We start from the raw sequence: 55,115 nt of genomic DNA, 5'->3' as shown, positions 1-55,115 counted from the left end.
GGCGTCGACGCGAAGGTCCACCGCGAGTACGCCGATTGCGTACTGGCTGCAGAAGGGACCGTCGGGACGCTCGTCGACGTGGACATCGAACCCTGGGATCCGCTCGATCACCTGTTCAAGCGCGTGTTCGACGTCGCCTTTGCGCTCGCCGGGCTGGTCCTGGCCGTACCGCTCGTGATCGGAATTGCGGTCGTAATCAAACTCGACAGTCCCGGCCCGGTGCTGTACAGTCAGGATCGAACCGCCGGCTTCGGCGACACGTTTTCCGTCTACAAGTTTCGAACGATGATTCCCAAAGGTGAGTCCGCGGCTCCTGCTTCGGATTCGGAAAACGACCGCATCACGCGCGTCGGCCGCCTACTGCGGAAAACCCACCTGGACGAGTTACCCCAGCTGTGGTCGATTCTGATCGGAGATATGAGCGTGGTCGGCCCCCGAGCCGCCTGGACCGAAGAGGAAGTCCTGCTCGAAGCGGACGCGCCCGCATGGCGAAAACGCTGGTTCGTCAAACCCGGGCTGACCGGACTGGCGCAGATCAACGACGCGAAGAGCACCGATCCGCGGCTGAAATTGCGCTACGACCTCGCGTACATTCGCCGCCAGTCGTTCTGGATGGACGTGAAGATCGTGATTCGGCAGGTGTGGACCGTCCTCGCCGATCTGTGGGTCACGCTTCGTCGCGGCAACTGAACTCGTCCTGTGGCCCGTGGGCCGGTGTTTCGTCCGCCGGTTCACAGCCAGTCTCGCTCGGAGAGGAACACGCTCCCGGCGATGATCCCTGTGAGGAGGAGCACGGTAGGGTCCGATGAGACGTAGAGGTTCGGTGTCGGATGGCGGTACCACGTGATCGGATAGAGCCACGTCCCGGCTGCGCCGTCGGCGTAGGCTTTGAGTCCATCGATGAGGAGATGTGACAGCGCTCCTGCGAGTAAGACACCGAACGCTTGTCGATGGCGCTCGGTGAGGACGACGGCACCGATACCAGCGAGCAGGCAGACGCCACCGATCGTCTGCATCGCGTCAAGGCTGAACGGTACTCCAAGCATCGACTCGAGCGTTGCATCGGTGACGAGCAGTCCGAGCCGGTTGAGGTCTGGGAGCAGTGCCCCGATCATCGCGATCGCCACCCAGCGTTTCGTGAGCCACTCGAATCGCCAGCTCGCGACGGTGAACAGCGCGTAGGCCGCGAGGACGTGGGTAAGGAGATCAGCCATCGTTCGGTCTGTCTGTCTCGCGTTCTGTCCGGTCCGTTCGCGGCTCGAATCCGAGTTTCTGCGGAAGGATCTGCCAGTGTTTGCAAAAATAGCCGATTGCAAGGAGAACTCCAGCGAGAGAAACGACGTATTTGTACGTCGATGCGCCGTCGCTTCGGTTGACGACAACTGTTTTCTCGGCCGTCATCGTCCAATCTGGGTTGACCACGCCATACACCTGCACCATGCCCCCAGGCTCGACTGATTTGTCGACGTTCGTCACCTCGAGTTCAGCCGCGACGTCGTCGGCGTCGTCGTGGACGTGGATGACGATCGTGTCGTCTCTCACGGTCTGGACCTCTCCGAACAGGAGGACCTGTTGACCGGTGAACTGACTGGGGTCGTCCTGTAGCTGATCCCCCGTCGGGTGGGGCCAGCGCTCGTCGTAGGTTGCGCCGTAGTGGACACAGAGCCCGGCGAGGGTTGTGAGGAGCAGTGTTGCAACGGCCACTCTGACTGCCGGACGCATTCGTTTTCGTGCTCTCGGATTCGGTACTTGGTCGTTGTGCTTCGGATCGGTGTGAGTTATCCGTTGGGCTGAACTCGGGATTAGGCCGGATTTCACCGGCAGTGGTTGAGACGAACGATAACGCATTAGCCCCGTCGCTGCGAATGTCGGACGAATGCGAATTCTTCGGGTCGCACAGAAGGTCTATCCGGACGTGAAAGGCGGCGGACCGTACCACGTCCACGCGATGAGTCGCGACCAGGCGGCGATGGGACACGACGTGACCGTCCTGACGGTGCGGTACGACGACTCCCTCCCTCACGTTGAGGAACGCGACGGATACACGGTGGTGCGGTACGATCCCGCAGTGACGCTCCTGGGGAACGATATCAGTCCCGGGCTCGCGCAGTATCTCTCCGCAGCCGAGGACTTCGACGTACTGCACGCGCACTCTCACCTGTATTTCGCGACGAACCTGGCCGCACTGAAGCGCTTCCTCGGGGATATTCCGCTCGCGATCACGAACCACGGACTGTACTCGCAGAACGCGCCGGAGTGGGTCTTCGATCTCTACCTGCGGTCGATCGGTCGATGGACGTTCAACCGGGCCGACGTCGTGTTTTGCTACACGGACACCGACAAGGAACGCGTGCGCGAGTTCGGCGTCTCGAGTCGGATCGAGGTGGTGTCGAACGGAATCGATACCGAGCGGTTCACGCCTGACGGTTCAAAGAGTGAGTTAATCGAGAGTGATGGGCCCGTTGTGTTGTTCGTCGGGCGGTTAGTCGAAGGAAAGCGGCCGATGGTTGCCCTCGAAGCGTTTGCCGCTGTTGCTGAGGAGTTACCGGACGCAACGCTGTACTTCTGTGGTGAGGGTACACTCAAAGACGAACTCGTGACTCGATCTGTAGAGTTAGGGATCGAGGATGCAGTAACCTTCCTCGGGCAACTTCCGTACGACGAGATGCCGACCGTCTATCGGGATGCAGATCTATTCGTACTCTCGAGTCGAGCAGAAGGTGTCCCCCGGACGATCATGGAATCACTCTCAGCAGGTGTGCCAGTAGTGTGTTCCGAACTGCCACAGGTTCGGTCGGCTTTCGGCGAGACGATCGCATATGAGTCGATCAATACTGTCGACGCATTCGGTGCACAAATGCTCGAACTCCTGAAACAGTCACCGGACCCAGAGCTTGATTCACAGTTTCAGTGGGAACAGACGGTCGACGAGACGACAGCCGCACTAGAACGTATCGCTCACTCCTAGTCCACGCTAGTGCTTACTGAAGATAGCCGAGATCTTCGAGTCGTTCTTTCGTTTCATCACGCATCGATACGCTCCCGTCGTGCTCGGCGTGCTCGAACGAGTTCACCCACTCGTCGAGTTCCGCCTGCAGATCGGCGACGACATCCGGATGTTGATCGGCGACGTTCGCAGATTCTTCCGGATCGGAACCAACGTCGTATAGTTCGAGCGATCCGTCTGAGCCCCGAATGAGCTTCCACTCGTCCGTTCGAATCGTTCGGAGCGCCCGGTCGTATTGATCGAGTTCGTCCGGGAGGTCCCCGACACGCTGCTCCAGTGCGTCCATCGATGGCTGGGGGGCCATGTACTCCGCGATAACCCGTTCGCGCGGCTCCGTTTCGGCATCGGGGTGGAACGATCGGCCTTGCATCTGCTCTCGGAACTCGGGCGCTTCGATCCCGACTTCATCGAGAAGCGTCGGTGCAACGTCCGTGAGTTGCACGAGTTCGTCAATCGGACCGTGATCCGTGAACGAGCCGCCGTGAATCACCAGCGGAACGTGTAACAGCGTATCGTACAGACAGTACTGGTGGTCCATCAGGCCGTGATCGCCGATGTTTTCCCCGTGGTCTCCCGTCACCACGAAGATCGTGTCTTCCCACTCGTCGTGCTTCTCGAGGAGCGTTTTGAGTTCGCCGATCCGATGGTCGAGATAGGCGATCTCGGCTCGATAGAGCCCGCGGAGTATCTCGAAGTCGCGGTCAGACAATTCGACCGTCCCTGCGATGTATCCCCAGGCATCCTGCGGGATATCCATCGCTTCGTCGTAGGACACGCCCGCCGGAAGGAACTGCTCGGCGAACTCTTCGGGCGGTCGATACTCGAGGTGCGGCTCGAGGTAGTTGACGAAGAGGAAGAACGGATCGGCGTCGTTTCGGTCGGCGAGCCACCCGTCTATCCACTCGTTCGTGTGTTTCGCCCCGTCATCGTGGTGGTACCGGACGAACTTTCCGTAAATGGCGTTCACGAGATTGACGAGCGGATTCCCCGAAAACAGTTCCCGACCGAGTGTCGTGAGTTTGTCCGTCCCCTCCTCGGTCCGTGCGATTCGTCCAAGGTCGATGTCCGACTGGACGTACTGCCAACTCTTCTGGAAGGTCTGAAAGCCCCGCCCGAATCCGAACTCTTCGCTGATCCAGGTGTTATTGGAGACTGCTACTGTTTCATAACCGTCTGACTGTAGGATTTCTGGAAATATCTTATGCTCTCTATTGAGGGATTTGTGATCTGCGTGTGCGCCGTGTTTTGTAGAATAAGACCCAGTGAATAGAGAGGCATGTGATGGAAGTGTCCATGGTGCAGCAGTATATGCGTTTTCGAATCTTGTCCCTGTGTTACCTATAGATGAAAATACGAGAGAATCAAATGATATTAGTTCTTTTTCTCTAAATGTGTCTAAGACTAGCACTACTATATTCGGCTTAGTGGTCATGTTATGCTGTCTTTTGCTTTCCTCATCAATACTCTTTATTGTAGATCCTCTGGGGAGAGTTGGTGATAGAGTGTTGTGTGTTGATCAATAGTATTCTTAATATCAAATCGGTTGGAAACACGTTTGAAGCCAGATTTTCCTAATGAATGGCGCTTTTCTACTGATTCTAATTCAATTATTGCGTTTGCCAACTTATTTGGTGAACTACTCGGAACTAATAATCCTGTTTTCTCATCATTAACAACTTCCCGGACTCCCGGAATATCTGTAGCAATTACTGGAAGTGAGGCAGCCATTGCCTCTATCAGACAAATACCAAACCCCTCTGATTTAGAAGGAAGAATGAAGGCATCAGCAAGGGCATAGTAGCGATGGATATCCTCTTTCGGCACTTGTCCAGTAATTGTGACTCTATCAGACACCCCAAGATCATCTGCTAACTGTGTGAGTTCTGCCTCTAATGGTCCCCACCCTACGATAAGAAAATGACTATCTTGGAAGTGGCTTTCCCTCATTGAAACAGCACGAATAAGATCACTCTGGGACTTTACAGGTACATATCGCCCTACGTTTAAAAAAATAGTCTCTTCTTCAATATCTAATTTTGATTTTAGCTTATTACTATCGCTGTGTTCCGTCTTTTTAGATAGTCGTTCCACATTTGTTCCGTTATAAATTGTATACCAATCTGTCCGGGTAGGTGATTCTCGGAAGGATTGGGTAATAGCCTTTGAGATTCCAATTGTTGCATCATCTAACCACCGGGTTTGTCGTTCTAAGAAACGAGTTATCGGATGGTAATTACTAGGAAAACTATGCTGAGTACTTATTATTTTATCTACTTTCCCAACACGGCCTATTGTCCGGGCTAATGTCTGAGAGTATGGTAAGTGAGCATGAAGTATGTCGAATTCATTTTTCCTAAAATAGGATGCCATTTTAGACATTGCTATCGGATCGAATTTGAACCGTGCGCCAAAATTCACAACCTCTGCTCCAGATTGAGAAAATTCATTTGCAAGTGAAGTATCTCCCTCCATCTGACAAATAGTATACGATTCCCCATCACTAGAATTTCTGACGATATCTAAAAGTAGGGTTGGCGCCCCACCAGGAGCAAGCTGGTTGATTAAATAGCAGATCTCCATTCTCTATGAGGATATTGCCCTAGTGCCTAATGAATATTTCCGGCTGTTTAAATTTTAACATGTATCCTCTATTCGGAGTGGTTGTATTTTGTGGCTTCAATTAATGATTATCTGTCCGAAACCCCCTCAGTCATTTTATTCAAACGCACAATCTCTTGGTGATACCTTAGTATCTATGATATCTCTGTATCTGTAATCCCACACATATAAAACCCGACTACTATGGACATTATTACAGAATGCATGGATATTCCAATTAATCCGAGACCATTAAAAAGTTGTATGATTGTTATGGATACTAAGAGGAGTGAGATGACAAGAAACTGCTGAGTATGAACTCGGACACTGCCAACTACTGCTGAGACTGTGAATAACAAATAGGCAAATCCACCAATAACACCGGTTTCGACGAACATTCTGAGATAGGCATTATGCAATCCAAAATCCATCACATTATCGAGGTATGGCTCAGTTGCCCTGCGTGATTGTCCTAGCCCATGTCCAATAAATGGTGCATCAGTCAGTGCCTGATAACCAGCAGTCCACAGTGCTCGCCGGTTGTTAAGTGAAATCTCGGTTAGAAACTCTGGGCCCCACATAAATCCAAACATCCATGATAAACCGATAATAATGGAAACAATCATCATAACTATTGATAGCGCATATATTTCAGACCCATATAATGTATAAATTGTGTAAAGGAGAGAACATACGAATAAAGCGATCATTCCTGTTCGGTAGTTAGTCCAAAGAAGGCCGGTTATTGAAATACCGAAAAGTGCTACCGCGAAAGTACTCTTAGTACGGCGGATCTCAGACAAAGAGGCTAAAGAGCCAATAACAGTGAGAAATCCAAGAGCGTTTGGATTATAAAATATGCTCGTGATTGGATTCAACGATTGTTTCCAATAAATGTGGCCGTGCCACAGTGAAAGATCAATTCCAGCAAAACTTGGTGAGACTCCCAAATATGGAAAAAACCCAATTATTACAATCATAGCAGAGAATCTTGACAGAACAGATACAAATCTCTCAAATGTAAATATTCTTGGGATGACAAAAAAGTTTGTAGCTGTGAATACTAAAAAGGCTCCAAGTCTAGCGGTGCTGCCAATTGATGGTGAAATTAATATCTGTATTGATGCAATAGCAGCAATTAGCAGATATAGATGTAAATAGTATTGAGGGACGACAAAATCATTATGATTCCTCACGTAAAGTAATATAATGGGAATATATATAGTGATAGCCAGAAAATATGTGACCAGAGCCGGTATCCGTGTATGAACAAGTGCTACTGAAATAAGAAGGCCAAGAATCAACCCTCTTTGATAAAATATTTGTTGATGGTTGTTATATCGCCTGTGCATGGCTTTATTGTCATCCACTACCGGCAAAACTCTTTGCAAGTCCGTAATGTTTCCCATGTTCTAATCCACGAATTGTCCTGTGTGGATCAACAAATGAGAAGTGGATTGAGCACGAGAATGGCCTATGGGTCTATCCAACTGGATCAAAAACACTCAATCGCGTTTCCGTTCGGAACCTATTACAAAAGCGGTACAAACCTCTCTCTGGGATCTAGTTGACGGTCTCTGGAGGAGGGTACAGTACGTATGGCTTTCTCGTATTGGACATCATCTGAATCAGGGGTATAGCACAACTCTTGCTGGCGAACATGTGGAATTTGTCACTGTCGACTTGACAGATATTACACGGGCAAAGACCGCACTTGGTGAAGAACGGGTGCTTGAGTGGTTGATGGCGGGCATTGATTCAGATTGTGTTTTCTGGGATATTGGAGCTTACCGCGGAACATATTCGATTGTGGCCGCCGTCAAAGGTGCAACAACAATCGCATTTGAGCCACAAGCAGACAACATGGCTATAATACGTGATAATGCCTTACTGAACGGTGTTACAATTGATGATCGCGAAGTAGCACTATCAGATTCTACTACTTCCCGACAGTTCTATTCACACGATCGAGATTCGGAATTCCGAATTGATAGTAGTGGGGACCAGAGCATCAGAACCTATCGTGGTGATCAAGTATCACCTAAGCCAGATGTAATTAAAATTGATGTAGAAGGACACGAAAGTGCTGTTTTAGATGGTATGGACACAGTTTTACCATCAATTCGTCGAATCGTAATTGAGGTACATAATGACGACGAGGTTAGGGATATCGAGGAGAGATTAACCACTGCTGGATTAAACGTTATTGAGATACCAACGGATCGTCCACAGACATATGTAGCAGCAGTCAATTCTTAAGTACATGTAGGACAAGATAAATCAAAGCCCGAGAATACACATAAATGGTTTGGATATACTCTCTTAATTACTCTGAATATCCCAGGTCTTGAAGTCGTTCCTTGACTATCTCAGATTCAATATCTGACTGCTTTGGTTCACTTTTACCGGCCACTCTGGATCGTCGCTCTCCCTGTACATATTCTAACCAAGGTACGCGAACTGCAACACTGTCGTATAAGCCACGAGGATGGCCATATTCTCGAATTGGAATTGGTGATGATCTCTCACCAACGTAGTTACCATGATCAGATGTGATAACCGTCTTTCCAGAAATTTCTGCCAGCAGATCTTCAACGTAATCTAATACGTATTTCAAATTCCCTGCATACATATTCCAGAGTTCATCGCGAGACAAATCAATTCTTCCTAAGAACATCTGATTCCAGACATTTTCCCCTAGAGCAGTATCCTGATTGGTTTCAATAGATTCTAAGTGTCCCTTATCAAATTCTGTATTAGATTGGACAAATGGGTAGTGGGGTTGCATATAGTGCACAACAAGACGCTTCTGTGGAAATTGCTCGTGTGCTGCTATTGCTTCCTCCGTCATTGTGTCAGCAAGAACAGTTCCTGTTTCCTTATCCCACCCCTTATCAAGCCAAACGTTAACAACTTCATGGAAATTTACATCCCAATATTGGCGGTTGCGTTCAAGTTGTGGATTCGCCGTAACGTACACGGTATCACGTAGATCTTGGCTATCTACGTTTGCTTGGAGCCACTCTGATGTCGCGGATGCTTTGGACTCTTTCGCAGTGAGCGATCCTTCTATTTGATTGATCTGCTCAAACATGTCATAGCGACACGCATCAAGAATGACAAGCGTATCCCAGTCCTCGTCAAATACTTCTATTCCATAGGTGTTCTCTGATCGGAGTCCAGCACGGCGATGATACATCCGGTTTAGTCCTCGAATGAATAATCGTGGACTATTGACTGCTCGCTTCAACCGGCCAATCGTATTCATATATGATCCTGCCTTGGAATGGTAAATAGAACTTCGGATACCTACAAATGACGAAAGATATTCCACTGTCCGCTCTCAATTGCTTATAATGCAGATCGCCTTCATTCATCCTCGTTTTCCCTCCGCGGAGGGAACTGGAGCAACCCACTCCGCTACACAAATCGTTACAGGTCTTGTAAATTCTGGACATGATGTTTGTGTTTACTGTACTCGTTTTCCAGAAGAGAACCCGAAAACAAATGACCTAGAATTACGACATTTGGCTGGAACTAGCAATCATCCACATACGAATACACTTCTCAATAAAGAGGTGATCACTCGTATTGACGAGTTCCGTGAATTTGATGTAGTACACAGCTATTTAACACCATTAATCCCTGCTCTTGCTAAAGTCGGAGAATGTGATGATGTTAGAACAATTATCTCTCTAAATGCTTATAGCGGTATATGCCCAAAAAACGACCTTCTTTATCTGAATCAAAAACAGTGTGAGAGAAAATCTTTACTTAAATGTTTGAATTGCGTCACGAAAACTGGATTCAAACACAGTAATTATCTGTATCAGTCCGCTAGTGAATTGCTGTCACTCCGGTTAATAAATATGGGTGAAAAGCAACTTAGCAACATCGATGGATTTCAGGCACTTTCGCCTCATGTGAAAGAAACATACTCTTCATTTGGGTTTGAGACAGACAAAATATCGGTAATACCGAATATTTTAGATGGTAGATTCGATATAAATCATCAAACGGATTTTGAAGAACAATTTAAAATTCTATATATCGGGTCCCTTAAAAAATCAAAAGGGGTAGATCGACTTATTAATGTATTTTCTCAAGTTCACAAACAAGCGGATGTATCACTTACAGTCGTCGGTGAGGGACCTCTAAGAGAGTCTTTAGAAAAAAGTATACAAGAAAGAAGTATGGGGGATGTAGTTGAACTCAAAGGTCAAATGCCATACACCCAACTTCCTACAATCTATGCAAATCACGATGTCTTTCTCTATCCGGGTCGATGGAACGAACCTTTCGGACGTGTATTCTTGGAGGCAATGGCCACAGGAACTCCCGTTGTCTCAACGGATGTTGGCAGTGTAGGTGATATCATAGGCGATGCAGGAATTATAACGGAACAAGATACTATTAGTCTCTCAAAGGGTCTGCTCTCTATACTTGATCAGCAGTCACTCTTAGCATGCTCGTTAAGAGCAAAACAACGAATTGAGAAGTACCGCAACTCTGAAGTCATCCCGCAATTTGAACAACTATATACCACCCAAACTTGTGAATAGAACGACAATTATGACAAATACAGAAATATTTCTCTTCACGATCGATTCTCTTCGAAAAGACCATTTCACAAAAAGCTATTTTCCAACCTGTTGGTCAATATTTGAGTCTGAATTCATAACCTTCGAAAATGCGTTATCTAACGGGGTTGCGACACCATTTTCGTTCCCAAGTATCGTTACAGGCCGAACAGTAACTGAAGATGGGTCACTCCCCTCTGAGTTCCCGACTATTTCTGAGGAATATGATGGGTATTCGTGGGCGATCACGAATAATCCTCATTTACGACCCGAACGTGGGTATAGTCGCGGATTCAATTCTTTTTCGGACGATCTATCTGATATTGGCAGCACTACTACGTCAGATGGTCTCCTTAGAACGATTAAACGTATCGGTAGTCAATCCTCACTTCTACGCTCCGGCTACAAGCGGTTCACAAACCAAACTGGTATGGAGCTTATCCCTAAGACCGGTATCGCAAATGATCTCACAACTCAGGTCCGCAAAGCGATGTCTGAGAACCGGGGTCTCTTCTGGGCTCATTTTATGGATCCCCACTATCCTTTTCGGCCAGATCGAATAACAGACAAAGATCTAAATGTGGATCATGCTAGGGAAGCAATCGACCAAATGAACGTGAGGTTCAAACAAGGAGACGCCAATGAATCAGATCTTGCGTTTCTGCGTTCAATGTATGGAGAAACCGTCCGATACCTTGACCGCTCGTTATATTCACTCTTTTCTTATATGAAGGATCAGAACCGGTGGGACAATAGCATTATTGTAATCATGTCTGATCATGGTGAGGCGTTCGGTGAACACGGTGTCTATAACCATATGTGGGATGCTGACCCGATTGATTCACTTGTACAGGTTCCTCTTCTTGTAAAATTCTCAGGAAATATGAGTGGATCTTATAGTCATCTCGTACAAAATGCTGACTTACTTCCAACACTTGCATCAGAACTTGACTGGGAGATACAGAATCTATCTCACGCTAAATGCTTAAGAGATACCGATGATAGAACAGTAGTGTCAAAATCCAATAGCGCTGTTCGAGTAACTACTAAAACAGGGTATGGTATTCGCCGCAAGGATGGAACAAAGCGTGTTCAGGGTAACCTCAACTCTACAGCAAAGGGATTATTGGAGAGTACCACAATACCGAAAGTAAATCAGATAACAGATGACTTGGAAAGCGAAAAACCTAGTGAATTACCCGACCTTGAAGAAAGGCTAGAAAGTTTGGGGTACAAGTGATCTCTTTAAGTCTATTACTGGACAGATTGTAACGAGTATAGTTCCTTATACGTCCCGTTCTCTTCCAATAAAGCACTATGTTCGCCTGATTCGACAATATGTCCACTTTCCATTGTATAAATGCGATCAGCATTTGTGACCGTAGATAGACGATGTGCTATTACGAGCATCGCATAATCTCTGTCCATCATTTCAATTCCATCGTGAACTGACTGTTCCAGCGATGTGTCCAAGTCACTCGTTGCTTCATCTAGAATGAGTAGATCAGCATTCTTCAACAGTGCCCGGGCAATAGCCACCCGTTGACGCTGTCCACCAGATAATTTCACCCCCTGATCGCCAAGTACGGTATCGTAACCATTCGGTAGTTCATCCAGAAATTCAGCCACCTGCGCAATTTCACAAACTTCCTCAACTTCTGCCTGCGTTGCATCTCGGTTCCCAACCGTTACATTCCATCGGAGTGTATCATTGAACATGTGTGGATCCTGGCGGACAATAGTCACACGGGATCGCCAATCTTTAATATCGAATTCGTCAATTGGCTTCCCATCTGCTCGGATTTCTCCGCTGTCGGGTTCGTACATTCGAGCTAACAGAGAAGCAATTGTCGATTTTCCCGCTCCAGATGGTCCAACAAAGGCAACAAAATCGCTACTATCAAATCCAAAGGAGACTCCCTGAAGTACTATCTCATCACTTTTATTATAACTGAATTGAACATTATTAAATTCGATTTTGTTGATTGATCTCGGAATCGGTTGAGAGTCATCTATCGGTTCATGATTACGTTTTAATTCATCAACAAACTCCTGTGTTCGAACGAGATGGGGAAGTTCACCTTCAACACGATACACGTGCTTATTCAGGTTGCTCACCTTTGGCCCAAGTCGGAACATCGCAAAGAGAAAGATTCCCAACTCACCGATAGACATTGATGAGAAGGCCAATGCGAGATATATAAGGACAAAGACAGTCACAGCAGTCGTCAACTGATAGAAGTTTGTAATTGCGGATTCATTTCGAAGAAGTTTGATTCTATTCCGCTCGAATTTATCTACTGCTGTTGCAAATTCGGCTCTCAGTTCGTCAATGAGGCCGAATACTTTCACTTCTCGGACGCCTTGTGTACCCGCTTGTGCATTTGATTGAATTTCTTCTTTCGCCTCTGCGACCTCGTCTCCAAGCGAGTAGCCAGTATCGAGAATGTTCCTAAAGAATAATGTCGTGAATCCAAGAAAGGCCCCCGTGAGGACTGTAAGAACCGGCGAGAGTAAGAATGCAAGAAGAAAATACATGAAGGCAAGCAATCCTTGTTCGATCGCCTGGAGTGTATACCTAATAACCCTACCAGCATATTCTGCTTGTGTCACGATTGCATTTAGAATATCATCAGAACCCTCTTCATCGAAATATGCAACTTCAGCATCTAGTGCATGGTTGAAGGCTTCTTCCTGTAGGAATCTAACGTATCTCGTTTCGATCGCTGCACGGAACCAACCTACCAGAAAGGACGTAGTGAAACGTACTGTCATCACAAGGGCGACGCCCACAACCAGATATCCCAGAGTAAACGGAACTCCGACTGTCTCATAGATGGAGAGAAAGATTCCGAGTAAGCTTCCGGATTCTTCTGCGGACGCATTGCTTTGTGCAATCTCTATGATGGGCATGATGAAACTCAGCCCAAATCCTTCGAGGATTGCTGCAACAACACTCAGAGTGATCACCGCGATAGCGAATCGCGGTTGGAACTTTGCAACGCGATACAGGGCCTGCCCCTTCTCACGCCATGTCAGGTCTATATTGTCATCGTCAGCAGTGGACATAGTCGAAATTGAATCGGCGAATGCGGCCTTCTCCGCTTGTATCCAACCCAGGTATAAATTTTCGTCGTTGTTCTAGCCGAGTAACACGTTCCTAGTGGTTCTATTTGCGTTTAACACTTCCCAATTGGTATATTTTGGCTCTGGTGAATCATTAGACAGCATTGCCTTATGGTGGCGAGATCCGGTGGTGTGAGACGCTACTCTGAGACAATTGAGTTACAATTCCAATGAGATCAATGATAGCACGGTAATTAGACTCTGCAATAGACCCTCTAAAACCGCTTAGTCTAACGTCGTCTGGCGATTCACCAAAGCCCATATTTCAACCAGCTTGTTATGGCCTACTGACAGTCTTAACGTCTCTCTTCTAGTCGTTACATTGCCCGAGTTCACTTGCAGCAAGCTCACCGCGAAGATAGGCAAGACCGCGATCTGTGATTCGATAGTAGCCGCGTTTTTCATCGGTCTTTTCGAGCAAGTCAGCATCTGAAAGGACGTTCATCCGCCGAGAGACGGTATTTTGGCTTCGGTCGAGAACGCCGAGTTCTTCGACAAGATTGTACCAAACGGTCGTTGGTGGAAGTGCAATTCGATGGCCCGCATCGGTCTCCAGTTCTTGAAGATACTCTAAAATCGCATCGTCAGCCTCGTTCATCCACGATACGCGGGCCCGCATGTCTCGGTGGTCATCTGTTTGGTGATTAATTGCACCGGATCGGACGCTTGTTGAGACATATAATCCATATGTGAGACATATATACTAGAAACTAAGTAACATGAATCTGTACGTCTTAGTAGGGACGCTATACGCGGATTCGACGCTCTAGAATGTCGAAAATGCGGATCGGTGCTGCAGACACCGAGTCCGCGAGAAGCTCCCGTAATTCCCCTACGGAAGCCATGTCAAACGATGAGACACGGGGTAATGAAAGCCCCGACCGGCAGTACGCGATCGACCCGAACGACCCACTCGAGACCCACCTCGAAGCCATCGACCGGCTCACGAGGGCGCTCCTCGTCAAGACGACGCCACCGGACGCGCCGGCGCTCGACGAGCTCGACGCGACACAACGCCGGGAGGTTCGGCGTCGCCTCCGCGAGATCAGAGCCGAGACCAGTCGGATCGGCCTGCTTCTGATCGGCCCCGAGGCGGCGATCCCCTATCGGCCCGAGGGCGTGACGACCTACTCCGGCCCGGATCCGGACCGGTTCGAGGACGACTCGCGACGGACCGACACCCAGGAGGAGCGAGATGACTGACACCCTTCGCGAGCGCGTCGAAACACTGGAGGCCGAACTCCGGCGCAAGGACGACCGAATCGCGACCTTGGAAGCCCGACTCGAAACGGCGATGGACCGCCTCGACGCCCTCCAGGCTCGTCTCGCCGAGCACGACGACCGCTTGGAGACGCACGAGCACGCCCGCCACGATCACGCCGCTCGACTCCACAAATCGACGCGCTCGCCGACGCCACGCGCAACCGTACCGGCGCGAATAAGGCCCGCATCGAAGAACTCCAGGCGCGCGAACTCGCACGCCGAGTCGTCTCGACTCGTTCGAGGGTGGTATCCAAAGTCGCCGAGAAGACGGTGAGTAACCGAGTTCAGCGAGCGGTTGCGATCACTGCTCGCGCTGCTCCGGCGGGGATTCCGTGCGGGGCTGGTGGTCGTGCTCCCCTTGCCGCTGCTGGTGCGAGTTCACTCGGGCCGGCGGTGCCGGCGGTTCGAACGCCGCGACGAGCACCTGTCCGGCGCGGGTATCCAGCAGGGCAGCCAGACTTCGCCGGGAGCGAGTGCCGATCGCCGCCAGACCGGCGACGAGCAGGTGTCCAACGACGACGGGCGTCGATATCGATCCCCCGCTCCCGGCGACGATCGAGGCGAGCAGCGACGCAGCGATCGCCGGAAGAACGACCAGACTCGTCACGCGGATCGGCCGTGCACGAATTGCGACCCGCAGGTTCCGTCCCCGTCGAGCAACGCCGGACGTTTCCAGTGCGGTCGCGAGGTCGCCCACCACGCGATCGACGAGCCGGATGATCGGGCCGACCGCTCGCGTCTCGCGGAGGTCGATGACGATGACCTCGGGCTCCGGCTCCGTCGTCAGCCAGCGATAGCAGTACGTGGACTCCAGGTAACCCTTCCAGGTCGCGCCGACGGCGGCCAGCCGCGAGTTCGCGACACCGCTTCGAAGCGTGGATCCGCGCCGCGAGAGCGACGGCCCGAGGGCAGCGAGCCGCGAGTTCGCGGTCCAGTTCCGGACCCGCGTTCGGACTCGCGAACCGACCCGTGACAGCAACGAGCCGATGGGTGTGGGTGTGAGTCGCGAGTTCGCGACGACGGTCTCGACGCGATCGCGGACGGACGGCTGCTCGTTCTCCACTCGAGAATCCGCTGGTGGCTCGTCCCGTGAATCAGCCACGGATTTCCCCCGGCTTCCGGTGAGCTGAACTCGTCAGTGATCGCTGAGCGCGTTCGACTGGCTCCGGGTGCTCGATTTCTGAGTCGACCATAGACGACGCACAAACACCGGCGTCACTCGATGTCCGTAACGGTTCCGCTGACAGTCGTCGTGTCGAGGTCCAGTGCAATAGTGGTTCCGGCCCCGAGTCGTTCACCCCGGAACCGGGTGCCGGTTTCGCGTTCGTGTTCGGTGGTCCGTAACTCGACCGTGAGGGTGACGCGCTCGTTCCGCGGGTGTTCGCGCTCGTAGATGTTCCCGTCGTCGCTTTCGATGATCACGGTCGCCGGTTCGCGCTCGACGGATTCGATGGTCGCGATCGTCTCGCCGCGGACTGTTTCGGTCATGTTTTCTGCGAGTTCGTCCGCGACGTTGGGATCAACGTTGTCGAGTTCGACATCGACGACGGTCGTCGTCCGTTCGATTGCGAGCGTCTCGCCCTCGGTGCTGAGATCGGTGACGGTGACGTTCGTGGCGTGCCAGCCCAGGTCGAGGCGGAGTCCGTCGCCGATCCGGAGCGGGTCACCGCCGACGCGGAAGTGGTTGCGATCGTGGGTGTCGTCGTCGGTCAGGCCCTCGACCGCTGCGCGGACGCGAACGGTCTGGGTCTCGTTGACCGTCGGCGCGGTCACGAAGACGTCGGTGAGGGTGATGTTGTCGTCGGTACCGGCGATGGCAGCGGTTTCGTTTTCGTCGAGTCGGTCCGCGACGTAGTCGGGTTGGGAACGCAACTCGAGCGTGACGTATCGCGTCTCCGGGTCACCGTTCGGACCCGCCCCTGCGGCCGGCTCCCCGTCCGAGTTTACGCTTATGACGAGGCCGATGCCGGCGGCGACGACCACGAGCAACAGGACGACGACGAGTGCGTCGATGACGTTGATGACGCCGAGGAGGTTGCCGTCGTCGTCGATTAGTGGCATAGATCGGATCCGCGTGTTGCGTGTCGTCGACGGTCACGAGTCGTCGCTGTCTTGCCGACCGATTCGACCGTTCTCGCACTCGCGCCGATGAGCAAAACTCGCGGGTGAACACCGCTTGTTACGGGCGTGTGAACGTTCATAGCACAGGTCTGTGTGTACGATACTAAATAAGTTATCCTTCGACAATAAGTATTCACAGCCAAACGGGGTGTGGGAGCCAGCGATACAGCTAACGGGGGTATTGGTATCTTGCCAACTCCCACACAGTTTGACTAATCGAGTGAAGAATAATCGGTTGGACATCCTCGAGGGCGATCCGTTTTAACACGAGATCGACGTGTCCGTTTCGATGCCGCCGGTTCCGATGGTCAGCTCCGTCGTCCCGGTTTCGCAGTCGTCGGGCGACCAGGTGGTGGTCGTTTCGCTCTCCAGTCCGTCAGCTTCGATCGCCGTGTCGTAGGTGCCGCCACTGGACAGTTCTATCACGAGTTCGCTCGCGGCCGGGATGATGACTTCCCGATCGAGGACCGAGTCGCCGTCGTGGTCGAGTCGAAGCGTGACCGGGAGATCCTCGTCGGTCGTGTTTTCGATGCGAATGCCGTATGCGCCATCCGCGACGGTCCAGTCGTCTCCGCTGGATCGGCGTTCGAATCGATCGATCGCGTCGGAGTCATCGGAGATCGAGTCGAGGTCGCCGGCTGTCTGGGAGTTCGGCGGGTCGTCGTCTGACGATCCATCCGGCCATGTGGTGCCGCTGAGACAGCCGGAGAGGGTGAGGAGACCGCCGGCGGCGCTGAGCGTGATGAACGTGCGTCGGTCTAGCTCACGACCATCCGGGTGTAGGGCCATACCGCCAGCACACGAGCGCGCGTAATGGCCTTTTCTCACGGGATACGAACGGTCAGAACGGGGAGAGTGTCCAATGACGCCTTTCTCCGACGGGAGAGAAACTCCTGAGAGATCGGTTCTGCTGTCCCTCAGCTAGTGTTGTTGACTGCAAGATTGCACACCGTCATTGAGTAGGAAGGAATTACGCAGTTATGGCTAGCACAACGGTGCCGCGTTGATGGTGTGGTCGGGTTGATTGACGATATCGGCCGGCAGGGCTGTCGACTGCTGCCGGCTGTCACAAGGGTTTGCCTATCGGGATGAAAGGTGACGATGGCCGTGCAACTGCCACGGACGACTATTACCGTCGACGGTGAGCCACGAGTGCCCCTCGGGCAGCGTCATATTCATGAGTCAAACACACTGGTTCGCTTCGCGTTCGCGCACAGTTTCACTGGTACTCATCGTTGGTCTCCTTACGGTAGTGATCGGTGCCGGGTTCACTGCGGCAGTTTCAGCCCAGTCGTCCTCGGACTCCGTCGAGGTCAACGAGACGATCTCCAACGAGAGTTCACAGGAGATACTCGAGGAATCAATCGTCAACGAAACGTCCGAAACGGGAACGGACGTCCCGGAGATACCCGAGTCGATGCCTTCGGCGATCGCCGAGTTCGGTGACGGACTGTTCGATGAAGTGAACAGCGGCGATGAAGGTGGCGACGGCGTCGCTGACGACTGGTTCCCGTTCTGAACAGCCGCGACAACTACCAGTAGCGATCCGTCCTTTTTGGTTGCCGGTCCGGTACTGCATGCTTGAACTCGGGACCGAGATCGAGGCTGACGGTGTAGTGTCGGTTCCGTTATGCGGTATCGGGCTACGAACGGTTCCGCTACGAGTCGGTTTCGCCGCTGATCAGTATTGTGGCGCTGTCACTGTTACCGTCTCGCGCGTGCGCATACGCTGACAGTCGATGACGAGTAGACGCCGACTTGTGACGACCGAGCGGCGGGAAAGAAACAGAAGAAACGATGCTGTTGAATAGTCGAGGTCGCGTTGAATGGGTGCTAACGTAGCGGATTACGCGCCGACCCAGACATTTGTTGCGGCGACAGCGCCGAACTGGACGTTTTCGTTCTCCTGGAGGGCTACCTGTGCGGAGTCAGCGGTGCCACCGTCTTCGGCGACGGCGATGGCGGCCTGCTGCTCGTTGATGTTCTCCTGGAGCACGTACTGGACCTGTTCGATCTGTGCGCTCGCTTCCTGCTCGACCTCGTTGGTCTGCTGTGCGTCGTAGTCGAACGCGATACCCGGTGCACCTTCGACGTCGCCGCCGCCGAGGGTCATGCTCGTCGTGTCGGAGTAGATGACACTGTCGTGCATGTAGCCCGGGCCGGCGTAGACGTTCAGCGCGTCAGCGAACCCGACCTGCGTGTTGATGTTCTGCTGGTGGGCCAGCTGAACCGCGGTGGCCTCGCTGCCGTTGGTCGCGATCGCCATCGCAGTGCTCTGGAGGTTGACGTTCATCTGTTCGACTTCCTGTGCCTGGGTGACACCGGAGGTCGCCGTCTGAACGCCCTTGTCCTTCTTGTGGTGGTCGTCGTCCTTCTTGTCCGACTCTTCACCGAGCGTCTCGGCCGCCTGTGCGGCTTCGTCCATCATCTCGGGGTTGTCGACGCCCGCGGTGGCGATGGCCATGCCGGGCATGGTCGAGAGGATGTTCTCAGCCTGGGCTTCGCCGATCTGCCCGTTGAAGTTGGTCTGCTCGGTGAGCTGGATCGCCGTCGCAGTGCTGTTGTTCCCAACGGCGATTGCGACCGCGCTGTCCTGCTCGTTGTAGTTCATCTGATCGACGTTCTGGGCCTGCTCGACGGTGGCCTCGGCCGACTGATCGAGGAACTCGCCGCCGCCCGCGTAGACGTTCGTGGCGTTTGCGGCACCTTGCTGAAGGTTCTGGTTGGTCTGCTGGGACTGCTGGATCGAGAGCGCTTCACTGTTGTTCGCCGCGAGGGCGAACGCGGTGTTTTGCTCGTTGTAGTTCAGCTGTCCAACGACCTGGCTCTGGGTGACTTCGGCTTGGGCAGCCTGGTCGGGGTCGACTTCACCCTTGTCACCTTTCTTGTCGGCAATACCCCAGCCGTCGAACTGCTTGCCGTCACCGTCCCCGATGACGACGTTGACGGTTCCGACATCCTCGAAGGAGGTCGACTCGGCCATCCCGGATCCGGCGAGCGCCTCGCCGAACTGTTCGTTGTCGTTGTACTGGTTTGCCTCCTGGATCGCGGTTGCCTCGCCACCGTCGATCGAGATGGAGGTCGCGTTCGACTGTTGGTTGATGTTAACCTGGTCGACGTCTTGGTACTGGCTCACTTCGGCATCGGTCTCTCCCGACGCGTGGGACTCGATGTACTCGTCGAGTGTCATCCCGTCGAGATCGGCACCGAAGACGAGATACAGTTCCTCACCGTTGTCGAGCGTGTGTACGCCGTTCGAACTCGGTGTAGTGTCCTCACCGGCTGCGGCTGCGGGGGCGCCCACAGCGAGCATCGATAGGGCGACGATACACGCCATCAGGACGGTCGTATATTGTGACCGTCTCGTCGTTGTGGTACTCATGTTTCGTTTGATCTGTGCCGTGAGAGTCTTTTGTTTCTGTACCTCCACGGCGCAAAACGTCGTATCCCGATGATAGACTTTGTTATCTGGTAGTTGCCGGGTCGATGGAAGTCCCTACTGCGTGGAAGCGGGTGGCTTATTAGCCGAAGGAGCAGACTTCGAGCGCGAGAAACTGGACGTGTGTTGTGATAAATCCTCTTTCGAAGCCAGCTTGTCAAACGACGCGCGTTCACCGGTACTAAATCGACCCGACGGTTCGAGTTCAGTGACTGTTTCAGCCGGCAAAGTCGGTCGTTAGCGGTGCTGGAACCGTACGACCGCGTTACAGTCAGAAGCGGGTGAGTGATTGTCTCGTGTGGCTGTGTCTGTCGACCGACTCGGTGCGTATCACCCCTTCAATCCGCCGAATTACCGGTTTCTGAGGATGTGTAGGTCCAGACACACGACGATAGGTCCGGCTTCAGCGGGCCTAATCGAAGTATTCACCGTGAAACCGTTGTTCGGGTTCAAGTTCCCCTCGATAGTGCGTTGGAACCGGGCAACGCGTCACACCGAGTGGAGGTCGTCACTTACGACCGGAGTCCACCGTGTGTTGCGTGCCTCAGGAACATCAAAACTATGAAGCGAACACTCGCAATTACACTGACGGTAGCGCTCCTCGGCGGACTCATGTTTATGGGATTCGCCGGGACTGCCGCAGCACAGAACGACGTTAACCAGACCACCGGCGACGCGACGGTTGACATCGATGTCGACCAGGAGAACAACAACGCGCAGGTAGGCGTTGCTGAGTCATCATCCAGTCCGTTCTCCGTCGGTTACCACAGCTCCACGTTCAGCTATTCGGATGCTGAAGTGAACCAGGTGCAGCTCGTCGAACAGACGAACGAAAACGAAATCGAAGACGTATCCGCCGAGTCCGGTGACAACATCAACGTCGGCGACATCTCCGTTGATGGATTTAACGGGTTGTAAGCATACCCAACAACCCTGACGCCGATCACACTTCTTCCAATTTTTACCGGCCATAGCCGCGCTTCGTCTCCGCCCTCGTCACGTCCGAGTTCGGGACAATCAGCTTACAGCGTCTCCAGCACGGCCCGTTCGGCACGCTCGATGACCGTCCGAATCGGCACGCCTGCCGCCGAAGCGACCGCTGCCGCGTCGTCGTACTCCGCACTCACGTCGTACACCTCGCCATCACCGTCGCTCGCAACTTTCACCGTCACCTCGTCGGCGTTGTCCCCGAATTCGACGGCGACCGTTCTGAACTCGCGCTCGGCGATCCAGCGGTGGGTCGCTCCGGCATCGCGGACCCCCAGTGTTCCGGTTTCCTCGGCCAGGCGTCTGGCAACCCGCCGTCTGTCCTCGGGTTTGCAGATCACCTTCACGAGGTGGCCGGGACGGGATTTCTTCATCGTGGCTGGAATAATCGACACGTCACGCGCGCCCGCATCGGCCAGAGTTTCCTGCAGGCCGCCCAGAACCTCGGGCGCGGCGTCGTCGAGGTTCGTCTCGAGGACGGCGATGTCGTCTTTCACCAGTCCGCCGCCACCCTCGCCGACCAGGACGCGGAGCACGTTCGGGTGGGGGTCGAGGTCGTAGCCGCCGGCTCCGTACCCTATGCTCGTGAGTTCGAGTTCGGGAAGCGAGTCGACGCCGTCGGCGACGTGGGCGAGGACGGCAGCACCGGTGGGGGTGAGCAGTTCGGCGTCGACGGGACCGCCCCGGAGTGCCCAATCGGCGTCCGCCGCGAGTTCGACGACGGCGGGCGTGGGGACGGGATACTCGCCGTGGGCTATCGAGGCGGTGCCACCGCCGGTCGCGAGGGGTGTCGTGACGACGCGGTCCGGGTCCAGATCGTGGAGCAGGACGACTGTACCGACGATATCTGCGATGGCGTCGTCGGCACCGACCTCGTGGAAGTGGATGTCTTCGAGGGCCGTGCCGTGAACGCTGGCCTCGGCCTCGCCGAGACGTTCGAAGATGGCGAGGGCATCGCGCTCGATGGGGTCGGGGAGCCCCATTGCTTCGACGATAGCACGGACTTCCTGATAGCTGCGGTGGGGGCCGTGACCTTCGGCGTGCGTGTGGTTGTCGTGGCTGTGTTGTCCGTGCGCGTGCGTGTGTTCGTGCTTCTGGTCGTGTTCGTCCGCCTCCGCAGCCGTCTCCGTCGCATCCGCGTCTGCGTCCGCGTCCGCGTTCGCCGCACTGCCGGACTCGGACCGTTCGTCGGTGAGAATCACATCAACCGTCGTCCCCGTAATTCCGCACTTGTCCGTCTCGGCGATGCGGTATTCGACCGCGAGTTCGTCCGTGATGAACTCGAGTCGATCGGGGTCGGCGCCGGCATCGAGGAGGGCGGCGAGGAGCATGTCGCCGCTTGCACCCATGCGGCCGTCGAAGGCGAGTAGCGTCATCGTGATATACGTATGGAGTCGGCGCCGAGCGCAAAAAGCCATCTTCTCGAGACTGCCCGGTGGCTGCGAGCGCGGGTCCGTGACCGTGAATCTTTCTCCGATTCTCTCAAAACCCACCGACGTCGACACTTCTATGTAGCTTCCAGCCGAACATAGATTTGGTAGCACCTAGCAAACTCAGATGAGCAAAAAACCTATCCGATCCGGAATCGGAGTCACAGACATTGCCGTGGATCCTGAATCATGAATGAAGTTCAACTGGAGGTTGCGAAGGCGTACCCGAACGACTCGGGTCGTGGTATTGCCCGGCTCGACCCGGACACGCTGTTGCATCTGAAGCTGAGTCCGGGCGACATCATCGAAATCGAAGGTGCGGATACGACCGCTGCAAAGGTGTGGCGTGCGGACCGGCAGGACTGGAACACGGATACCGTCCGAATCGACGGGTTCACGCGACAGAACGCCGACGTGGGTATCGGCGAGCGAGTGACGATTCGCAAGGCGGAGGCGACCAAGGCCGATAGCCTCGTCCTTGCCCCGCCCGAGGAGGCATCGGTGCAGTTCGGCTCCGACGCTGCGGGCATGGTCAAACGCCAGATTCTGAAGCGGCCGGTCGTCGGTCGCGATATCGTCCCCGTCATGTCCTCGACGAACCACCCGTTCATGCGGTCGCCCGGCCAGGCGATCCCGCTGATCGCAGTCGAAACCGAACCCGAAGGCGTGGTCCTCATCACTGAAGACACCGACGTAGAACTCCGCGAAGAACCCATCTCGGGCTTCGAGAAGACCGGCGGCGGGATCACCTACGAGGACATCGGCGGACTCCAGAGCGAGATCCAGCGGGTCCGGGAGATGGTCGAACTCCCGATGAAACACCCCCAGATCTTCAAGAAATTGGGGATCGAACCCCCGCAGGGCGTCCTGCTCCACGGCCCGCCCGGCACCGGGAAGACCCTGCTCGCGAAGGCCGTCGCCAACGAAACCTCGGCGTCGTTCTTCTCGATCGCCGGCCCGGAGATCATCTCGAAGTACTACGGCGAGTCCGAACAGCAGTTGCGCGAAATCTTCGAGGACGCGAGCGAGGAGTCACCCGCCATCATCTTCATCGATGAACTCGACTCCATCGCACCCAAACGCGAGGACGTGACCGGCGAGGTCGAACGCCGCGTCGTCGCCCAACTGCTGACGATGATGGACGGCCTCGAAACGCGCGGCCAGGTCATCGTCATCGCGGCAACCAACCGCGTCGACAGCGTCGACCCCGCACTGCGCCGCCCCGGTCGCTTCGACCGCGAAATCGAAATCGGCGTCCCCGACGAGACCGGCCGCGAGGAGATCCTGCAGATTCACACCCGCGGCATGCCCCTCTCGGACGACGTCAACCTCTCGCACCTGGCCGACGAAACCCACGGCTTCGTCGGTGCGGACATCGAGAGCCTGACCAAAGAGGCCGCGATGAAGGCGCTGCGGCGCTACCTCCCGGAAATCGACTTAGACGAGGAGGACATCCCGCCCAGCCTGATCGACCGGATGATCGTCAAACGGAAGGACTTCCGCGGTGCGCTCAACGAAGTCGAACCTTCCGCGATGCGGGAAGTCCTCGTCGAACTCCCGAAGATCACCTGGGACGATGTCGGCGGCCTTCACGACGCCAAAGATCAGGTCAAAGAGTCAGTCGAGTGGCCACTCAACAACCCCGAACGGTTCACCCGACTCGGGATTGATCCGCCCGCCGGCGTCCTGCTGTACGGCCCACCCGGCACCGGGAAGACGCTCATGGCGAAAGCCGTCGCCAACGAGACCAACGCCAACTTCATCTCCGTGCGCGGGCCGCAATTACTCAGCAAATGGGTCGGCGAATCGGAGAAGGCCATCCGCCAGACCTTCCGGAAAGCCCGGCAGGTCTCGCCCACGGTGATCTTCTTCGACGAACTCGACGCACTCGCCCCCGGACGCGGCGGCGAAACCGGGTCGAACGTCTCCGAACGCGTCGTCAACCAACTCCTGACCGAACTCGACGGACTGGAGGACATGGAGGACGTGATGGTCATCGGCGCGACGAACCGCCCGGACATGATCGATCCCGCGCTCTTGCGCTCGGGTCGCTTCGACCGCCTCGTCATGATCGGCGAACCCGATATCGAGGGCCGCGAACGCATCCTCGATATCCACACCCAGGAAACGCCACTGGCCGCGGATGTAACCCTCCGCGAAATCGCCGAGATTACCGACGGCTACGTCGGAAGCGATCTCGAATCGATCGCCCGTGAGGCCGCAATCGAGGCGCTGCGTGAGGACCACGAGGCGAACGTCGTCGAGATGCGCCACTTCCGGCAGGCGATGGAGAACGTCCGCCCGACGATCACCGACGACATCCTCGACTACTACGAACAGATCGAAGACGAGTTCAGGGGTGGCTCGGCTGGCCCGGACCCGACGGGTCGTCGTGGCAGCCGGATCGGATTCCAGTAGCGGTCCGCCGTTCTGGTCTGTTTTCTGTTCCCCGTTCTCTGTTCTCGCTTCCCTCGGCCCGCACCATCCCCGGTACCGCCGACCGATCTCGTCTCCCCTGCGTACTCCGTCCGATCTTGTTCGGACGGCGGCTGGTGGGTCCGCTACTCGCGAGTTGCCGTCTGTCTTCTTGGTCAACCGGTCTCGCGACCAGCGTCCCGCATCGATAACATACGTCGACGACAACGACGTAACCACTGCTTACTGCAACGACGGATTGCTTATCCAGACCTTACCGATCAACCACGACCAGTGGCGCTCACCTGAACTCGGGTGGGAAGACAGAGATTCGCATGAATCTCGTCCAACGATTCGAAACAGTCGCGCTGCTATATGCCGGCCGCAATCAAGAACTGGACCAACGGTGTCTCGATGTCGGAATCTGCATCTCCCCGGGAGTCGTCTGCTGCATCGAGCGAGACAACGTCCGGTTCGACGGCGTCGAACGAATCGGCGTCACCACCAGCCACAACGACGGACGCGACGCCACCGACGATAGCGGACTCCACAGTACGGCAGACCGCACGTGCGGACGCGTCACCCACCACCGACTCGGCTTCGTCCGCGTCGTCTCCTTCCTCAACTCGTTCATCCGCGTCCTCATCGCTCTCTTCTTCCACTGGATCGGCTTCCGATTCACCATCACCATCACTATCGCCCTCGTCTTCACCCTCACCGGCCGACGCTACCTCCCTGCACACACTCGCCTCGTATCTCCGCATCACCAGCTTCTGGGCCGCAATCGTGCTCCCGTTCATCTACATTCCGATCCTGCTTACCGGACTCTCCACGCGCGTCCAGACGACCGCGTTTCTCCTCTTGTTCCTCCTCAACATCCTCGCCCTCTACGCCGGCCACACCCACCGGCAGGACGACGGGCAAAACGACACCCCACCGCGGCATCGGTAGCTCGCTACTCCCGACTCCGAGCCGCCAGCGACCACACGTGACTGAACTCGTCGCGGATCGCCTGGCGTTTGACGAGGACGAAGCCGAGGGCGATGAGTCCGAATCCGGCGACCGTCGTGGCGTCGACGACCTGATCGAGGTAGAGCCAGCCGACGACGGCGGTGAAGATCGGTGCGACGTACGAGACCATGTTTATCTCGACGGCTCCCAGGCGCTCGAGCAGGTCGAAGTAAAGCAGGAAGCCGAGCGCGCTCGCAATTAGGGAGAGGTACGCGAGCGCACCGATCGCTTGCGGGTCGGTCCAGGCCGCCGGGTCGATCGGTTCTCGCAGGCCGAGGCTGACGAGGTGCATCAGTATCGCCCCGCCGAGCATCGACCAGGCCTCCATCGTTTCGATCGGAAGCGTCGCCTCGATCCGACGGGTGAGAACGCTTCCGAGGGCGAAGGCGGTCGCCGCACAGAAGACGAGAGCCTTCGCGACGGCGTCCGTTGCGAACAGGTTCGAGGGATCGGGTTGGACGATAATGGCGACGCCGAACAGTCCGAACACCACACCGACGATTCCGGCCCACGAGAGCGCGTCGGATGGCAACAAGACGCGGCTAAAGCCCGTCGTCAGGATCGGCGAGAGACTTACCAGAATCGCGGCCGCAGCGGCAGTCGTGTTCAGTTGCCCCATGAAGAGAAACACGTGATAGGCTGCGATCAGCAGGGACGCACCGACGGCGGCGACGGCCCACTCGCCACGAGTTCGTGGATACCAGTCGTCGACGGTAACGGCTGCGTACGCGAGCATCACGAGGCCGGCGATATCGTAGCGAAATGCTGCGAAGAGAACCGGTGGGAAGTATTCGAGGCCGGCGCTGATCGCGACGAAGGCCGTTCCCCAGGCCGCTGCGAGCGTCAGGAAGAGTCCGAAGTTCCGGTAGCGACTCACACTCGATTCACAGCAGTGCTCTCGATTCTGAGACACATTTCGTCGTGGTGCGGCGGAAGGGGATCGTCGAACAAGCGATGCTTCAGGGCCGCGACGAACGACGGGACGTCGGCCTCGGGAATGGAACCGTCCTCGACGGTGAACTGATCGTCGCCACCGACGGTCTCAAGCGAGATATCGCGGCTCTCGATGCGCTCCCGAACCGTCATGAGTTCGCGGTATGTCTCCTGGTCGATGTCGAGTTCTTCGGGCGGAATAACCGCGGGACAGCGCGTCCGGAACCGGCAGCCACTCGGGGGATCGCGCGGCGAGGGCACGTCACCCGCGAGGGTCTCCCGATCGCGCTCTCGTTCGTCCGTCGTGGCCCGGGGGACGCTCTCGAGCAGTGCCTTCGTGTAGGGGTGTTTCGGGTCCCCGAACAGCTCTTCGACGGGACCAATTTCGACGATTTCGCCCAGGTACATCACCGCGACCCGATCGCAGATATGGCGAATCACGGAGAGGTCGTGGCTGATGAGCAGGTAGGTCAGATCGAACTCCGCCTGGAGATCTTCCAAGAGGTTCAGGACCTGCGCCTGCACCGAGACATCAAGCGCGCTCGTCGGCTCGTCCAACACGAGAAACTCCGGTTCGAGCGCGAGCGCGCGAGCGATTCCGATGCGCTGGCGCTGCCCGCCGGAGAACTCGTGTGGATACCGATCGAGCTGGTTCACCGAGAGGCCGACCCGTTCAAGGAGATCGCGGACGCGTTCGCGGCGCTCTTCGTCCGCTCCGACATCGTGAATGTCGAGCGGCTGCTGGACGATATCGCCGATCGTCATGCGGGGATCGAGACTCGAAAACGGGTCCTGAAAGACGACCTGTGCGTCGCGTCGGAACGCGGTCAGGTCGCTGCCCGCCATCTCGTAGACGTTCGTTCCGCCGAACTCGACGCGTCCGTCGGTCGGCTCTTGGAGTCGCAGTAGCGTCTCACCCGTCGTCGACTTCCCGCAGCCGGATTCGCCGACGAGACCGAGCGTCTCGCCCTCGTGGATCTCGAAACTCACGCCGTCGACGGCCTGCACGGCGACCGGTTCGTCACCGAGCAGGCGGTCGAGTAGCGAGTCGTTCTCCCAGAAGTACTTCTTGAGGTTTTCGACGCGGACGAGCGGCTCCCCGTCGGGTGTGTCCGTTCCGATTCCGGTGACGAGTCCGGCGTCCGCCGAACTCGTCGCGCGGTTGTCGTCGGAGCTCATCGCGACTCACCTCCCGCGTCGCTGATCGTCGTCTGCGTTCGCTCCGCCGGCTGTTCGCCGTCGGAACGGTCCGGTTCGGCGTGTTTATCCCCGGCCGGTCGCTCCTCGTCGCCGAAGTAATTCGGCGGCAACGCATCGCGTTCGGTATACGATCGCGTCGCTAGCACGCAGCGAACGGTGTGGGCCTCGCTTCCCGTCGCGTCGAACTCGGGCGGATGATCGAGACAGTCCTCCATCGCCATCGGACACCGGTCGGCGAAGTGACAGCGGTCCTCCATCTCGTGATCGAGCAGACTCGGCACGTTGCCGCCGATCGGTTCGAGTTGCCCGTTCGCCCCCTCGAGTTCGGGAATCGAGCCCAGCAGTCCCTCGGTGTAGGGGTGGACGTGATCATCGAAGACGTCCTCAAGCGTGCCGCGTTCGACGATCTCGCCGGCGTACATGACGCCGACGCGATCGCACATCCGCGCGACGACGCCCAAATTGTGCGTGATCAGCAGGATCGTCATCCCCGTTTCGGTCTGGAGATCGTCGAGCAGATCCAGAATCTGGGCCTGGATCGTCACGTCTAGGGCCGTCGTCGGCTCGTCCGCGATCAACACGTCAGGCTCGCCGGCGAGGGCCTGGGCGATCATCGCTCGCTGGAGCATCCCGCCGGAGTACTCGTGGGGGTACTCGCCGGCGCGTTCGACCGGGTCGGGAATGCCGACGAGTTCGAGGAGTTCGATCGCGCGCTCGCGGCTCTCCTCGGTGACGAACTGTTGTGAGGGGAGTACCGTCGACAGCAAGAGGTTACCGAAGGAGTACTCGGCGGAGTCCGTTTTGGCCTTCGTCGAGCGCGGGTTCGCGCTAGCTCGGCGTTGGACCTCGACGGCCTCGGCGAGTTGTTCGCCGACCGTGAGGCTCGGGTTGAAACTGCTCTCGGGGTCCTGAAAGATCATGCTGAAGGACGTGCCTCGGAGGGATTGGCGAACCGCGGGTGAGACCGAGAGCAGGTCGACGAACGAGCCGTCGACGGCGTCGGGGGAGTCCTCGCGGACCGTTTCGGCAAGTTCGGCGTCGTCGAACCAGATTTCGCCGTCGGTGATCTCGCCGGGAGCATCGATCAGGTCAATCACCGACCGGGCGGTGACGCTCTTGCCGCTGCCGCTCTCGCCGACGATGCCGAAGACCTCGCCGCGTTCGATCCGCAACTCGAGTTCGTCGACGGCGTTTACCTGTCCCTGTTCCGTGAAGAATCGCGTCGAGAGATCGTTGACTCGCAAGATATCGTCAGTGTCTGTCATGGTCGCTTAGGCACCTCCACCTTCGCCTTCGATGTTCGGATCCAGTGCGTCGCGAAGCCAATCGCCGAGGAGGTTGACGGCGATGACCGCGAAGACGATGCCGAGTCCCGGCACCATCGAGATCCACCAGCTCGTTCGCTGGTACCCCTGCCCCCGCGAGATGTCGTAGCCCCACGAGAGCGTCGTCCCGGAGAACCCGAGGAACGACAGTGAACTCTCGAGGAGGATGACGGCGGCGACCTGAATCGTCGCCAGGACGATCACCGGGGTGAGGCTGTTCGGCAGAACGTGTTTGAACAGGATCGTCCAGTTGCTCGCGCCCATACTCCGCGCAGCCGTGACGTACTCTTCGTTGCGAACGCTCATCGCCTCGCCGCGGGCGACGCGGGCGAACCAGACCCACGTTACCAGCGCGACGACGACCGTGACCGTTCCGGGGAGCATCGTACTTTCCGGCATACCATCGATAAGCCCGAACCGGGTGAGCGGATCGGGAATGCCGAACCCGGCCGAACCGAAGACGCCGATAAGCGCGAGGGCGAGGACGAGCGACGGAAACGCGAGCATGGTGTCGGCGATGCGCATCATCGCGTCGTCGACTCGCCCGCCGTAGTAACCGGAGATCAGCCCGAACGGAACGCCGATGAGGACGGCCAGTCCGGTTCCCAACAGCCCGACGAGCATCGACGTTCGTGCGCCGTACACCAACCGGGAGAACACGTCCTGACCGATGTCGTTCGTCCCGAGGAGGTGGTCGCTCGTCGACTCGACTTCGACCTCGACGAACTCGCCGTCCTGGCCGATTTCGGTGGTGTAACTCGTCCCGAGCGGCGGGTAACTGTTCCCGTTCTCGTCGAGGTAGCCGGTCCGAGTCGGATTGTGCGTCGCGAGCACCGGCGCAAAGATCGCCATAATGAGGATGCTTGCCAGGAGAACGAGCCCCAGTTTCGGGAGTAAGCTCTCGCGAAAGCCCTGCCGTAGATTCGATTCGAGTCTATCCGGAATCATTCGTTGGTCACCCGTGGATCGAGCGTCGCATAGAGCGCGTCGACCGCGATGTTGATCAGCACGAATCCGAGCGCGATGAAGACGATAATGCCCTGCATGAGCGGCCAGTCGCGCGCGTTGAGCGCCTGAATCAACCGATCACCGAGTCCGGGCCAATTGAAGACGGTCTCCGTGATTACCGCCCCGCCGATCAGCGTCCCCAGTTGGAGCCCGAGGACGGTGATGATCGGGATCATCGTGTTCCGCAGGACGTGTTTGTATCGGATCAACACGTACGGAATCCCCTTCGCTTCGGTCGCGGTCACGTAGGGTTTGCCGAACTCGTCGATCATACCGCTTCGCGTCAACCGAGTGATCATCGCCGTGAAGTAGGTACCGAGCGTGATCGCAGGCAGCGTAATGTGGCGCACCCAGGTGAGTAAATCGCCTGCGTAGCCGGTCGTCACAAGCGTTATCACCGCTTCACCGAAGCCGACTGTCCGTCGTCCCTGTGGGAAGGAAAACCCAAGGTAGGTTTCCATCGGATCCTGCAGGAAAACGGCAAACAGCAGGATGAGCATCAATCCGAGCCAGAAGTTCGGCGTCGAGATGCCGAGCAACGAGAACAACGTTGCACCGTAATCAGCGGGCTCGTTCCGCCTCGAGGCGCTGATTACGCCGAGTGGCACTGCGATCACGACCGCAATGATCGTCGCCGCAATCGCCAACTCGAGGGTCGCCGGAACTCGCTCCAGAACCATGGTCGTCACCTCCCGACTCGACTGAAACGAGTAGCCGAAGTCGCCGGTGACCATTCCCTGCACGTAGTCTACATACTGGACGTAGATCGGTTCGTTTAATCCGTACTGTTCTCTGACCTGATCGCGGATCTCGGGATCGGCCGCCGGGCCGACGATCAGATTCGCCGGATCACCCGGCGAAACTGCCCGTAGCGCGAACATAATCGTGATCACTCCCCAGATGACGAGTACCCCCTGCAGGAGCCGTTTTACCAGAAACTTTCCAATAGACATGTACCCTCGTATGCGAAATTTCGTCCGCTCAGTGTGCGCGTATGCATTCGACTGCTGATTCGTGTCCTTCAGAACCGTTCCGGTGGACTACGGATTCATCTCCCATACCCAGATATTCTCGTCTTCGCGCGGCTCCCACTCGATGTCATCGCGAATGCCGTAGATGCTCTCTTGTTGGTGGAGGAAAATCCACGGCGCTTTCTCGCGGGCCATCTCGTTGATGTCCTGGAGTGCCTGTTCGCGCTCGTCCGGATCATCGATGCCTTGGCTCTCGGTTATCGCCGAATCCAGCTCCTCGTCTCGGAACGTCTGGACGCCGCCACCCTCCTGGAAGAACCCGGAGACGGCGTAGTCGGTGTCACCCGTAATGACGCCCCACCCGATCAGGAAGAACGGTATCTCGTAGTTATCCATTCCCGCCGAGTTCGCGTCCGAGACGACACCGAAGTCGACGATGTTCGGTTCGCAACTGACGTTCTCGAGCTGGTCTATCTGGTCGGCTACCCGCTCGGCGACGGCGGCGTCGTTGAGGTACCGGCCCTGCGGGGCGGTCAGTTCGATTTCGACGCCCGCGTAACCGCTCTCCTCGACGAGCTGTTCGGCCTGTTCGATATCCTGCGAGTAGTGCTCTAGGTCCGGGTTGTGCCCGTTGACACCCGGCGGTGACGGCTGGCTCATTGGACTCCCGAACGAACTGAGCGAGCCGTCGATGATCGCCTGATTGTCAACCGCGTAGTTCATCGCCTGCCGGAACTCCTGGCTGTCGAAGGGTTCCGACTCGTTTTTCATCACGCAGAAGATGTTTCGGAAGCTAGTCACGCGCCGGACTTCGGTGCCGTCGTTGTCGTTTATCGTCTGTGTATCCTGCGGGAGAACGTTTATCGACATATCGCTCGACCCCGTCTCGACCGCGGTGGCACGGCCGTTTGACTCCGTATCGGAGTTAAACGTCACGCGTTCGAACGGGGCTTCGTCGCCCCAGTAATCGTCGAACCGCTCGAGAACGATCTTGGTATCGGGCGTGAAATCGACGACCTCGTAGGGCCCGGTTCCGTTGAAGATATCGGCCGAACTCCCCGCAATCGCATCCTCCTCGCCGCCCTGCTCGCGGGTCCACTCCGCGTTCATCGCGCGGGCGTAGTTGCCGAACTCGTACTCGGCGAGCGCCGCCGCACCGCTGTACTGGAACTCGACCGTCGTCTCGTCGACCGCCTCCGCTCCTTCGATGGAACCGAGTCCCGCGACCTGCGAGGAGGCCGGACCGAACTCGGCGTCGATCTGTCGCTGGAGCGTAAACGCCACGTCTTCCGCGGTTAGGTCCTGCCCGTCGTGGAACTGCACGTCATCACGGAGCGACATCTCGACGGAGCCGTCACCGTGGCTCCAGTCCTCAACGACGCGACCTTCTGGGGCCTCGCCAGGCTGGACATTAAACAGCGGCTCGTAGATGTGATCGAAAACGTCGAAGTAGTCGCCGGTGATGTGGTCAATCGGATCGACCGTATCCGGGAACTCCGAGAGCGTGATCGTGATCTCGTCGGTCTCTCCGTCCCCGCCACCTCCGAGACAGCCAGCAACCGCGCTGAGACCTACCGTCGACCCGGCGACACCGGTCACTTTCAGTAGCGTTCGGCGATCCATACTCGTATTGTCAGCACCCTGCATACCCTGCACATAGCAGGACTGTTATTTATATATGTTGGTGACAGGCCACATATCACATGGGTGACTGTCTTTCCCGCACGTGAACTGATGAACAAGCGTCCACTGCCGGCGACTCTTTTCGGTTGAAACGAAGGTCTGTCTTTTCCGCCGGTAGAACCAGCTACTGAGTCACGCCATAAGCTTAAGTTCCCTTCAGTCCGTATCACAGATATGGCCGCTCACGGCCGGTCCGCACTGCGGGACCTGTTCGACGAGTCGCCCACACCCCATATCGCCCACCCTCCTCGGACCCACCATCGTGACTTCTACGTCGCGACCGACGGATCGTTCCGAGAGTCCGGTGGCGGGCTGGGCGCTGTCATCGAAACGCGCGACGGCACCCGCGTCGCACGCATCGCGACGACGGATACGCCGCCGGACAACAACGTTGCCGAGTATCGTGCACTCCACCTCGGCCTCGATGTTCTCGCCGCCCGAGCACCGCGTGATGCCTCCGTCGGCGTCCTCATCGACCACGACGCCCTCGCGAGCAACGTCAACAACACTATTCTGGCGACGAGCCACCCCGACGGCAAGCCGCCACGGCCGATCTCGATCCCGGCCGCAACGCGCTATCACTGGCGCGGCATCCAGGCTCGGCTCACCGGCTTCGGCGCCGTCCGCGCTGCGCGAATCGACAGCGACCAGAACCCGGCCCATCCGCTGGCGAACGCTCCCGACAGGTACCAACACCTCTCCCACGAACCGGCGCGCTGTGTCCTGCCGGAGCCGCCCCAGTCGTCAGATCCGGCCCCGACAGAGTTCCCGCCGCCATCGCGGGCCGATCGCAACAAGCAGGCGTCCGACTGACCCACCGTCTCGATCTTCGAACCCCGCTCCGAGCCCGAATCCGAGTCACGAACCGGTCCCGAACCCGAGTCCGATCGAAATTACGACTCGAATCTGACTCGGAGCCGACCTGCACTCGAACTCGGCACACCGCCAGTTTCGCACCGGGAATCGCCATCATTATTTCACCGCCCCAGAGAGTCGTCCCCGATGAGCCTTCGCGTTGCCGCCGCCGCCCCGTTCGTCCAACACGGCACGGACCGACTCGAGGAAAGCGAGTTCGTCGTCGCCCTCTCGCTCGACCGCGACTGGTTCTCCCCCGATCAGTCGAAACGCCTGATCGACGTCGCCACCCAGGACGGCCTCCTCGAACCCGACGGCACTGAACTCGTCGCCACTTTCGACCCGTCGTCGGTAACGATCCCCGAAGACTTCGTGCCGAACGACGACATTCTCACCGAACGGTCCGCGTTCGAACGCGTCCTCGACACCCTCGTCGCCGACGGCATGGCGAAACACGAGGCCGTCGGCGCGATCAACGCCCTCCAGAGCGACCTCGCCGTCACCATCGAAACCGCTGCCGTCGTCTACGCCCGCCGCGAGGGCGTCGACGTCAGCGACCTCGTTCCCACCGCCCGCGCTGAACTCGTCAGCGACGGTGGCGACGTCGATTCGAAACCGGAGCCAGAACGCAAATCAGGAGCCGAAGCCAAAACCAAAGCCAAATCCGAAGCCGAAGCCGAAGCCGAAGAGCGTTAACTCTCGCTATCCCACCATCAGCATGGTCGAAGACCGGACCACCGACGGCACGCGCATCGCACAACTGCTCTCCTCTGAACTCGACGGCCGCGAGGACGGTGAACTCGCGGCTCTCGCCGTCACGAATGCCGATCGAGATGTCAACCCGACGGTCGACGGTGTTCGCGCATACGACGTGACGATCACGGACGACAGTGCAGACGATGGCGACGATGTCGCCACTGACAACCCCGACGGTGAGCGACTTGCACAGGTGTTCGTCCACCCTGACCGTTCCCGCCTCGAGTTCACTGCGGGACAGGACGTTGCGGCCGAGGTCGCTGCGAACGAGGGCCTTCGCGTTCGACCGAAGGCGACCCAGCCGCCGCGAACGCTGGTGTTCGTCGAGAGCGGTGCCGAAGTCAAGCGCGCGACGGACGTCGTGCAGGCGGTCGTGCGCGCGGAAGGAGCGAACGGAGCGGACGGAGCGAGCACGTAGCGGTCGGACGCTGGTGCTGATCAATCGTCGCCCGGTTGCGGTGTCCCGTCGACGGCATCTTCGAGCCGCGGCACGACGATCGCCTCGATTCGGTCGGAGTGTTGCATGAGCGTCGTCCCGAGCACGCTCATGACGAGCACGTACCCGATGGCGAAGGCGTAGATCGTGTCGGCAGTCGCCGCGGCGAGGCTGGTCCCGGCACCGCTGATGGCGAGACTCGCGATGATCAGCGAGAACTCGCCGCGGGTCGTCATTCCGAGCCCGACTCGGACCGACCGCTGAACATCGAGATCGTAGAGACGCCCCCCGAGATAACCGCTGACGAGTTTCGTCGGGGCCGTCAGCACGACGCCCGCAGCGATCGCCGCGAGGACGAACCCATCGGCAAACAGCATCGGGTCCGTCCGAATCCCGATCCAGACGAAAAACACCGCCGCGAAGGTATCTCGGAGCGGTTCGAGCAAGTTCTCGAGATCGTGGACGTGATCCGTCGAGGAGAACGCCATTCCGACGAAGAAGGCGGCGACCGCCTCGCTCACGCCGAGCACCAGTGCCACGCCGGATACGAATATCGTGATGCCGAGCGCACGTAAGACGAAGAACTCGTGAGAGTCCGTTTCGAGACTGCGCTGGGCCCAGTCGGTCCCGAACGAGACGGCAAGCAACAAGACCAGGAGAAACCCGACCGCAATGCCGATCTGGCCGAGCGCCTCCCCGACATCGCTGCCACCGCCGACGAGCGCCGACGCGATCGCCAGGTAGACCGCGATAACGAGATCCTCGTAGACCAGCGTCCCGAGCAACGGCTCCGATTCGTCGTTTGCGATCCAGCCCAGATCGATGATCGACTTCGTAATGATCGCACTCGAGGAAATGTAGACGATCCCCGCCGTGAGAAACGCGGGCAGTATCCCGTCGAAAAGCATCCAGCCGAGACCCAGTCCCGCACCGAAGTTGACGGCGAAATCGACAGTCCCCGCCTTTCCGATCCGATCTCTCGCCTGGATCAGGCGGCCGAGATTGAACTCGAGACCGAGAAAGAACAACAACAGGACGATACCGACCTCGGCACCGACGTGAACGAAGTCCGTGTCGGCGAGTGCACCGTCGCTGAGCGACGCGACCAGATCGACGCCACGGACCGTCCACGCCACGTCGAGTGCGCTCGGGAGTTCACCGAGGACGTGCGGACCCAGCAGTATCCCGATGAGGATATACCACGGAATCACCGACTGGTTGATCCGCTGGGCGACGAGTCCGGCGACTCCAGCCGCTCCGAACAGGACTCCCAAATCGATCAGTGCGGTCGATTCAGCCGCCACTCGAGTTCACCTCGGAAACCCCCGCCACCGGAGACTCAATCCCCGTCTCCAGTCCGGGATTCGAGCAACGTTTCGAACTCGCGACAGTCCTCTCGGTCCCCGACGACGACGAGCGTGTCATCGGCTTTGATCACCGTCTCGGGGCCTGGGGGCGCGATTACCTCGCCCGCACGCTGGACCGCGACGATTGAGACGCCGGTTCGTTCTCTGATCCGTGCATCGGTGATACTCTGTCCAGCGAGTTCAGCGCCCTCGCTCACGCTGTACCATTCGAGAAACGTATCGTCGGACAGGATGGTCTCCACGCGTTCCGTCTGGACCGGCTGGAAGTACGCCCCTTCGAGGATCGTGCCGATCTTCCGCGCGAGCCGATCCGACGCCTCGAACAGTTTCTCGCTGTCGGCGTCCGGATCCGGTTTTCGATACACCTCCCGCTTGCCCGTATTGTGGGTGACGATAACGAGGCGTTCGTCGTTTTCGAGTTCGACCTCGAACTTCTTTCCAACCCCCGGGAGGTCGCTCTCGTAGATGGTCATACACGAACCAGGCGGGCCGTGATATTAAAATTCGTGACACACCACGGACGAGTCGATGGCGGGTGGGACAGTGGTGCATTGGGGTGGTGTCATCTCCGATTGGTGAACTGCTGTGATGCTGGGTGGGAGGACGAGCGGGCAGTCGAATATCGGTCATGTTGATACCTCTTCAGCGAGATATTGCACGCGGTCAGCCGGCCTCTGCAAGCCCCTCGATGAGAAACGTCGCAGACGCGAGGTTCGTCGCCAGAGCCGTGTCGTGAACGTCACAGATCCGTAACAGCGCCGAGATATCCGGCTCGTGGGGCTGGGCGCGAAGCGGATCGCGCAGGAAGATGACGCCGTCGATAATCCCCGCTGCGACCTCCGCGCCGATCATCAGATCACCGCCGTACGGGCCCGACTCCTTGCGTTCGACCTCGAGTTCAGTTTCCGCCTGGAGGCGCTTCCCGGTCGTTCCGGTCGCGACGAGGTCGCAGGTCGCAAGAGCATCCTCGTAGCGTTCGGCGAACTCGATCAAGGCCGGTTTCTCCTCGTCGTGGGCGATCAGTGCGAGGCGACTCATATCGGTTTGTCGAGTGCGGCGACTGTAATAGTATCCCCGCTGTTTGCTTCGGTTCGGACGATGCCAGCACCAGCTGCCGAGATGAACTCGCCGATCGAACTAATCGAGACGGACGGACGTCAGTCAGTGTCGGCGCACCTGCGCCCCGTCCTGCGGGTGCGCCGGGAACTCGGTACGGTAGATCGTCTGAGATAAGTGGGGCAATCGAGGGAGTCGAGAGAACCGAACCAACCCAGAGCCGAACGTTTTTTCGGCCGGGCTTCCGGACGTTCGCTATGCCACCGATCCACCCCGACACGGGCACCCACCACGTTGGGATTACCGTCAGCGACCTCGATACCGTCCTCCCGTTCTACCGCGATGTACTCGGCCTCTCGGTCGCCGCCGAGTTCACCGTTGCCGGTCCCGAACTCGCCGACGCGATCGATGTCGACGGCGCGAACGGAACGTTCGTCCATCTCGAGGGTGAGGGTGAGGGCGCCCGGAACCGGAACCGGAATTGTCGCGTCGAACTCGTCGAGTTCGAACCGGCGGTTCGCGAGGTGCCGGCCGCGGGACTCAATCAGCCGGGTGCAACGCACGTCGGCCTCGAAGTTGGAGATCTCGAGGCGTTCGACGAGGCGTTGCCGGCGGACGTGACGACGTTGAGCGGGCCGAGAACGACGGAAAGCGGAACGACGATCATGTTTTTGCGCGATCCGGAGGGAAACCTCGTCGAGGTGCTCGAGTCCGATAGTAACAACTGAACCGATTTCCGAACCGATCGTGCCTAGCTACTACCGATACCTATCGCGAAAACGTCGATCGAACCTGTTCGACCTCGGTGTTGCACGACGGACAGGTTTCCTTTTCGTCGTCGATGTAGACCGCGCTGCAGGTCGAACACTGGAAGAGATTGCCGGAAGTGTCCGGCTGTTCCGCCGTCGAGTTCGTTGCCGCTTCGGGTTCACGGCCACCGCCGTAGTCGGGGCCGTTCTCTTGGCCGCGACCGTCGGTCGGTTTCGGACCGTGAACGGTCGGCTGGCCGGATTCTGTCGCTCCCCCGTTTGCCTGGGTCGTCCCCCACAGCGTCGACTGGATCTGGTTACGAACGCGTCCGAACTGCAATAGCGGCTTCACTTTCCCTCGGATATCCATACATTGCCTATACGCCATTACCCCGAAGTAAATACCATCTAATATGTTTGGTATTGGTATCTGGTACCGTTCTGTACACTGAGTCCGGACACGCCACTCCTCGTCCGTGTCCTGCGGGGACACAGGAGACTACCGGGCCGATTTATTGCCGACCTGTCGTTTTGCTATCGACTCCGTCCGGACGACGGCCGACGATTCGCCCCAACTGCTCACTGACTGCTGTCCAGCCGTATAGGAACCTTTTCGACTGTCCGGCGGTCACTCGCGTGCATGAACTTCTTCGATCGACTGCACGACCGCATCCGGACGGTCGACAGCGTCGTGAGCGTCGGCCTTGATCCCAACCCGTCTCGCATCCCCGAGCACCTCCGGGAGTATGACCTCCCTCGGTGGGCGTTCAACCGCCGAATCATCGACGCAACCCACGAGCACGCCGCCGCCTACAAACCGAACGCCGCCTTCTACGAGGACCCCGACGGCTGGCGCGCACTCGAGGAAACGATCGCCTACGCCCACGGCAAGGACGTGCCGGTCCTGCTCGACGCCAAGCGAGCGGACATCGGTAACACGACCCGGCAGTACGCCCAACTGCTCGAACGCGCCGACGCGATCACCGTCAACCCCTACATGGGTCGGGACTCCCTCCAGCCGTTCCTCTCGAACGAGGAAGCCGGCGTCTTCGTCCTCTGTCGCACCTCGAACCCCGGCGGCGCGGACATCCAGGATCTCGAACTCGACTCCGGCGAACCCGTCTACGAACGCGTCGCCGCCCTCGCCGACCTCTGGAACGAAAACGACAACGTCGGCCTCGTCGTCGGCGCGACCAAACCCGAAGAACTCGAAGCCCTCCGGGAGCAGGTCCCGGATCTGCCGTTTCTCGTCCCCGGTATCGGCGCACAAGGTGGCGACGCCGAAGCCGCCGTCGAGTTCGGCCTGGCCGACGGCGTCGGCCTGGTGAACTCGTCTCGCGGGATCATCTTCGCGGGAGAAGACAACGGCGAGGAGTTCGCTAACGCGAGCGGCCAGGCGGCAAAACGACTGCAGCGGCGACTCAACCGGTATCGGAACTGAAACGAACGATCTCCGGTTCGAGACCGCGGCCAGTCTGAAACCTCGCGCGAGCGGTCTCTTCCCGGCATCCTCTCGCGGATCGCAGTGAAGCCGATCGCGTCGTTGCGATGCAGGCCGCGCCACGACGGCCGTGCGATCGGGGTGTGATTGCAGTCGGTACGATCGGGTCGGCGTCTGCTGTTTTCGACGAAACGAATCTTCTCATCGGTCAGTACAGAGCGAGGATACAACGGCAGATTGACCGGGTGACAACTTTTATGTACAGATACGTTTTATTGGGAATGTGCGCCGTCGTGCCCTCCTTACTGGTCTCACGGTTGGGTCCACCGCTATCGCAGGGTGGATGACTCGTGGGGCTAGCACTATAACGGACTCTGTCGGAAGTATGGACGTTGGATCCAACACCGGAGCGGATTCCAGTAATACGGAACCCGAGTTCGAGGTGAACGAAGCCGAACCCGGTGCGTTCATCCTCCTGCGGAATCAGCCACAGGACCCGAATGGCATTACCGTGGGTGACGAATTTGAAATCGGCGTTCATCTTGGCAACCCCGGTGGCGAGCCGGCTACTGGCGACGTGAGCGTCGAACTCGCACCACCGAACGAGGAGGCGTCCGTGCAAACGGCCTCCACCAGTGTTGCCGGCGAGGAGGAAATCCCGCCGGGAGAAGCGAGATTTTTCACCCTCGGCCAATTTGATGCGACGGTAGCCGGCGACTGGAAACTCACTGCCGCTTCTGGAATCGAGCAGGTCAGTGATGGTTACGACGAAACGATCGAAGTCAAAGAGCGATCCGGCGACTAACAGCCACCGCTCGACGTCGAAGAACTCGTCGGTCAACTTCAGTTCTGAGGGAGGTCGCAAAACCAGCGTTCGGGGGAGACGCATGTGTAGCGGTTTGTTCACTAAATCTCACCCTCAACCCAGCAATCGATTCAGCCACACTCCCGGGAGGCCGTTCAATATCTAAGAGCGCCAGGTTCTCCGGATTGGGTGGAGTATCGTGCCGTATCCGGCCGATCAGCAGTATCCTTTCCTGAACCTGCGGGTAACAGTACTGGTTCCGAGTCGGCAGTCGAAGAACCGTTGAAACCCGTTCAATTCCTCCGTTCCCATAATTATGTAATTACCAATAATAGTTAGACATGTGCCAATTGTGCCGAAGAGTATAGACGCTCCCCCAAATCGCTTCTGCTCGATCGGTTATTACCTTGTCTCCGTACGATCCTTGATCCGCGACGACGTGACTGCCGGGATAGAACCACGACGTTCCATTCCTCGGGATACCGTAATGCCAATCGATACTTGGGTCACTGTTGTCAAGTGTTTGTTCCACGTCGCCGGATCCCCCAGCGTTCCAACTGAGAGAGCCTCCTGCAGGATATCCTATCGAAACGGTGTAGCCTTCATCGTGCGTAGTGGTCGGACCAGCATTGTGGATCGATTCACTCCCGAGTTCGCTTTCTCCCCAGTCGTGGGTTGTATCTATCCAACGGCTGTATGGGTTAATCGTATCATCGCTACTCGCGATAAGGCTTCGGAACGCATTACGGACTTCGCTATCCTCGAGAACGTAATACCATTCAATATTGTGGTTCAGTTCCCCCCAGTGCGCCGTCTCGTTTGCCTGCCAGTCGTCGATAAAGTCCCATTCCGGCCCGGATTCGACGGGGGGTGAGGAGGTCGTCACTTCAGACGTTTGGAATTCGTCTTTTTTCTTTTTTCCCTTGGCGTGGGCAGACGCCTCCGTGGCTTCCGACGAGCCGCCATAGTACTGGCTGACACGACCATTGGAACCTATCCGAGCAACGTATTCGACGGTTTCGAAACCTTCTCGAAACTCCGAGGTACCCTGTGTATCAAGGGCCTTCGAGTGGGCGCTTGGACTCTTCTCAACCAATCTTTCGAGCCCCTCTCGTGCTTCGCTGGACGTAATCGGACTCTCGTACCTACCCCTGATTCGAATGACCTGCGGTTCATACTGTGAAGCTGCGGCAGATGCCGTCGCGCCCAGTCCGCCGAGCGAGGTTACACTTGCGAGTTTCAGCACTTTACGCCGGCCGATTTGGTTACTACTTCGCTTGCCATTGTGTGGCATGACACCACAGGACACATACACGATTATAAAACTATCGGCGATATCGACAGGAACTCTGGTAGAGTAGTTACTAGCGGTTTTCGTAATGAGTGCCTAACCGAGCAACTTCGCGCGTCGAAAAGCAGTTTCCCTCAAAATCCTCGCCGACTGCAATAACTCGATCTAAACCTGAACGTACGGACGCACCCGGTAACTGTCGATCTGCTCGGAGGCTTACGGCGGGTCGATCGTCGAACAGTCGGTTGCGACGAGCCGCCCGACGACGTAGTCCTCGACAACTCGAGACTCGATTTCGACTTCGACCGGGGTAGCGGGCACCGCCTCAAGTTGGTCGATACCCTCGATGACGGCGATGTCCAACGGACTTCTCTCGCGCGGGTGCGCGGCGACGAGCATCCCCTCGAGTTGTGCTACCTCGACGCAAAATCGGTCGCCGACGCCGACGGCGATCGCGAGTTCGTCACGAATGGCGGTCATTTGTTGGACGATAGATGCGAGGCTGGGAAGCTAGCGATCAGAACCGGTGTATGTCGACGTCGTCCGAGTTCGGATCGCTCCCCGGTTCGACCTGGGCTGCACAGTCGGCACAGAGCCCTTTTTCGCTGTCGTAGTGTTGCTCACAGGCGAGCGTGCCACAGTTGTCACAACGTTCCTGGGCCGGCCGAGACTCACAAATTTGACAGAGGCCACTGACGCTCATACTTCATACAGGGGCTCGAGACTCTTGAAACCGGCCCCAGTATCTTCCCCTCGGGTCTGTGCTAATTGATAACTATAGACGGGAAGGTTTTTGCCGTGTGGCCCGCTATCAGTTGCTATGAGCCGTGACCGGGCTCTTCTCGAGCGAGCCCTGGACCGTGGCGAACAGGAGGGTGGCAACGTCGAGTTCAAGGAACGGCTTTCACGCGATGTTCATCTCGAGAGTGGACGACGCGAGAGTCTGGCGGCCCAACTACGTCACCGACTCCTTTCTGGCGACGGCGAGGCGACGTACGTCGTCGGTGTGACGGACGATGGCGGACTTGCCGGTGTCGATCCCGATACGTTCTCGGAGACGATGGACGTGCTCTCGCTGCTGGCCGAGGAAGCTGACGCGCACATCGACGACGTACAGACCTGGGGGATCAACCAGGGACTCGTCGGCGTCGCGACGATCAACGAGGGAAGTGTCCTCGAGACGGACGACGAACACGTCGTCGTCGGCACGGCGGGTCACGTCGATCACGGCAAGAGCACGCTCGTCGGATCGCTCGTGACCGGCAACCCGGACGACGGCGACGGCGCGACTCGGTCGTACCTCGACGTCCAACCCCACGAGGTCGAACGCGGCCTTTCGGCGGATCTCTCCTACGCCGTCTACGGCTTCGATGAGGACGGGCCAGTCCGCGTTCGTAACCCGAATCGCAAGGCGGACCGCGCCCAGGTCGTCGAGGAGGCCGATCGGCTGGTTTCCTTCGTCGACACCGTCGGCCACGAACCGTGGCTCCGCACGACGATCCGCGGGCTCGTCGGGCAGAAACTCGACTACGGCCTGCTCGTCGTCGCCGCCGACGACGGCCCCACGCGAACGACCCGCGAACATCTCGGCGTCCTCCTCGCGACCGATCTGCCGACTATCGTCGCGATCACGAAGACCGACGCCGTCGACGACGACCGCGTCGAGGAGGTCGAACGCGAGGTCGAACGCCTCCTCCGAGAGGTCGAAAAGTCGCCGCTTCGCGTTTCCCGCCACGGTATCGACACTGCAATCGACGAAATCAGCGAGCGCGTCGTCCCCATCGTCGAAACCAGCGCCATCACGATGGACGGACTCGAGACGCTCGATGAACTCTTCGACAGACTCCCGAAGACGTCCCAGGATACCGGCGAGTTCAGGATGTACGTCGACCGCAGCTACTCGGTGACCGGCGTCGGCGCGGTCGCCTCGGGAACCGTCAAATCCGGCGAGGTCGAGGCCGGCGACGAACTCCTCATCGGGCCGATGCCCGACGGACGATTTCGGGAGGTCGAGGTTCGCTCGATCGAGATGCACTACCATCGGGTCGATACGGCCCAGGCCGGCCGGATCGTCGGTATCGCGCTGAAGGGGATCAAGGAGAGTGCAATCGAACGCGGCATGGTCCTGCTCCCGCAGGACGCCGATCCGGAACCGATTCGCGAGTTCGAGGCCGAGGTGATGGTGCTCAACCATCCGACCCGGATCGGCGACGGCTACGAGCCGGTGGTTCACCTCGAGACGATCGGCGAGGCGGCGGCGTTTCATCCGGACGAAGGTCGCCTCCTCCCGGGCGATACGGGCGAGACCACCGTCCGGTTCAAGTTCCGTCCGTACCTCGTCGAGGAGGGCCAGAAGTTCGTCTTCCGCGAGGGCCGCAGTAAGGGCGTCGGCACGGTGACGGCCGTTCACCCCACGAACGCTGAGTGAGTCGTCGACCTCCCTGAACCACCCGTCGATACGTCGACATGACACTCCGGCACATTTTTATCGAGGTCAACTAGTTATTCGGTCAATGTTTCCGCGCTCCCCGTCCGGCCGCCTCTGATGGGCGATCCGCGAAGCGCTCGTCTTCGCCGGCATCCTGTTGTTCTGGATCGCTCTCGCCGCGGTTATCACGATCGTCTTGCAACTCCTCGTGCTGCCGTTCGGTCTTCTCGGACTCCGATCCGGGCCGATGATCGAACTCGTTTCGCTCGCGCGAGGATTTCAAGACCTGGTCGTTCCGATGACGGTGCTCACCTCGGGACTCTACACGCTCGTCCGCGCTGGCACGGTGCTCATCGATCACTACCACCGGACGAGTTCGTGATCTCGACCGTCCCCAGCCCCACCGGGTGCTCGCCGGTCACCGTTCCGCCGAGGGTAACCGCATCCGGGTGCATGAACAGAATCACGTCGTCGGGCATCGACACGTCCGTCCAGAGCTGCCGCTCGAGAAACGGCATCGATTCGACCGCGAGGTCGTCCGCGAGCAATCGTCGCTCGAGCGCACGCCGATTGTTCGGATGCAGGTAGAACTCGCAAGTCGTCGGCTCGGTTCGCTCGGCGAGCGCACCGAAGAGTTGCTGGCAGACGGCGATCACGTCGTCGCCGTCGACCGTGACGAGCGGTGCGTCGGCGTCGCCGGCCGTGCCAGTAGCGGGCCTGTCGTCGCCAGCGCCGCGCGAGCCACCGGTTCGTCGAATCTCCTCGACGATCGACTGAAAGTTGATCGCGTGGTCGGTCATCGCCTCGCACGGACGACCGTCGCACGGTAAAAGCGGCCGGTATCGGTCTGTGAACGCTCACAGCCGCACCGGCACGTGCTCACCGTCACCAGGGCGGCGTCACCAGTTCCTCGAGCGATCCGAGCGTGTGCTCGGGCGCGGGAGTCGGTTGCTCGGGGATCGAATCCGTCGCGGGAATCCACACCGACCGGAGGCCGGCCGCGCTGGCACCCGCGACGTCCGACGCCAGCGAGTTCCCGACGTAGACCGCCCGGTCCGGCGTCGACTCGAGTCGATCTAACGCGAGGTCGAAAGGCTCGGCCGAGGGCTTCGCCGGCGCGTCGTAGCCGGCACAGACGACCGTCTCGAATCGGTCCGCGAGGCCGATCGCCTCGAGTTTCGTCCGTTGCATTCCCGGCGGGCCGTTCGTGATGAGTCCGAGTCGGAACTCCTCGCCGAGTTGGTCGACGACCCGCCGTGCCCCCGGGAGGGGCTCGACGCTCTCCTGCTCTCGAACCTCCGCGAAGGCGTCCGCGACCGCCTCGCCAATCGCGCGGTCTTCGCCCGCGGCGACGGTCAGGTCGCCAAAACACCGCCGTCGGAGGTCCCGCACGTCCGTGCTGTCCCCGAGGTAGTCGCGGTAGCGGTCGTAGTACGCGTCGATATCCCAGCACTGCGAGACGCCGGCGCGGTCGAACGCGGCCGCGAGGACCTCGTCGCCGCCACGGCTGTAGGTACACAGGGTGTCGTCGAGGTCGAAACAGACGGTCTCGATCGTCTCAGTCACGGCTGCAGAATGGGCGTACGAGCCGATAAAACGACCGTTTCGGCTACGGGCTACGAGGGCGTGGCGATCGCTCGATACTCGATCTCGTCCGCCCGATCCCGGCGTTCGGCGAGTCCGAGCAGGACGGCCCACTCGAGTAGCCGCTCGACTCGGTCCGGTTGCACTCGCCGGCGGGACGACGACTGAGACCGGGACTGGGACCGCACCCGATCGGCGACGGTCGCGGCGGAAAGCGGTTCTGCGGCGGCGTCCAGCGCCTCGAATATCGACTGCACGCCGTCAACTCGGTTGCGAAATGCAGCCTGTACCGCTTCCCGCTCGAGTTCACGATCCGTCCGCCGATAGCCATCCTCGCCGTCGGTCGCGAGTTCGAGCGCGCGGAGGAAGGTCAGCCAGGTTGCGGCGTCGTCGCGGTCCCGGATCAGTTCGGTTCCGTCCGCGTCCCTCCCGGTTCGCTCGAGAACTCGCACGCAGCAGTCGGCGGTCTCCGCGGCGGCGGCCTTCGTCGCCGGAACCGCGTTCCGAACGGCGGTGAGGGCGTCACGATCGGCGGGTGGCTCCGGGACCGGTTTGAAGGTGAGTGTCACGTGCTGTGTGGCGATTTGGGGGTGCAGTTACGGGTGTCGTTACAGGTCGAACGACTGTGCGACTAGCTCCTCGTCCGTCTCGCCGTGGACGTACGTCGGTCCGCCGAGAACGTCGATCGTGACCGACGCTGGCGCGAACAGATCCGACGGAACCTCCTCGAAGTCCCAGTCGAGTTCGTCGAAGATGTCGCCGAACGGGCGGCCGTGGTCCTCGGCGGCCACTGATGGCACCGAATCGAAGACGTCCGCATCCTCGCGAACCGTGAGGTGAGCCGTGCCGCCGTAGGCGATCGCATCGTTCGTGCGCGCAATCGCCGTCTGTTCGTCTGCGGCGACCGGCGCGACCGGTGCCCGGCCCGTCGCCGAGACGATATCGCGCAGGTCGTAGCCCAGTTCGGCGAGGCGGAACGTCGCCAGTTCCGCCGCCCGCGCGGCGTTCGTGATACTTCCGGCGAGACTCGCCGTTCGGTAGGCCAGCAGGAAGACGCTGCTCGTCTCGACCTCCGCGAGGTCGGCGACCTGTGCGGCCGCGCTTTCGGTCGGGATGGCCTCCGTCTCGACGGCGAGCGCCGTCAGATCGAACGCGTCCGTGTACCCGACGCGCCTGAACTCTTCTTCCTCGGCGACGAGCGCCCTGGCGGGACCGCTTCCGAGTCCCTCGAAGTCCTCGGTGACGAGTTCCCAGCCGGCTTTCTGGGAACAAAGCAGGGAGAGTGCGGGCTGGTCGGTCGAAAGTTCGACGTAGGGAAGCGCCGCGCCGTCGAGGTCGCCGAGTTCGTAGCTCGGCGTCGCGAGCCCGGCGGTTTGGATCTCGGTTAGCAACAGTCCCGCTTCGATGCCGCCGTCGAACTCGACGCCGAAGTCGAGGACGGTCGCCTCGTTTTCGAGGTCGTAGCCGCCGACGTTCAACTCCTCGGCGTAATCGAGGGCCTCGTCGACGAGCTCGATCGCCATGCGATTGAGACTTTCCATAGGCTACGCTTCAGGCTCCGCCGTAAAACAGTTTGCCAGATTCAGTCTGACCTGTGTCTGACACAGGGGTCGAGGACATCGAACGTAGCGTTCGGCGCGGGTCGCTGATAGCGGTTAGGCCGCCGGCTCGTAGCCGGCGTTTTCGATCGTCTCGGCGAGCGTCGACTCGTCGACGGTTGTCCCGTCGTATTCGACGCGGACTTCGTCGGCTTCGTGATTTGCCGTCGCGGAGGCGACGCCGTCGAGCGCCTCGACGGCCTCGATGACGGTCGCTTCACAGCCGTTACAGGACATGCCAGTCACCTCGAGTGTGGTCTGGGTCTGCGCCATAATCGGTGTAGTGGCGTCGAGCGGTTGAGTGTTCCGCCCGAAGCGGTCGGCGACGCGTCGGCCAGCGGCGGTCAGCGCTGGCTCGTGGGCTCTCGGCCGAGTTCATCGGCAACTGACTCGACTTTCGTCGTTGCGCTCGTCTCGCGCGTGCGCTTGTCATCTATTTTGAGAACCGTACTGACTCGATCGCCGTCGACCGCGTCGTGGGCGGCCTGTGCGGCCGCGAATAGTTCGTCCGTGCTTTCGGCCTCGATCACGGTGCCCATCGCGTTCGTCTCGTACTCGACGTCGTAGTGTTCGAGTTCGTCGACGGCCGCCGCGACCTCGCCGGCCATGCTGTCTTCGATCACGGGTGCGACACTCAGGAGTGCGAGTACCGTCATACAGGTCACGAGGACGCCAGCGGTGGTAAATCCGTCCCCTTCGAGGTGCTGTCGAGTTACCGGAAATCCGCGTCGGCGATCCCGTTGTGTCTACCGGGGTATCCGTCGATTCCGGTGCCGGCTTCTGTTTCCTGTTCGTTGTCGAATCGGCCCGTTCGTGCGTGTTACCGTTGCTGGGAGTTCGGGTGTGGACGCGGCTGTTCCACGCCGGGGTCCGTCTCTGTAGGTGGATGGATGACCACGTCCCCGTTCGCGTACACGTAGACCGTGTGTTCTACTGCCGTGAAGGCGACGTGGCCACCGCTGCGTTCGGAACCGTCTGCGGTCGATCGGAACAGTCGATTGAGGGCGTCCGGATCGACGCTATCGTACAGGGAGAACTCGCCCTGGGAAACGTCGATGTCCGTGACCGATGCCAGCGCGTGGACGATCGTCGTCGTCACCAGCGCACTGCTCTCGGTATCGTGGTGGAAAACGTAGCGGTCGTTCGGTTGGTCGTACTGGCGGTCAGCCGCGTCATCTGCGGGTGAACAGTCCGTTTGCATAGGAGACGTGATGCGGTCGTCTACACCTCCATATCCCGTTCCAGCATAAAACTCACTCGGTCGTGATATCCGTTGTCGCTTGTGATGGACTCCCGCACTAACCAGTCCACCGTCCGTGAACTCGGCGAACCGACCCCGCACTAATCAGTTAACTCTCCTTGAACCGACAAGCGACGAGCCGGGAATTACGGCGGTACTCACGCTCTACACCACAGGTACGGACGGTGAGTGCGCATTACGTGGTGCTTATCAACAGTGGTCGCCACCGAAGGACGGATACGATTTCCGTCACTCACGAATTTGTTCGCGACAAAAGTGCGCTGGCTGGGATTTGAACCCAGGTTGTGACCATGGCAAGGTCACGTGATACCACTACACTACCAGCGCCCTGCTGCACTTACACCTACTGTCGGAGGGATGTATAAGGGTTGCGAATCGTTTTGTCTTCGCTATGTCTGCCCATGTCGGAATCTGTGTCCACGCTCTTGTACACCGCATTTGACGCAGCGATACTTGCTCCGTTCGGCCGCTGGCAGACGAACGAATCACTCCCAACGACTGTGTGCCCGTTCGGCACGAATTACTGGGTGTGAGGCGTTCACAGCCGGGATCGAATCCGCTATTCTTTTAAGACCTTGTCCGCAACACATCGCTACAGTCTAGTGACGCGGCGCCGAAGCGTCACGGCATGACCGTCAGCGTACTCGTGCCGTCGTCGCTCACTCGGGAGGCCGAGGACAAACGCGAGGCTACTCGCAAACTCGGATACGTCGCCCGCGCGGCGACGGTCTTCCGTGCTGACCGCCTCATCGTCTATCCCGACCGGGATGGCGAAACGGGGCGATTCGACGGCGGGTTCGTAAGCACCGTCTTGCGATACGCCGCAACACCGCCATACCTCCGCAACGAGGTCTGGGGGATGCGCAACGAACTGGAGTATGCGGGCGTCTTGCCGCCGCTCCGCGCCGTGTCACAGACCGGCTCCGAATCTACCGGTTCGGGGTCGTTAAGACAAGGGATCGTGACCGAGGTCGGACCTGATCAACGCGTGCGGGTCAATTGCGGCTTGCAACACCCGATCTCCCTCAACGTGCCGCCGAAAATGGCGCTCGACGAGGGCGAGCGCGTGACTATCAGGATCTCTTCGCGACGACCGGTCCGGGCAAAGCTCGTCGACGAACCCCTTCCGGGGCTCTCCGTCGAGCGGACGGACCTACAGGCAGCACTCAGCCGTGAGGACGCCGGCGTTCGAATCGCCGCCTCCCGATACGGTACCGAACTTACCGTCGGGCGGCTCGACACGCTGGCCGGACACGTCGACCGCGACGGGATGACCGTCGCCTTCGGCGCGCCCGAGAGAGGGCTGCCGGACATCCTCGAGTTCGAATCCGAGGACGCCGTCGACACACTGTCGTCCTGGCCACCGCGGCCGGACGACGACACTGACGGAGTCGAACCCACATCTGGCGATGTCGATCCAGGACGAGGGTTCGACCTCTGGCTGAACACGGTTCCGTACCAGGGAAGCGATGTCGTTCGAACGGAGGAGGCTCTGTTCGCGACTCTCGCTCCCCTCTCACTCAGAGAGTGATAGAATGCCACAATCAAACGCACCACGCAAAGGCTCACTCGGGTTCGGCCCACGAAAGCGGGCGACCAGCGAGGTCCCACGCTTTAACTCGTGGCCGGACGACGACGGACAGCCAACGCTCCAGGGCTTCGCGGGCTACAAGGCCGGCATGACCCACGTCGTAATGGTCGACGACAAAGCGAACTCGCCGACCGAGGGAATGGAAGAGACCGTTCCCGTTACGATCGTGGAGACGCCGCCAATGCGCGCCGTCGCCCTGCGTGCGTACGAAGACACGCCGTACGGAAAGAAGCCGCTCACCGAGGTCTGGACCGACGAGTTCGTTCCCGAACTCGATCGCGTGCTGGACCTTCCCGGTGACGACTATGACACTGACGCTTCCGCGGATGAACTCCGTGGCTTCCTCGAGGAAGGACGCGTCGACGACGTTCGCGTCATCACGCACACGGTTCCGGGGGACATTCCCTCGATGCCGAAGAAGAAACCGGACGTGATGGAGACGCGCGTCGGCGGCAGCTCCGTCGAGGACCGCGTCGACTACGCCCTCGAACTGCTCGAGGACGGCGGCGGCGAACACGTCATGAACGACATGTTCCGCGCCGGCGAGTACGTCGACGCAAGCGGCGTCACGAAAGGAAAGGGGACACAGGGTCCCGTCAAGCGATGGGGCGTCCAGAAACGCAAGGGCAAGCACGCCCGGCAGGGCTGGCGCCGCCGCATCGGGAACCTCGGTCCCTGGAATCCGTCCCGCGTCCGGTCGACGGTCCCACAGCAGGGACAGACCGGCTACCACCAGCGGACGGAACTGAACAAGCGCCTCGTCGATATCGGCGACGGCGCAGACGCGACGGTCGACGGCGGCTTCATCAACTACGGTGAAGTCGACGGACCGCACGTGCTGATCAAGGGCTCGCTCCCCGGGCCGGAAAAGCGCCTCGTGCGCTTCCGCCCGGCGATCCGACCCGGAGACCAGCCGCGCCTCGATCCGGAGGTACGCTACGTCTCCACCGCATCTAACCAGGGATAACACATGGACGCAACAGTACGCAACCTGGACGGCTCCGACGCGGGATCGGTCGACCTTCCGGCGGTCTTCGAGACGCAGTACCGCCCGGACCTGATCGCCCGCGCCGTCAACGTCGCCCAGGCAAACCGCAAACAGGACTACGGTGCCGACGAGTTCGCCGGCATGCGGACGCCGGCCGAATCGTTCGGTAGCGGCCGCGGGATGGCCCACGTTCCCAAACAGGACGGACGCGGTCGCCGCGTTCCCCAGACTGTCAAGGGACGCAAGGCCCACCCGCCGAAAGCCGAGAAGGACCAGTCCGAATCGATCAACACGAAAGCAAAGAAACTGGCCGTCCGCAGCGCCATCGCTGCGACGACCGACGCTGAACTCGTCGCCGAGCGCGGGCACGCGTTCGATGATGACGCCGAGATTCCGGTCGTCGTCGCCGACGAGTTCGAAGACCTCCAGAAGACGAAGGAGGTCGTCGAGTTCCTCGAGGCAGCGGGCCTCGCCGAGGACATCCAGCGTGCGGACGAGGGTCGAAACGTCCGATCGGGTCGCGGGAAGACCCGTGGGCGCAAGTACAAGACGCCGACGTCGATCCTCTTCGTTACGTCGAGCGAGACGGGGCCGTCGCGAGCGGCTCGAAACCTCGCTGGCGCCGATGTCGCGACGGCTGCGGAGGTCAACGCGGAAGATCTCGCACCCGGTGCACAGCCGGGTCGACTGACCGTTTGGACCGAAAGCGCACTCGAGGAGGTGGCGGACCGATGAGTTCGGTTATCGAGCACCCGCTCGTGACGGAGAAGGCGATGAACGACATGGACTTCGAGAACAAGCTCCAGTTCGTCGTCAACCCGGACGCTGCCAAGCCCGAGATTCGCGACGAGGTCGAAGAGCGCTTCGAGGTCTCGGTCACTGACATCAACACGCAGGTAACGATGAAGGGCAAGAAGAAAGCAACCGTCAAACTGTCCGAGGACAACGACGCACAGGAAGTTGCCTCGCGAATCGGGGTGTTCTGAGGATGGGACGACGAATTCTTGGACAGCGACGTGGACGCGGGACGCCCACGTTCCGCGCCCCGTCACACCGGTACAAGGCAAAGCTCGAGCACAAGAAGGAAGAAGACGACGACGTGATCCGCGGGACGGTCGTGGACATCGAACACGACCCGGCCCGATCGGCACCCGTCGCTGCCGTCGAGTTCGAAGACGGCGACCAGCGGCTCGTCCTTGCTCCCGAGGGTATCGGGGTCGGCGAGGAGTTGCAGGTCGGTGTCTCGGCCGAAATTAAGCCCGGGAACACGCTCCCGCTCGCGGAGATTCCGGAGGGCGTGCCGGTCTGTAACGTCGAGGCGAACCAGGGCGACGGCGGCAAGTTCGCTCGCGCCTCGGGGACTAACGCAGACCTGATCACCCACGACCGCAACGCGGCGGTCGTCCAACTCCCAAGCGGCGAGGTCAAGCGCCTCGATCCGCAGTGTCGCGCCACCATCGGCGTCGTCGCCGGTGGCGGTCGCACGGAAAAGCCGATGGTCAAGGCAGGGAACAAGTACCACAAGATGAAAGCGCGGGGCACGAAGTGGCCTCGCGTCCGCGGTGTGGCGATGAACGCCGTCGACCACCCGTTCGGTGGTGGCGGTCGCCAGCACCCCGGCAAACCGAAGTCCGTCTCGCGGGATGCCCCGCCGGGACGGAAGGTCGGTGACATTTCCTCGCGCCGCACTGGTCGAGGTGGAAACAAATGAGTCAGGAGTACCGAACCGGCCGTGAGGGTGAGGAGTTCACCTACCGTGGCCACACGCTCGAGGAGCTGCAGGATCTGGAGCTCGACGAGGTTGCCGAACTGCTGCCCGCACGGAAGCGGCGAAGTATCAAACGCGGACTCTCCGTCGAGAAACAGAAGCTCCTCGAGGAAGCCCGCGAGAAAGACGAGCAGGAGACGGCGAACGCGCCGATCCGAACGCACCTGCGCGACATGCCGGTGCTGCCGGAGTTCGTCGGGCTGACCTTCGAGGTCTACAACGGACAGTCCTTCGAGCGCGTTCGCGTCGAGCCCGAGATGATCGGACACTATCTCGGCGAGTTCCAACTGACCCGAACGTCCGTCGAGCACGGACAGGCGGGGATCGGTGCGACTCGCTCGTCGAAGTTCGTCCCACTGAAGTGATCCACGCATGGGAATCAACTACTCAGTCGACGCGGATCCCGAGTCCACCGCGAAAGCGATGCTTCGGGAGCGTCACATGAGCCACAAGCACAGCAAGGAGGTCGCTCGCGAGATCAAGGGCCGAACCGTCGCGGATGCCCAGGCGTATCTCCAGGACGTAATCGACGAAGAACAGTCGGTTCCGTTTAAGTCCCACAACGCCGGTGCGGGTCACCGCTCCGACGTCGACGGCTGGGACGCCGGCAAGTACCCCGAGAAGGTTTCCGGGGAGTTCCTCGACCTGCTCGAGAACGTCACGGCGAACGCGGACCATCAGGGTTTCGACGGCGAGTCGATGGAGATCGTCCACGTCGCCGCCCACAAGGTCGGCGAATCGGTCGGTCGCAAGCCCCGCGCGATGGGGCGTGCCTCGTCGTGGAATACGCCGCAGGTCGATGTCGAGATCGTCGTCGAAGAAGTCGACGAGGAGACAGGAACCGAGGACTCGGAGGGTAACAACTAATGGCTGACGAGCAACAGTTCATCGAAAACGGCCTGCAGCGGTCCCAGATCGACGAGTTCTTCCAGGAAGAACTCGGCCGCGCGGGCTACGGTGGCATGGACGTCGCCAAGACGCCGATGGGAACCCAAATCGTCCTCAAGGCCGAAAAGCCCGGGATGGTCATCGGCAAGGGCGGCGAGAACATCCGGAAGGTCACGACGGCGCTCGAAGAGCGCTTCGACCTCGAGGACCCGCAGATCGACGTGCAGGAGGTCGACGAACCCGACCTGAACGCACGCATCGTCGCGGATCGCCTCGCAAACGCCCTAGAGCGCGGGTGGTACTTCCGCAAGGCCGGTCACACGACGATCGACCGGATCATGGAAGCCGGCGCACTCGGTGCCGAGATCGTCCTCTCCGGGAAGGTCACGGGTGCACGCTCGCGCGTGGAGAAGTTCAACCGTGGCTACATCAAGCACAACGGCGAACCCGCCGCCGAAATCGTCGACGAAGGCCAGGGTGTCGCCGTCATGAAGCTCGGGACGATCGGCGTCACGGTCAAGATCATCCCGCCGAACGCCGAACTCCCCGACGACTTCGAGATCCACGAGGATGTCGATCCGGAAGAACTCGTCCCCGAGGCCGTCGAGGCCAACGAGGCCGAAGGCGTCGAAGAACTTCTCGAAGGCGAACCCGAAGAGCCCGAGGATGCCGAGGCCGCTGACTCCGGCGTCGAAGCGGGAGCCGACGAGACGCTCGAAACCGCAGCCGACGACGACGCCGAACTCGACGAAGAGGTCGTCGAGGAAGTTATCGAAGCGGAAGTCGAAGCTGAAGACGAGTCTGAGACGGACGCTGACGCCGACGATGACACTGACACCGACGACACCGAGGACGACCTCGATGAACTCGAAGAAGACGTCGAGGCCGAAGCCGAAGAACTCGTCGAGGAGATGGAAACCGACGCGGATGAAGACGAAGACGAAGGAGGTGACGCCTGATGGCAATCCTCCACGTCAAAGAGATCCGCGACATGACGCCCGCCGAACGCGCGGAAGAACTCGATGAACTCGAGACGGAACTGCTGAACCAGAAGTCCGTTCTCGCCGCCGGTGGTGCCCCGGAGAATCCGGGGCGCATCGGTGAACTCAGTCGCACGATTGCGCGGATCAAGACGATCCAGCGCGAGGAGGGCGAT

General features: G+C 58.8%; 62 protein-coding genes and 1 tRNA gene (2 of these 63 running past the window's edge). 28 read left to right on the top strand and 35 right to left on the bottom strand.

The annotated features are described in order from the left end of the window. On the top strand, positions 1-690 hold the 3' portion of the coding sequence (locus C481_RS09700; RefSeq protein ID WP_006109015.1) for a sugar transferase. The gene continues 408 nt to the left of window position 1, outside the view; the window shows 690 of its 1,098 coding nt (coding positions 409-1,098); the start codon falls outside the window, past its left edge; it ends in the stop codon at positions 688-690. A gap of 41 nt (positions 691-731) precedes the next feature. On the opposite strand, the gene C481_RS09695 is transcribed toward C481_RS09700, so the two are convergent. Further along, the gene (locus tag C481_RS09695; RefSeq protein ID WP_006109014.1) at positions 732-1,214 is read right to left on the bottom strand and encodes a metal-dependent hydrolase; all 483 of its coding nucleotides are present in this window, start codon (positions 1,212-1,214) and stop codon (positions 732-734) included. Next, entirely contained in the window at positions 1,207-1,722 is a 516-nt protein-coding gene (locus C481_RS09690) for a single stranded DNA-binding domain-containing protein (RefSeq protein ID WP_049904563.1), read from the bottom strand. The genes C481_RS09695 and C481_RS09690 overlap by 8 nt, the downstream gene beginning before the upstream one ends. A gap of 154 nt (positions 1,723-1,876) precedes the next feature. On the opposite strand from C481_RS09690, the gene C481_RS09685 reads away from it, so the two are divergent. Further along, positions 1,877-2,968 carry a glycosyltransferase family 4 protein gene (locus C481_RS09685; RefSeq protein ID WP_006109012.1) on the top strand — a complete coding sequence of 364 codons (1,092 nt, stop codon included), beginning with the start codon at positions 1,877-1,879 and terminating at the stop codon, positions 2,966-2,968. A gap of 13 nt (positions 2,969-2,981) precedes the next feature. Here the strand turns inward: C481_RS09685 and C481_RS09680 are convergent, their stop codons facing one another. The 3 genes from C481_RS09680 to C481_RS21220 all read right to left on the bottom strand — a co-directional run bounded on the left by C481_RS09680 (position 2,982) and on the right by C481_RS21220 (position 6,975). Beyond that, positions 2,982-4,439, bottom strand: a complete 1,458-nt coding sequence (locus tag C481_RS09680) for a sulfatase (protein ID WP_049904560.1) — start codon at positions 4,437-4,439, stop codon at positions 2,982-2,984. Positions 4,440-4,474: 35 nt separating this feature from the next. Continuing rightward, on the bottom strand, positions 4,475-5,587 hold the full coding sequence (locus tag C481_RS09675; RefSeq protein WP_006109010.1) for a glycosyltransferase: 1,113 nt from the start codon (positions 5,585-5,587) through the stop codon (positions 4,475-4,477). Between the two features lie 173 nt (positions 5,588-5,760). Further along, positions 5,761-6,975 carry an O-antigen ligase family protein gene (locus C481_RS21220; protein ID WP_206537175.1) on the bottom strand — a complete coding sequence of 405 codons (1,215 nt, stop codon included), beginning with the start codon at positions 6,973-6,975 and terminating at the stop codon, positions 5,761-5,763. Positions 6,976-7,081: 106 nt separating this feature from the next. Between C481_RS21220 and C481_RS21215 the strand changes: the two genes are divergently transcribed. Beyond that, complete coding sequence (locus C481_RS21215; protein ID WP_083860907.1) at positions 7,082-7,864, top strand: FkbM family methyltransferase; 783 nt, start codon at positions 7,082-7,084, stop codon at positions 7,862-7,864. Positions 7,865-7,931: 67 nt separating this feature from the next. Here the strand turns inward: C481_RS21215 and C481_RS09670 are convergent, their stop codons facing one another. Next, positions 7,932-8,873, bottom strand: coding sequence for a sulfatase-like hydrolase/transferase (locus C481_RS09670; protein ID WP_049904558.1), 942 nt, complete (start codon positions 8,871-8,873; stop codon positions 7,932-7,934). 88 nt (positions 8,874-8,961) lie between these two features. Here C481_RS09670 and C481_RS09665 point away from each other — a divergent pair, with 88 nt between their 5' ends. Both C481_RS09665 and C481_RS21210 read left to right on the top strand, forming a co-directional pair. Continuing rightward, positions 8,962-10,167, top strand: coding sequence for a glycosyltransferase family 4 protein (locus tag C481_RS09665; protein WP_006109008.1), 1,206 nt, complete (start codon positions 8,962-8,964; stop codon positions 10,165-10,167). A gap of 10 nt (positions 10,168-10,177) precedes the next feature. Beyond that, positions 10,178-11,425 carry a sulfatase-like hydrolase/transferase gene (locus C481_RS21210; RefSeq protein ID WP_006109007.1) on the top strand — a complete coding sequence of 416 codons (1,248 nt, stop codon included), beginning with the start codon at positions 10,178-10,180 and terminating at the stop codon, positions 11,423-11,425. A 14-nt stretch (positions 11,426-11,439) separates the two neighbouring features. On the opposite strand, the gene C481_RS09660 is transcribed toward C481_RS21210, so the two are convergent. Both C481_RS09660 and C481_RS09655 read right to left on the bottom strand, forming a co-directional pair. Then, positions 11,440-13,254 (bottom strand): ABC transporter ATP-binding protein, encoded by a 1,815-nt coding sequence (locus tag C481_RS09660; protein ID WP_006109006.1) that lies wholly within the window; start codon positions 13,252-13,254, stop codon positions 11,440-11,442. Between the two features lie 367 nt (positions 13,255-13,621). Then, the gene (locus tag C481_RS09655) at positions 13,622-13,909 is read right to left on the bottom strand and encodes a hypothetical protein (protein ID WP_006109005.1); all 288 of its coding nucleotides are present in this window, start codon (positions 13,907-13,909) and stop codon (positions 13,622-13,624) included. 245 nt (positions 13,910-14,154) lie between these two features. Between C481_RS09655 and C481_RS09650 the strand changes: the two genes are divergently transcribed. Both C481_RS09650 and C481_RS09645 read left to right on the top strand, forming a co-directional pair. Further along, complete coding sequence (locus C481_RS09650) at positions 14,155-14,514, top strand: hypothetical protein (RefSeq protein WP_006109004.1); 360 nt, start codon at positions 14,155-14,157, stop codon at positions 14,512-14,514. Continuing rightward, positions 14,507-14,848 carry a coiled-coil domain-containing protein gene (locus C481_RS09645; protein ID WP_006109003.1) on the top strand — a complete coding sequence of 114 codons (342 nt, stop codon included), beginning with the start codon at positions 14,507-14,509 and terminating at the stop codon, positions 14,846-14,848. Before C481_RS09650 ends, C481_RS09645 begins: the two co-directional genes overlap by 8 nt. A 27-nt stretch (positions 14,849-14,875) precedes the next feature. On the opposite strand, the gene C481_RS09640 is transcribed toward C481_RS09645, so the two are convergent. From C481_RS09640 to C481_RS09630, 3 genes are all read right to left on the bottom strand, one after another. Then, positions 14,876-15,676: a hypothetical protein gene (locus tag C481_RS09640; protein WP_152422164.1), complete on the bottom strand. Its 801-nt coding sequence runs from the start codon at positions 15,674-15,676 to the stop codon at positions 14,876-14,878. 113 nt (positions 15,677-15,789) lie between these two features. After that, positions 15,790-16,635: a DUF4330 family protein gene (locus C481_RS09635; protein ID WP_006109001.1), complete on the bottom strand. Its 846-nt coding sequence runs from the start codon at positions 16,633-16,635 to the stop codon at positions 15,790-15,792. A 321-nt stretch (positions 16,636-16,956) separates the two neighbouring features. Then, positions 16,957-17,484, bottom strand: coding sequence for a hypothetical protein (locus C481_RS09630; protein WP_006109000.1), 528 nt, complete (start codon positions 17,482-17,484; stop codon positions 16,957-16,959). Positions 17,485-17,947: 463 nt separating this feature from the next. On the opposite strand from C481_RS09630, the gene C481_RS09625 reads away from it, so the two are divergent. Next, the gene (locus tag C481_RS09625) at positions 17,948-18,214 is read left to right on the top strand and encodes a hypothetical protein (RefSeq protein WP_006108999.1); all 267 of its coding nucleotides are present in this window, start codon (positions 17,948-17,950) and stop codon (positions 18,212-18,214) included. A 327-nt stretch (positions 18,215-18,541) separates the two neighbouring features. Here C481_RS09625 and C481_RS09620 read toward each other — a convergent pair whose 3' ends face one another. Continuing rightward, positions 18,542-20,077: a hypothetical protein gene (locus C481_RS09620; RefSeq protein WP_394295605.1), complete on the bottom strand. Its 1,536-nt coding sequence runs from the start codon at positions 20,075-20,077 to the stop codon at positions 18,542-18,544. Positions 20,078-20,632: 555 nt separating this feature from the next. On the opposite strand from C481_RS09620, the gene C481_RS09615 reads away from it, so the two are divergent. Then, on the top strand, positions 20,633-21,052 hold the full coding sequence (locus C481_RS09615) for a hypothetical protein (protein ID WP_241434673.1): 420 nt from the start codon (positions 20,633-20,635) through the stop codon (positions 21,050-21,052). 104 nt (positions 21,053-21,156) lie between these two features. On the opposite strand, the gene larC is transcribed toward C481_RS09615, so the two are convergent. Next, positions 21,157-22,497: a nickel pincer cofactor biosynthesis protein LarC gene (larC, locus tag C481_RS09610; RefSeq protein WP_006108996.1), complete on the bottom strand. Its 1,341-nt coding sequence runs from the start codon at positions 22,495-22,497 to the stop codon at positions 21,157-21,159. A gap of 243 nt (positions 22,498-22,740) precedes the next feature. On the opposite strand from larC, the gene C481_RS09605 reads away from it, so the two are divergent. After that, positions 22,741-24,969 carry a CDC48 family AAA ATPase gene (locus C481_RS09605; RefSeq protein ID WP_006108995.1) on the top strand — a complete coding sequence of 743 codons (2,229 nt, stop codon included), beginning with the start codon at positions 22,741-22,743 and terminating at the stop codon, positions 24,967-24,969. A gap of 368 nt (positions 24,970-25,337) precedes the next feature. Here the strand turns inward: C481_RS09605 and C481_RS09600 are convergent, their stop codons facing one another. Further along, positions 25,338-25,766, bottom strand: a complete 429-nt coding sequence (locus C481_RS09600) for a hypothetical protein (protein ID WP_241434672.1) — start codon at positions 25,764-25,766, stop codon at positions 25,338-25,340. Here C481_RS09600 and C481_RS09595 point away from each other — a divergent pair. Next, positions 25,753-25,917, top strand: coding sequence for a hypothetical protein (locus C481_RS09595; protein WP_006108993.1), 165 nt, complete (start codon positions 25,753-25,755; stop codon positions 25,915-25,917). The genes C481_RS09600 and C481_RS09595 overlap by 14 nt on opposite strands. Positions 25,918-25,921: 4 nt before the next feature. Here C481_RS09595 and C481_RS09590 read toward each other — a convergent pair whose 3' ends face one another. The 6 genes from C481_RS09590 to C481_RS09565 all read right to left on the bottom strand — a co-directional run bounded on the left by C481_RS09590 (position 25,922) and on the right by C481_RS09565 (position 33,037). Continuing rightward, positions 25,922-26,854, bottom strand: coding sequence for a DMT family transporter (locus tag C481_RS09590; RefSeq protein ID WP_006108992.1), 933 nt, complete (start codon positions 26,852-26,854; stop codon positions 25,922-25,924). Then, on the bottom strand, positions 26,851-28,089 hold the full coding sequence (locus C481_RS09585) for an ABC transporter ATP-binding protein (RefSeq protein ID WP_006108991.1): 1,239 nt from the start codon (positions 28,087-28,089) through the stop codon (positions 26,851-26,853). Before C481_RS09585 ends, C481_RS09590 begins: the two co-directional genes overlap by 4 nt. Next, positions 28,086-29,375, bottom strand: coding sequence for an ABC transporter ATP-binding protein (locus C481_RS09580; protein WP_006108990.1), 1,290 nt, complete (start codon positions 29,373-29,375; stop codon positions 28,086-28,088). The genes C481_RS09585 and C481_RS09580 overlap by 4 nt, the downstream gene beginning before the upstream one ends. 6 nt (positions 29,376-29,381) lie before the next feature. Beyond that, entirely contained in the window at positions 29,382-30,383 is a 1,002-nt protein-coding gene (locus C481_RS09575) for an ABC transporter permease (RefSeq protein WP_006108989.1), read from the bottom strand. Then, the gene (locus C481_RS09570) at positions 30,380-31,396 is read right to left on the bottom strand and encodes an ABC transporter permease (protein WP_006108988.1); all 1,017 of its coding nucleotides are present in this window, start codon (positions 31,394-31,396) and stop codon (positions 30,380-30,382) included. Before C481_RS09570 ends, C481_RS09575 begins: the two co-directional genes overlap by 4 nt. An 87-nt stretch (positions 31,397-31,483) precedes the next feature. Further along, positions 31,484-33,037, bottom strand: coding sequence for an ABC transporter substrate-binding protein (locus tag C481_RS09565; protein ID WP_006108987.1), 1,554 nt, complete (start codon positions 33,035-33,037; stop codon positions 31,484-31,486). 234 nt (positions 33,038-33,271) lie between these two features. Between C481_RS09565 and C481_RS09560 the strand changes: the two genes are divergently transcribed. The 3 genes from C481_RS09560 (at position 33,272) to C481_RS09550 (ending at position 35,126) form a co-directional block, all read left to right on the top strand. After that, positions 33,272-33,910 (top strand): ribonuclease H family protein, encoded by a 639-nt coding sequence (locus tag C481_RS09560; protein WP_006108986.1) that lies wholly within the window; start codon positions 33,272-33,274, stop codon positions 33,908-33,910. Positions 33,911-34,099: 189 nt separating this feature from the next. Further along, complete coding sequence (locus tag C481_RS09555; protein WP_006108985.1) at positions 34,100-34,648, top strand: DUF2240 family protein; 549 nt, start codon at positions 34,100-34,102, stop codon at positions 34,646-34,648. 22 nt (positions 34,649-34,670) lie between these two features. Further along, positions 34,671-35,126 (top strand): hypothetical protein, encoded by a 456-nt coding sequence (locus tag C481_RS09550; RefSeq protein WP_006108984.1) that lies wholly within the window; start codon positions 34,671-34,673, stop codon positions 35,124-35,126. A gap of 20 nt (positions 35,127-35,146) precedes the next feature. Here C481_RS09550 and C481_RS09545 read toward each other — a convergent pair whose 3' ends face one another. The 3 genes from C481_RS09545 to C481_RS09535 form a co-directional block, all read right to left on the bottom strand. Next, entirely contained in the window at positions 35,147-36,448 is a 1,302-nt protein-coding gene (locus C481_RS09545) for a cation:proton antiporter (RefSeq protein ID WP_006108983.1), read from the bottom strand. A gap of 35 nt (positions 36,449-36,483) precedes the next feature. After that, positions 36,484-36,984 carry a cation:proton antiporter regulatory subunit gene (locus tag C481_RS09540; protein WP_006108982.1) on the bottom strand — a complete coding sequence of 167 codons (501 nt, stop codon included), beginning with the start codon at positions 36,982-36,984 and terminating at the stop codon, positions 36,484-36,486. A 190-nt stretch (positions 36,985-37,174) separates the two neighbouring features. Next, a complete protein-coding gene (locus C481_RS09535; RefSeq protein WP_006108981.1) occupies positions 37,175-37,549 on the bottom strand; it encodes a methylglyoxal synthase in 375 nt (124 codons plus the stop codon). 275 nt (positions 37,550-37,824) lie between these two features. On the opposite strand from C481_RS09535, the gene C481_RS09530 reads away from it, so the two are divergent. Beyond that, on the top strand, positions 37,825-38,295 hold the full coding sequence (locus tag C481_RS09530) for a VOC family protein (protein WP_006108980.1): 471 nt from the start codon (positions 37,825-37,827) through the stop codon (positions 38,293-38,295). 40 nt (positions 38,296-38,335) lie between these two features. On the opposite strand, the gene C481_RS09525 is transcribed toward C481_RS09530, so the two are convergent. Continuing rightward, positions 38,336-38,686: a hypothetical protein gene (locus C481_RS09525; RefSeq protein ID WP_241434671.1), complete on the bottom strand. Its 351-nt coding sequence runs from the start codon at positions 38,684-38,686 to the stop codon at positions 38,336-38,338. A gap of 270 nt (positions 38,687-38,956) precedes the next feature. On the opposite strand from C481_RS09525, the gene pyrF reads away from it, so the two are divergent. Continuing rightward, positions 38,957-39,757, top strand: coding sequence for an orotidine-5'-phosphate decarboxylase (gene pyrF / locus C481_RS09520; protein WP_006108978.1), 801 nt, complete (start codon positions 38,957-38,959; stop codon positions 39,755-39,757). 385 nt (positions 39,758-40,142) lie between these two features. Next, positions 40,143-40,562, top strand: a complete 420-nt coding sequence (locus C481_RS09515; RefSeq protein ID WP_006108977.1) for a hypothetical protein — start codon at positions 40,143-40,145, stop codon at positions 40,560-40,562. Positions 40,563-40,884: 322 nt separating this feature from the next. On the opposite strand, the gene C481_RS09510 is transcribed toward C481_RS09515, so the two are convergent. The 3 genes from C481_RS09510 to C481_RS09500 all read right to left on the bottom strand — a co-directional run bounded on the left by C481_RS09510 (position 40,885) and on the right by C481_RS09500 (position 42,556). Further along, positions 40,885-41,856, bottom strand: a complete 972-nt coding sequence (locus C481_RS09510; protein WP_006108976.1) for a hypothetical protein — start codon at positions 41,854-41,856, stop codon at positions 40,885-40,887. A 213-nt stretch (positions 41,857-42,069) separates the two neighbouring features. Next, on the bottom strand, positions 42,070-42,333 hold the full coding sequence (locus tag C481_RS09505; RefSeq protein ID WP_006108975.1) for a hypothetical protein: 264 nt from the start codon (positions 42,331-42,333) through the stop codon (positions 42,070-42,072). Positions 42,334-42,370: 37 nt separating this feature from the next. Beyond that, complete coding sequence (locus tag C481_RS09500; RefSeq protein ID WP_006108974.1) at positions 42,371-42,556, bottom strand: hypothetical protein; 186 nt, start codon at positions 42,554-42,556, stop codon at positions 42,371-42,373. A gap of 117 nt (positions 42,557-42,673) precedes the next feature. On the opposite strand from C481_RS09500, the gene C481_RS09495 reads away from it, so the two are divergent. Together C481_RS09495 and C481_RS22400 are read left to right on the top strand one after the other, a co-directional pair. Continuing rightward, on the top strand, positions 42,674-44,281 hold the full coding sequence (locus C481_RS09495) for a GTPBP1 family GTP-binding protein (protein ID WP_006108973.1): 1,608 nt from the start codon (positions 42,674-42,676) through the stop codon (positions 44,279-44,281). A 157-nt stretch (positions 44,282-44,438) separates the two neighbouring features. Continuing rightward, a complete protein-coding gene (locus C481_RS22400) occupies positions 44,439-44,663 on the top strand; it encodes a hypothetical protein (protein ID WP_006108972.1) in 225 nt (74 codons plus the stop codon). On the opposite strand, the gene C481_RS09485 is transcribed toward C481_RS22400, so the two are convergent. The 8 genes from C481_RS09485 to C481_RS09450 form a co-directional block, all read right to left on the bottom strand. Next, positions 44,632-45,081: a hypothetical protein gene (locus tag C481_RS09485; RefSeq protein ID WP_006108971.1), complete on the bottom strand. Its 450-nt coding sequence runs from the start codon at positions 45,079-45,081 to the stop codon at positions 44,632-44,634. The two genes, C481_RS22400 and C481_RS09485, sit on opposite strands and share 32 nt — an antisense overlap. Positions 45,082-45,166: 85 nt before the next feature. Further along, on the bottom strand, positions 45,167-45,847 hold the full coding sequence (locus C481_RS09480; RefSeq protein ID WP_006108970.1) for an HAD family hydrolase: 681 nt from the start codon (positions 45,845-45,847) through the stop codon (positions 45,167-45,169). Positions 45,848-45,897: 50 nt separating this feature from the next. Further along, complete coding sequence (locus C481_RS09475) at positions 45,898-46,434, bottom strand: hypothetical protein (RefSeq protein ID WP_006108969.1); 537 nt, start codon at positions 46,432-46,434, stop codon at positions 45,898-45,900. Positions 46,435-46,473: 39 nt separating this feature from the next. Further along, positions 46,474-47,406, bottom strand: coding sequence for a methenyltetrahydromethanopterin cyclohydrolase (gene mch / locus C481_RS09470; protein ID WP_006108968.1), 933 nt, complete (start codon positions 47,404-47,406; stop codon positions 46,474-46,476). Between the two features lie 114 nt (positions 47,407-47,520). Next, positions 47,521-47,736: a heavy-metal-associated domain-containing protein gene (locus tag C481_RS09465; protein WP_006108967.1), complete on the bottom strand. Its 216-nt coding sequence runs from the start codon at positions 47,734-47,736 to the stop codon at positions 47,521-47,523. A 71-nt stretch (positions 47,737-47,807) separates the two neighbouring features. Beyond that, positions 47,808-48,119 carry a thiamine-binding protein gene (locus tag C481_RS09460; protein ID WP_006108966.1) on the bottom strand — a complete coding sequence of 104 codons (312 nt, stop codon included), beginning with the start codon at positions 48,117-48,119 and terminating at the stop codon, positions 47,808-47,810. A 164-nt stretch (positions 48,120-48,283) separates the two neighbouring features. Beyond that, positions 48,284-48,664, bottom strand: a complete 381-nt coding sequence (locus C481_RS09455; RefSeq protein WP_006108965.1) for a HalOD1 output domain-containing protein — start codon at positions 48,662-48,664, stop codon at positions 48,284-48,286. A gap of 316 nt (positions 48,665-48,980) precedes the next feature. Then, positions 48,981-49,051: transfer RNA gene (locus C481_RS09450), tRNA-Gly, on the bottom strand. 301 nt (positions 49,052-49,352) lie between these two features. Here C481_RS09450 and C481_RS09445 point away from each other — a divergent pair. The 9 genes in view from C481_RS09445 to rpmC are tightly spaced (at most 7 nt apart) and all read left to right on the top strand, a layout consistent with a single transcriptional unit that may run on beyond the window. Next, positions 49,353-50,255, top strand: a complete 903-nt coding sequence (locus C481_RS09445; protein ID WP_006108964.1) for a putative RNA uridine N3 methyltransferase — start codon at positions 49,353-49,355, stop codon at positions 50,253-50,255. A gap of 4 nt (positions 50,256-50,259) precedes the next feature. Then, positions 50,260-51,282 (top strand): 50S ribosomal protein L3, encoded by a 1,023-nt coding sequence (locus C481_RS09440; protein WP_006108963.1) that lies wholly within the window; start codon positions 50,260-50,262, stop codon positions 51,280-51,282. Between the two features lie 3 nt (positions 51,283-51,285). Next, complete coding sequence (gene rpl4p, locus C481_RS09435) at positions 51,286-52,038, top strand: 50S ribosomal protein L4 (RefSeq protein WP_006108962.1); 753 nt, start codon at positions 51,286-51,288, stop codon at positions 52,036-52,038. Then, positions 52,035-52,289, top strand: a complete 255-nt coding sequence (locus tag C481_RS09430) for a 50S ribosomal protein L23 (protein ID WP_006108961.1) — start codon at positions 52,035-52,037, stop codon at positions 52,287-52,289. Before rpl4p ends, C481_RS09430 begins: the two co-directional genes overlap by 4 nt. Before the next feature lie 2 nt (positions 52,290-52,291). Further along, on the top strand, positions 52,292-53,014 hold the full coding sequence (locus C481_RS09425) for a 50S ribosomal protein L2 (protein ID WP_006108960.1): 723 nt from the start codon (positions 52,292-52,294) through the stop codon (positions 53,012-53,014). Continuing rightward, positions 53,011-53,436 (top strand): 30S ribosomal protein S19, encoded by a 426-nt coding sequence (locus tag C481_RS09420; RefSeq protein WP_006108959.1) that lies wholly within the window; start codon positions 53,011-53,013, stop codon positions 53,434-53,436. Before C481_RS09425 ends, C481_RS09420 begins: the two co-directional genes overlap by 4 nt. Positions 53,437-53,443: 7 nt before the next feature. After that, positions 53,444-53,938, top strand: coding sequence for a 50S ribosomal protein L22 (locus tag C481_RS09415; RefSeq protein ID WP_006108958.1), 495 nt, complete (start codon positions 53,444-53,446; stop codon positions 53,936-53,938). Then, positions 53,938-54,918: a 30S ribosomal protein S3 gene (locus C481_RS09410; protein WP_006108957.1), complete on the top strand. Its 981-nt coding sequence runs from the start codon at positions 53,938-53,940 to the stop codon at positions 54,916-54,918. The genes C481_RS09415 and C481_RS09410 overlap by 1 nt, the downstream gene beginning before the upstream one ends. Then, on the top strand, positions 54,918-55,115 hold the 5' portion of the coding sequence (gene rpmC, locus C481_RS09405; protein WP_006108956.1) for a 50S ribosomal protein L29. The gene runs 9 nt beyond the window's last position; 198 of the gene's 207 nt are visible here — the first part of the coding sequence; it begins with the start codon at positions 54,918-54,920; its stop codon lies off the right edge, out of view. Before C481_RS09410 ends, rpmC begins: the two co-directional genes overlap by 1 nt.

The organism is Natrialba asiatica DSM 12278, from assembly GCF_000337555.1.
In the GTDB taxonomy this organism is placed as follows: Archaea; Halobacteriota; Halobacteria; order Halobacteriales; family Natrialbaceae; genus Natrialba; species Natrialba asiatica.
This window is presented reverse-complemented; position numbering and strand designations above follow the sequence as displayed.

What these genes read in the sequence shown, in the direction of transcription:
- C481_RS09460 (WP_006108966.1), bottom strand. Translation starts at nt 48,119, where the DNA reads ATGACGGTACTCGCACTCCTGAGTGTCGCACCCGTGATCGAAGACAGC.
- C481_RS09635 (WP_006109001.1), bottom strand. Translation starts at nt 16,635, where the DNA reads ATGCCACTAATCGACGACGACGGCAACCTCCTCGGCGTCATCAACGTC.
- C481_RS09680 (WP_049904560.1), bottom strand. Translation starts at nt 4,439, where the DNA reads ATGACCACTAAGCCGAATATAGTAGTGCTAGTCTTAGACACATTTAGA.
- C481_RS09420 (WP_006108959.1), top strand. Translation starts at nt 53,011, where the DNA reads ATGAGTCAGGAGTACCGAACCGGCCGTGAGGGTGAGGAGTTCACCTAC.
- C481_RS09685 (WP_006109012.1), top strand. Translation starts at nt 1,877, where the DNA reads ATGCGAATTCTTCGGGTCGCACAGAAGGTCTATCCGGACGTGAAAGGC.
- pyrF (WP_006108978.1), top strand. Translation starts at nt 38,957, where the DNA reads ATGAACTTCTTCGATCGACTGCACGACCGCATCCGGACGGTCGACAGC.
- C481_RS09660 (WP_006109006.1), bottom strand. Translation starts at nt 13,254, where the DNA reads ATGTCCACTGCTGACGATGACAATATAGACCTGACATGGCGTGAGAAG.
- C481_RS09630 (WP_006109000.1), bottom strand. Translation starts at nt 17,484, where the DNA reads ATGGCCCTACACCCGGATGGTCGTGAGCTAGACCGACGCACGTTCATC.
- C481_RS09500 (WP_006108974.1), bottom strand. Translation starts at nt 42,556, where the DNA reads ATGAGCGTCAGTGGCCTCTGTCAAATTTGTGAGTCTCGGCCGGCCCAG.
- C481_RS09695 (WP_006109014.1), bottom strand. Translation starts at nt 1,214, where the DNA reads ATGGCTGATCTCCTTACCCACGTCCTCGCGGCCTACGCGCTGTTCACC.
- C481_RS09580 (WP_006108990.1), bottom strand. Translation starts at nt 29,375, where the DNA reads ATGACAGACACTGACGATATCTTGCGAGTCAACGATCTCTCGACGCGA.
- C481_RS09530 (WP_006108980.1), top strand. Translation starts at nt 37,825, where the DNA reads ATGCCACCGATCCACCCCGACACGGGCACCCACCACGTTGGGATTACC.
- C481_RS09445 (WP_006108964.1), top strand. Translation starts at nt 49,353, where the DNA reads ATGACCGTCAGCGTACTCGTGCCGTCGTCGCTCACTCGGGAGGCCGAG.
- C481_RS09560 (WP_006108986.1), top strand. Translation starts at nt 33,272, where the DNA reads ATGGCCGCTCACGGCCGGTCCGCACTGCGGGACCTGTTCGACGAGTCG.
- C481_RS09550 (WP_006108984.1), top strand. Translation starts at nt 34,671, where the DNA reads ATGGTCGAAGACCGGACCACCGACGGCACGCGCATCGCACAACTGCTC.
- C481_RS09430 (WP_006108961.1), top strand. Translation starts at nt 52,035, where the DNA reads ATGAGTTCGGTTATCGAGCACCCGCTCGTGACGGAGAAGGCGATGAAC.
- mch (WP_006108968.1), bottom strand. Translation starts at nt 47,406, where the DNA reads ATGGAAAGTCTCAATCGCATGGCGATCGAGCTCGTCGACGAGGCCCTC.
- C481_RS09585 (WP_006108991.1), bottom strand. Translation starts at nt 28,089, where the DNA reads ATGAGCTCCGACGACAACCGCGCGACGAGTTCGGCGGACGCCGGACTC.
- C481_RS09575 (WP_006108989.1), bottom strand. Translation starts at nt 30,383, where the DNA reads ATGATTCCGGATAGACTCGAATCGAATCTACGGCAGGGCTTTCGCGAG.
- C481_RS09535 (WP_006108981.1), bottom strand. Translation starts at nt 37,549, where the DNA reads ATGAGTCGCCTCGCACTGATCGCCCACGACGAGGAGAAACCGGCCTTG.
- C481_RS09645 (WP_006109003.1), top strand. Translation starts at nt 14,507, where the DNA reads ATGACTGACACCCTTCGCGAGCGCGTCGAAACACTGGAGGCCGAACTC.
- C481_RS09495 (WP_006108973.1), top strand. Translation starts at nt 42,674, where the DNA reads ATGAGCCGTGACCGGGCTCTTCTCGAGCGAGCCCTGGACCGTGGCGAA.
- C481_RS09525 (WP_241434671.1), bottom strand. Translation starts at nt 38,686, where the DNA reads ATGGATATCCGAGGGAAAGTGAAGCCGCTATTGCAGTTCGGACGCGTT.
- C481_RS09570 (WP_006108988.1), bottom strand. Translation starts at nt 31,396, where the DNA reads ATGTCTATTGGAAAGTTTCTGGTAAAACGGCTCCTGCAGGGGGTACTC.
- C481_RS09415 (WP_006108958.1), top strand. Translation starts at nt 53,444, where the DNA reads ATGGGAATCAACTACTCAGTCGACGCGGATCCCGAGTCCACCGCGAAA.
- C481_RS09605 (WP_006108995.1), top strand. Translation starts at nt 22,741, where the DNA reads ATGAATGAAGTTCAACTGGAGGTTGCGAAGGCGTACCCGAACGACTCG.
- C481_RS09675 (WP_006109010.1), bottom strand. Translation starts at nt 5,587, where the DNA reads ATGGAGATCTGCTATTTAATCAACCAGCTTGCTCCTGGTGGGGCGCCA.
- C481_RS09665 (WP_006109008.1), top strand. Translation starts at nt 8,962, where the DNA reads ATGCAGATCGCCTTCATTCATCCTCGTTTTCCCTCCGCGGAGGGAACT.
- C481_RS09565 (WP_006108987.1), bottom strand. Translation starts at nt 33,037, where the DNA reads ATGGATCGCCGAACGCTACTGAAAGTGACCGGTGTCGCCGGGTCGACG.
- C481_RS09555 (WP_006108985.1), top strand. Translation starts at nt 34,100, where the DNA reads ATGAGCCTTCGCGTTGCCGCCGCCGCCCCGTTCGTCCAACACGGCACG.
- C481_RS09600 (WP_241434672.1), bottom strand. Translation starts at nt 25,766, where the DNA reads ATGAACGGGAGCACGATTGCGGCCCAGAAGCTGGTGATGCGGAGATAC.
- C481_RS09465 (WP_006108967.1), bottom strand. Translation starts at nt 47,736, where the DNA reads ATGGCGCAGACCCAGACCACACTCGAGGTGACTGGCATGTCCTGTAAC.
- C481_RS09425 (WP_006108960.1), top strand. Translation starts at nt 52,292, where the DNA reads ATGGGACGACGAATTCTTGGACAGCGACGTGGACGCGGGACGCCCACG.
- C481_RS09455 (WP_006108965.1), bottom strand. Translation starts at nt 48,664, where the DNA reads ATGCAAACGGACTGTTCACCCGCAGATGACGCGGCTGACCGCCAGTAC.
- C481_RS09540 (WP_006108982.1), bottom strand. Translation starts at nt 36,984, where the DNA reads ATGACCATCTACGAGAGCGACCTCCCGGGGGTTGGAAAGAAGTTCGAG.
- C481_RS09620 (WP_394295605.1), bottom strand. Translation starts at nt 20,077, where the DNA reads ATGAGTACCACAACGACGAGACGGTCACAATATACGACCGTCCTGATG.
- C481_RS21210 (WP_006109007.1), top strand. Translation starts at nt 10,178, where the DNA reads ATGACAAATACAGAAATATTTCTCTTCACGATCGATTCTCTTCGAAAA.
- C481_RS21215 (WP_083860907.1), top strand. Translation starts at nt 7,082, where the DNA reads ATGGGTCTATCCAACTGGATCAAAAACACTCAATCGCGTTTCCGTTCG.
- C481_RS09690 (WP_049904563.1), bottom strand. Translation starts at nt 1,722, where the DNA reads ATGCGTCCGGCAGTCAGAGTGGCCGTTGCAACACTGCTCCTCACAACC.
- C481_RS09410 (WP_006108957.1), top strand. Translation starts at nt 53,938, where the DNA reads ATGGCTGACGAGCAACAGTTCATCGAAAACGGCCTGCAGCGGTCCCAG.
- C481_RS09515 (WP_006108977.1), top strand. Translation starts at nt 40,143, where the DNA reads ATGGACGTTGGATCCAACACCGGAGCGGATTCCAGTAATACGGAACCC.
- C481_RS09505 (WP_006108975.1), bottom strand. Translation starts at nt 42,333, where the DNA reads ATGACCGCCATTCGTGACGAACTCGCGATCGCCGTCGGCGTCGGCGAC.
- larC (WP_006108996.1), bottom strand. Translation starts at nt 22,497, where the DNA reads ATGACGCTACTCGCCTTCGACGGCCGCATGGGTGCAAGCGGCGACATG.
- C481_RS09670 (WP_049904558.1), bottom strand. Translation starts at nt 8,873, where the DNA reads ATGAATACGATTGGCCGGTTGAAGCGAGCAGTCAATAGTCCACGATTA.
- C481_RS09650 (WP_006109004.1), top strand. Translation starts at nt 14,155, where the DNA reads ATGTCAAACGATGAGACACGGGGTAATGAAAGCCCCGACCGGCAGTAC.
- C481_RS09510 (WP_006108976.1), bottom strand. Translation starts at nt 41,856, where the DNA reads ATGCCACACAATGGCAAGCGAAGTAGTAACCAAATCGGCCGGCGTAAA.
- rpl4p (WP_006108962.1), top strand. Translation starts at nt 51,286, where the DNA reads ATGGACGCAACAGTACGCAACCTGGACGGCTCCGACGCGGGATCGGTC.
- C481_RS09440 (WP_006108963.1), top strand. Translation starts at nt 50,260, where the DNA reads ATGCCACAATCAAACGCACCACGCAAAGGCTCACTCGGGTTCGGCCCA.
- C481_RS09485 (WP_006108971.1), bottom strand. Translation starts at nt 45,081, where the DNA reads ATGACCGACCACGCGATCAACTTTCAGTCGATCGTCGAGGAGATTCGA.
- C481_RS09655 (WP_006109005.1), bottom strand. Translation starts at nt 13,909, where the DNA reads ATGAACGAGGCTGACGATGCGATTTTAGAGTATCTTCAAGAACTGGAG.